Consider the following 57,671-nt stretch of genomic DNA (forward strand, 5'->3'; position numbering starts at 1 on the left):
ATGCAGATAGGTTTTTAGCAGCTTACAACAGAATACATAATTATATGAAAGATAAAGACCCTAAATATCAAAACGACAAAGGATTCGCAGATTTCAAAACCTTACTACGAAAAAGCACCAATCCAGTCATCAAAAATATGCGTAATAACTCGCGCTTATTGAAATTCCATGAGTTGCGCAATGTCCTGGTCCATGAAAAAGGCAATAATGGATTAGAATATATTGCGACTCCGCACTCCAGCATAGTGGAAGAAATCGAGAAGTTTGCTGAAGAATTGGAAAGTCCTCGTTCGGCAGAATCAATCTGCACGAAAGAAATGGCGATCATTCATTCTGCGGACAACATTAAAACAGCTTTGGACTTGATGAAGAACGAAGGCAAAGGCGAATATTCACAAATTCCTATTTATGATGAGAACCGCTTCGTAGCGCTTTTGACAGACGGCGGCATCTCTCGTTGGATAGCGCACGCTTTCAATGATGACGGCCTGTTGATGGAAAATATGAGCGTCCAAGAAGTTATTCAATACGAAAATCCAAGAAATGTTGCTTTTGTTGGTAGACACGACAGTGTATTTAAGGTTAAAGAGATTTTCGAAAACCGTATATCCAACAATCAATTGAATCTTCAAGCTATTATTGTCACTGAACACGGTAAACCCCATGAAAAAGCTTTGGGTATCATCACGGCTTGGGATATTGTCGGCATCGAGATGTAATATAGGCTTTATTAAACAATTGCCTTATCGGAACAGTCTGGATAAGTTATTGACACCAGCGTTTTCTCCGAGAGCTTCATTTTACGAGCTTTTAAAACCTAAAAAGAAGAACTCAGAGATATTAATCATTGAGTTCTTCTTTTTTAAAAAAAGGAGAATTCTATAAAAGTTTCAACTTTGAAGATGTTGCAACGAATTACATTTCCTGAGATAGTTCTCACCATATTCTTTAATCGAATTAACAGAAATAATTTATCACTTATTCAAATCATTTTACAATTCAAATAACATTAAAATGGATATGTATACGTTTTTGTGTATGCGTAAGTAAATAAAAACACTGCTAAAAAAAGCGATGTTTTTTCCTAAACTCATTTGAAAGTTTCTTTTAAAGCCGTTTCATAGTCAGCCGCCTGGTCAAGGGTTAAACTTTTAGATAATCGAAGAAGAACGTTATTCTCCACATACGAATATTCCGTCAGAAGTCCGCCCATTTCTTTCGTTACAGTTTCAATATATTCTTTACGTTTCTCAGCATCTTCATTAGTTTCGAACATTTCTATACTTCCACCGTTATCCACTCCAAATGACTCCCGAATGGATTGTTTTACTTCCGCTTCGTTGGATCTTTCCTCCACCGGTTCTTGACGGCTGCACCACTCCTGCATTTAGTTTTGCAAATTCAATGGATTCTCCGCTTGTTAAATCAAGTTCACGAAGGATGCGCTGATGCCAATAGCTCGCCCAGCCTTCTTTCTGCTAAGAATCTCCATTAATGGCGCTATTCATAAACAGTATTGCTAAAAAAGAGGATACTTTTTAATCTTCGTTATTCCGTTAACGCCCCCAATAGAAAAGAACTTACACCACTTATGTTAGCTTTATGAATTACCACAATAATTTATTGTTGAAAGGAAGAATTAATTGTTGTAGTAAAGAGGGTCATTTGTAGTATCAAAAGAGGATAGATAAAACAAATATCATAATAGTTTTGAGTATGTGGTTTATCAATATTATTAATCAACATGGTTTTTGTTATGAAAGCAATAGCAGTGATTATGTCTATTAAAGTCGATAGTCCATTATCATATAGGAAAACAGGGATTATTGGACAAAAAAGTATATCATTTTCAACGCAGTGTTAATACGATCGAATGCCACGAATACAAATAAAAGATACGCTATCCTAAAAACACAACCAATCTTCACTGAATTTTTTATGATTCTAGTATACTTGTAATTTTTTATTTTTGAATGTTTTTATATCGATAAGATAAAGGTATTGAAATTTTATTGACTATTTAAAATAGTATTGATATAGTTTTTAAAAAAAGATATACCTTGTATAAATTCAAGAATACGGCTTGAAAGTTTCTACCAGCTACCGATAAATAGCTGACTACAAGGAATGGGAAAATAATATATTTTTATTCCATTTTGTAGAAAAACTTTGGCCAAATTGTGGTTAAAGTTTTTTATATTTTTAGGGAAAAAAATTATTGATAAAATGGTAGTTATACTTATTTCCGTTCAATCTTTGAACTAGTAATTAGGAGCTTACAACATGAAAAACTTTTTTAAATTTGCAGAACGGGGTACTTCCTATAAAACGGAAACACTCGCAGGGATTACGACCTTCTTATCGATTGCCTATATTTTAATCGTCAATCCAATTATCCTAAGTCAATCGGGAATGGATCAAGGGGCTGTATTCACGGCAACTGCGCTTACTGCCATCATCGGCACAGTGCTGATGGGCTTACTGGCGAACTTCCCAATCGCCATTGCACCGAGTATGGGATTAAACTCATTTTTTACGTTCTCAGTATGTATCGGGATGGGTATTGATTGGCAAGTTACCTTAACAGGCGTTTTCGTTGCCAGCATCATTTTTATGCTATTAAGTTTATTTAAAATTCGAGAGAAGATTATTAATATTATTCCAATCGATTTAAAATATGCTATCGCTTCGGGTATTGGGTTCTTCATCACATTTGTCGGATTAAAAAATGGTGGCATTGTAGTCGGCAACCCAGATACATTTGTGTCGATTGGTGATTTAACATCGCCGATGACACTACTAGCCGTTCTAGGTCTTATTATTACGATCATTATGTTAGTACGTGGCATCAATGGCGGCATTTTCTACGGCATGGTGATTACAACAATTGTTGGTATGACTTTCGGATTAATCGATGTACCTGTATCGATTGTTGGCAGTATCCCAAGCATTGAACCAACATTTGGCGTTGTGTTTGGTCATTTAGATGAGATTTTCACACCAGAAATCCTAACAGTTATTTTCACGTTCTTAATTGTCGCGTTCTTTGATACAGCAGGTGCATTAATTGGACTAACAAGTCAAGCAGGCATGATGAAAGACAATAAGATTCCGAATATCGGTAAAGGCTTACTTGCCGATTCGGCTGCGGGTGTAATTGGTGCTATTTTAGGTACATCAACACCTGCAACAAGCGTTGAATCTTCTGCTGGTATTGCTGTCGGCGGAAAAACAGGCTTTACATCTGTCGTAACTGCCGCTTGTTTTGTCGTTGCGTTATTCTTCTCACCACTTGTTAACGTTATTTCAGTGGAAGTGACATCAGCTGCATTAATAATTGTAGGAGCACTAATGGCTATGGAAATCCGTCGAATCAATTGGACGAAGTTAGAGATTGTGATTCCATCATTTTTAACAATTATTATGATGCCGCTAACTTCTAGTGTGGTTATCGGGATTGGGTTAGGTTTTATTCTTTATCCAATTTGTTTAGTCGCACAAAAGCGTGCTAAAGAAGTACATCCAATTATGTATGTGCTTTGTCTGTTATTTCTTTTATACTTTGCGTTTATCATATAGGAACGAGCATTCGAGATGAAGGAAACTTTTATTACGTTATTAAATATTTAATGTTCATATACTTCAACCCTCTTAATTGAACTTTGCTATGATACCGAATAACCAAAAAGAAGCCAATCCCCGATTGGCTTCTTCTTATCACTCACACATACTTCCTACTCACACTCTTCCCATCATAACTAAACAAAATCCCCTTACCTTCCGACACCGTTTCAATATGAACCGTACGCCCCCATAAATAATGCATATGCGGCAAAACTTTCTCCAAGTATTTCACATCCAGCTCAATATCTTCATACCAATGTTTCAGATAAAGCTCCCCATTTTTCAAATAGTCACCATCGTTTACCGTAATGTATGGAAATCCTCCATTGACCCGCATACCAACAAGCTGATCACGTACTTCTTTCCATCCCTTATCCACGATTTTATAATCGCGGCCTTTTTTCTGGAACAAATACATATCTTCGCGCATGACTAAATCCTTTGTGAGGTAATTGCGGAGGAAGGAAATGTCCGATTCAATCTCCCGTACCTCAAACATTTTTTCACGGCCTGAATTTGGTTTAACCCCGTGCCTTATCATTTCTTCATCAGGATTGTTATATCGCTCTTCAATATCCTCAAACATCTTAATGCCCAAATAATACGGATTAATACCTGTTCGTGACGGCTGCACCACAGCCGCATTCAATTTCGCAAATTCAATCGATTCCCCGCTTGTTAAATCAAGTCCGCGGAGGATGCGTTGGTGCCAATAGCTTGCCCAGCCTTCCTTCTCCTAAGGATCTTCATTAATGAAGCTATTCATAAGCAGTATTGCTAAAAAAGAGGATACTTTTAAGCTTTGTTATTCCGTTAACGCCCCCATTTGTTAAATAAGGATAAAGTCTTTATTGACCTAAATCCACCCCATATTAACCGTATCATCATGAAAGAATTCAATAACATATTTCTATGTAAGACAATAAATATATAAAACATTTCCTAACCAAACAATATCCTCAATATTACTTAATAATTCTCTAGTCAATTTAGTTTTTACACATGGATAACTATCGTATCCCCAAAAGATATATATAGGAATTGAAGTATCAAATCCTTTACAAATGAGAAAGTATGGAATGCTCTTTATTTCTTGGTCATTTACTTCAACTCGGTTAACAATAGGCTTTTCCCAGTCAATTCTGATCCAAAAAGCAATCGGGAAATTTTCAGAGAAATCTTCTACAATTGAATGACTGTTATTAGAACCTAGAATTTCAAATACTTCCGTATTCACAAACTTGGTTTTTTCATACATTATTTAATATTATTAGTTATCCTTTAATCTGTTCCACAATAGTATTAAAATCCTTCTTGTACGCGTTGCCCTTCAAAGGATATAAACCCTCACTAGTGATTTTTACTATTGTTATGTAAATAAAATAAAAAACGGTTTCCTGGTCTGGAATCCATTTTTGTAGTTGACCATATGGTGTTACCGATTCGTTTCTCTCTTTTACGTAAAGAAGATAAACAATTACTATTCACTGTCTCAGATGATATAAAAAATTCTTAAAGATAGAGGTGAGATTGATTGTTTTTTTCTTCTAGAAATAATGACTTAAATAATATATTGTATACCTAAAACAATGAAAGCCCTACCTCTCTTTCATCCTTACGGCTCCTTGTCCGTGCCAGTGTGAATCAGGATTGCAAAAATCAAGTGACTATTTTATCGAGTTATTTGATGAAACTTCAAACGTTCATAAAAGAAATTTAAATAATAAAAATGGATTAGATTGTAGAGATTACAAAAGAGGTTAATGCTCTAAAGGTGAGTTGGAGAAGTTGAATGTCTTTGAAAAGATTTATTTTTAATAATAAACATATTTCCAAAAAATCAGGATATTTTTGAAGGAAATGTAATCAATTTCTTAAATTAACCTTAACAGAAACTTTTTATTTGATTTTCAGTAATACCTTTAATTAATCCCAGTTCACTAATCAAAAATTCATGTGCGTTATCTAACATTTTTTTTTCGCTTGTATTGAGTGCTTTTTCTTTCTTCATACGCATTAAATCACGTACAACTTCAGTACATTCTTGTATTTTACCTGTTTTTATTTTGTCCGTGTTCACTTTATACCTTTGTTTCCACGGCAGTAATCTATCTGATTCTCCATGATGAAAGATGTTTATGATGTGTTTTAATGCAATTATGTCAGTAACAGGGCGTATACTTGAGCTCTTACCAGTAGGAATCATGACTTGCATATTACCGATTAACATTTTTATGACATAATACTGTTGTTTTTCCTCTGAGATTTCCTTTTCTTCTATGGCTCTAATTATACCTACTCCATGCATTGGATAAACAATGTTATCGCCAATTTGAAACAAATAATCCACCTCCATATATGGTAACCTTCTTAACCTTACCATATATATTATTTTTTAGCAAATATTTAATAATATCATAAATTATTTTTTGTTGTCAACTACTTTTTTCTTAAAGATCAGAAAAAGCACAAACAATAGGAATCGTATCGGATTACCAATAAGGGAAGGTTGATTTTCCCGCGTATATCCTGAAACCTCTACTAACCTTAATATTATTATTCTTTATAAAACCTTGTTCAATTTGATATATGACGCTTGTCACCCCAAGGAAAAAGGCTATAAGGCCATAAAAAAAATAAACACTCGAATCATCTGATTTCCCTTGCAACTTATACGACAGTGAAATTATTAGTAAGATACCAAATGAGATAGACCCTCTATATAATCCCTTTAAAAACAACTGCAACATAAAATCCCCTTTCCTGGTATTTCCTATTATTAATTATATACGACGGATACTAGTTTGAAGTTTCAGAAAATTTTTCATTCCGCTAACCTACCCCGTTTTTACAATAAGAAATTCAACACAAAAAGGCATTAATCCTTCTTGGATCAACGCCCCCGTTATTTCTATAAGGAAAAGTGAACCTTTTTAAACAATCGTGCCCGTTTTTTGCATCGGCTTTTTATTTTTAATCATTTAAACCAACCCTTACGCCAAAACCATAACAACATTACAGAGCCAACTGATACCATAACTCCCAGCACTCCAAAATATCCCCATTGCAAGGTAAGTTCTGGCATATATTTAAAATTCATCCCATATATACTGGCAATAAACGTTAAAGGAATGAAAACTGATGTCATAACAGTTAGTGTTTTCATAATTCTGTTCATTCGGTTTGAATTTAGTGAAATATAGTTGTCTCGTATATCTGCCGTCATTTCTCGATTAGACTCAATCATTTCAGAAAGTCTCAATAAATGGTCGTATATATCCATAAAATAGACTCGATCATCTTTTGGGACTATCACTCTCTCCGAATTTAAAATTCTATACAGCAATTCTCTCATCGGAAAAATTGTGCGTCTTAACTTAAGTAACTGGTTTCTTATTTCATAAACATTTTCAATTAAATCTTGATTTGTTTTATTCATTTCTATTTCATTCAATTTATCTTCACATTTATAAATACTTGGAAAATACTCATCTACAATTTTATCCATTATTGAATAAAAAATGTGTAGAACCCCTTTATTAATAGTATTTTTATCCTCCATTACCCTTTTTCGAACCATTCCTATTTCACTTAAAGGTGATGAATGGAAAGTAACTATAAAATTGTGTCCGACAAATATATCTAATTCTTCAGGTACAAGGGAGTATTGGTTTAAAGTGTGTAGAACAAAAAAATTATACCCATCATAATAATCAAGTTTTGGACGTTGTAGAGAATGTAAGCAGTCTTCAATTGCAAGTGGATGCAAATCAAAATGAGTTTGTAAAAGGAGTGCTTCTCTATCACTAGGTGTATCGAAATCTACCCAAAACCATTTAATATCAGAATCATCTAAACGTTTTAATGGTATATCAGTTATTAGTTTTAAATCGTTTGTTACGGCAAAAGTATGAATCATATGTATCGCTTCCTCTTTTATTTGTAAATTAAACACTACCACTTTGTGTCAGATACAAATTATTAATAACATAAAGAATTGGTCTAATATATTATAACTCCTTATGCAACTATCCTGCCCTTCGTATTATTAGGTTGACCAAGTTAATTGGTTGACCTTTTTCTTTGAGGTCTAGAATACTAGAGGTAGCTGGGGTAGAACGAAAGCCCCCCGTGGGAAAGTTAATCCCGACAACTAAACCGTTCCCCCCTACTTATAGAAACATGATTGAAGCTGGTTGGGACCCAGATCTCGCATAACAAGCGAAGCTATGACACTATAAGGAGCCATTTAGGGGTTACCAGCTAATTCATTGATGAGGAGGAGATACTCATCAATCCAATCATTGGTCTGGATGTCGCAAAAGGTGAAAGTCAGGTTCAAGCATTCTTGGAGAAAAAGAAGCCTTACAAAAAGAGCTTTAAAGTCGCACATACACTGGATGGCTTAGATGAACTTCATACATTTATTAAAGAGGTAGAAGAATTAACAGAAACAAGACCTCCCATAGTTTTAGAGTCTACTGGCATTATGTGCCTGTTGTACAGTATTTTGAAAAACTAGGGTATCTGTTAATCATTGCGAATTCACTCAATTCATACAAAGCGAAAAGTTCGAGTTTACGTAAAGTAAAAACAGATATAATCGATGCCGTTTGTCTTTTTCCGTTAACCTTCCCCTTTAATAAAAAAGCGATTGCCCTCATTTTGCAATCTACCCTGAGAGTATAAGTTTATTAACGATTAATTTGTGAAAAATATGATAATATGATTATAAAATATAGTTTGGAGGGGTTAATTTATGGAAATATTAGATTTCTTAGGGATTATTCCTATCATAATATATTTAGGAATTCTCATTTTTGCTATTTATGTTACAAGTACTTTCATAAAGTTAATGAAACAAAAAAATGATTATCTAAAGGACATTCGTGACGAAATCAGGAAGAATAATAGTGTCAATTAGTTTCAACCATTGTTCCACTCCCAATTTTAATAGTAGAAGATTGAATACCGTCAATGGCGGTATTTTTTATCTTATGCGATGCCTCTCAAGGTGTTTATAGATGATTCTGCTATTGCCATTGATAGTTTAAATTACGTTGTTTCACATATTTAACCACACTGTTCATTTATTGCAGGAATGGTGCCCCCGTTAGCAGCATAAAAAGATACCATCCATTTGACAATCTTGATCTTCTGCTATTGCTTCCATTTAAGGATTTTCAAAAAACCCTGATTTCTCGCTAATCAGGGTTTTTGTATGAACAAGGATAAAGTCCTTTATGGATTCTGTCTTCGGATTTACATGAAATTTCCCTTGCTATTATTTAATATTTTATTCTTTTATTGTTTTTAATAAGCGAAGTCCATTTAGAATAACAAGAATAGTACTTCCTTCATGACCAATTACCCCTAAAGGTAAACTGATTGTTTGTAAAAAGTTGGAGCAAATTAACAACACTATTACAATTATAGAGAATATGACATTTTGTTTTATAATCTTAATCATTTTTCTTGATAGAAGAACAGCTTCTGCAATAAGAGATAAATTATTCTTCATCAATACTACATCAGCTGTTTCAAGTGCTACATCCGTTCCTTCACCCATGGCAATACCAATCGAAGCTGTCGCTAATGCAGGTGCATCATTAATACCGTCTCCAACCATTGCTACTGTTCCGTACTTTTCTTTTAATTTTTTCAGTTCATCTACTTTCGTCTCTGGTAAACATTCTGCGACAAATCCATCTACATGACTTTCCCTTGCAATTGCTTGCGCTGTCGCTTTACTATCTCCTGTTAACATAAATGTATATACACCAACAGATTTCAATTTTTTAATCGCATCTAAAGTTTCTTGTCGAACAGTATCTTTTAACGTTATTAGACCTGCAATCCCTTTATGATCACTGGCAAATACAATTGTTTTGCCCTCGGCCGCCAATTGTTTTGCTATACCATTTTGAAAAGTAGCGGCTAATTCTGCTCCAACAAAATCTGCTTTACCAACCTTCCATTCAGTTCCCTGCAAGATTGCTTTTGCCCCAAACCCTGATATGTCCTCTGATGTTTCAGGTTTAATAAATGATAAATCACTATTGTCTGAAGCATATTTCACAATAGATTGTGCTAATGGATGATAAGAGTATTTTTCAACAGACGCCACGTACTGAAGAAAATTTTCTTTCGTAAAATCTTCTCTGAATAACACATCTGTCACTTCTGGCTTGCCTTTAGTTAATGTTCCTGTTTTATCGAGAGCAATAGCTTTTAAATTACCTAAGTTCTCTAAGTGAATGCCCCCTTTGAATAAAATCCCTCTTTTTGCACCATTTGAAATAGCTGATAGTGTAGCTGGCATAACAGAAGCTGCCAATGCACAAGGAGATGCCACAACTAAGAGAACCATTGCACGATAAATAGTTTCATTCCAGCTCCATCCTAAAATAAAATGAGGTAAAAATAACATCAATACCACGACAATTAGTACAATATTCACATACGTACCTTCAAATTTTTCAATAAACAATTGTGAAGGAGATTTTTCACTTTGCGCTGATTGCACCAATTGAATGATTTTCTGAAATAGCGTTTCTTCCTGTGGTTTTGTAATTCCAACCGTAATCGTTCCTCGAAGATTAACAGTACCAGCAAACACTTCGTCTTGAACTTTTTTACTAACTGGAATAGACTCACCTGTTATTGCTGCTTCATCAATATTTGTAGTACCTTGAATAATAGTACCATCTGATGGAACTCGTTCACCCGCTTTAATTAAGATGTGATCTCCTAATTTCAAATCAGCGACTTTAACTATGGATTCATTTCCTTGATGATCGATTAATAGCGCTTCTTCAGGTTGTAAATCCATTAAGGCTGATATTTCTTTATGACTCTTATTCATCGTGTATGTCTCAAGTGCACCACTTAAAGAGAAGATAAAGATTAATATTGCTCCTTCTACCCAGTAGCCAATCATAGCTGAGCCAATTGCAGCAAATATCATCAAAATTTCAACATTCAATTTTTTGGTTTCAATCGTATCCGTTATACCTTCTTTTGCTTTAGCAAACCCACCGATACCAAAAGCTAACAAATAAGTAATTATAGATATTGTCTCCAAATCATTTTTAGATAATATCCACCCGAATAAAATAACCAGACCACTTATTAACGCTGCAATTAATTCAATATGTTCTTGAACCTTACTCCATACAGAAATATGCGTCGTATTAGTGGAAGCCATTTTAATCCTCTCCTTTATGAGCTAAATCACTATAAAGAAATAATAATTTTTTATTGTTTTTATCTTTAATTCAAGCATAGCAACGTCATAATCAAAAGTCAATCTAATTGAGAAAATGAATATCTAATTGAGAATAATTGTTGATTATAATAGTGATAATATTATAAATGATAATCATTATTATTAATAATGATTATCATTTATAACCAAAATTTTTAGATGGAAAGCTTGTTTTATAATACCTTTATATATTCAAATTATTTGTTTCTTCAGAATAACTTATTGAAATTAGGTGTGATATGGTATTTAAGCAACAATATGTAGTACATTCTATATGTAATCAATGAAAGGTGTTTAGGAGATAAGTGACTGTATCAAAAAAACAAAAGCTAAACAATCCCTTACAAATAAGCTGTTTTAAATTAGGGATTATTCTAGCACTGTGCTATACTTAGCCTACCATTTGCTATACTAGTTTCATTCGTTTGTTGTCTAAGCTCTATTCATTTCTTGAATAGGGCTTTTTTTATGTCCAAATTGATTTAAAAGCAAAAAAGACCCTACATATGCAGGGTCTTTCATTAGCTCTTATTAAGCTTTTTGAACGTTTGTAGCTTGTGGGCCACGTTGTCCTTGTTCTACTTCAAACGTTACGCTTTGACCTTCGTCTAAAGATTTGAAACCTTCGCTTTGGATAGCTGAGAAATGTACGAATACGTCTTCTCCGCCTTCACGTTCGATAAATCCAAAACCTTTTTCTGCATTAAACCATTTCACTTTACCTTGTTCCATAATTGTTGCCTCCTAGTGTGGATATCCACACAATGTGTTACTATCCTTGCTCAAACACCTTAGACGAAAATCAAAATCGCTTCTCAATCTGAAACCGAACAAAAATAATTCTTCTTAAGAATAACAGTTAAATTTTAAAATAGCAAATAATAAGACGGACATTGCGTTGGAATAGGGTTAGTTAGTGCCATATGTATGTGGATTACACATTCCAAAGAGTTGCAAATTACAGAAATCATTGACCAAATAAGTGCTATTCACTTTCACAAATGCTTTGAACTTATTGAAGAAGAATGGGATTTAATAAAACCCAAATGCCTTCTTATTCTATAACCCCTATTGTGCATAACAAAGTAAGGGGAACCGATCCATTCGGCACCCCTTTCCCTTCTATACATATTTCCGACTCACACTCTTCCCATCATAACTAAACAAAATCTCCTTACCTTCCAACACGGTTTCTATATGAACTGTACGCCCCCATAAATAATGTAAATTCGGCAAGACTTTCTCCAGGTACTTCACATCGAGCTCTATATCTTCAAACCAATGTTTCAAATAAAGTTCTCCATTTTTCAGATAGTCTCCATCATTCACCGTAATGTATGGGAAGCCACCGTTAACCCGCATACCAACGAGCTGATCACGTACTTCTTTCCATCCCTTATCCACGATTTTATAATCGCGACCTTTTTTCTGGAACAGATACATATCTTCGCGCATGACTAAATCCTTTGTGAGGTAATTACGGAGGAATGAGATATCCGATTCAATCTCCCGCACTTCAAACATTTTCTCACGGCCTGAATTTGGCTTAACCCCGTGCCTTATCATTTCTTCATCAGGATTGTTATATCGCTCTTCAATATCCTCAAACATCTTAATGCCCAAATAATACGGATTAATACCTGTTCGTGACGGCTGCACCACAGCCGCATTCAATTTCGCAAATTCAATCGATTCCCCGCTTGTTAAATCAAGTCCGCGGAGGATGCGTTGGTGCCAATAGCTTGCCCAGCCTTCCTTCTCCTAAGGATCTTCATTAATGAAGCTATTCATAAACAGTATTGCTAAAAAAGAGGCTACTTTTAAGCTTCGTTATTCCGTTAACGCCCCCGTTAGTTCAATAAGGAAAAGAGAAGCAATCTTATTCAACAATTGCGCCTTTTAATTGAATAACAATCAGCTTTTAAGCTCATTTTCTAATTTGTCTAAGAAAGTATTTTTTTATTTTCAGCACCGTAACGGAGGCTAGCGCTTTCTATTTCAATAATCAACTTTTAACAGAGCTGTTAATTTTAATAAAAAAACCTACGTTTAAGTAACGTAAGTTTGATTAACTATTAATTTTGCTGAATTTTATATTTGAAAATAAAAATCGAAAGACTAAAAAGGACAGCTGCATAAACTACCACAACATATAAATGGGGAAACATTGCGCTAAAGTCTTCTGCCACAATTGCTCGAACTAAATCAACAGCGTGGACGAATGGCAGGGCATAAGCGACTTTTTCAAAAGCTCCCCCAACTAACGATAAATCTAACCATGCGCCAGATAAAAATGCTGTTAAGTTAGTTAATAAAGCTCCGCATAAGCCTACTGCTGCCTTTTCGTTAAATAAGGAGCCACATAACAGTCCGATTCCTATGAAAATAGTAGATGTAATGAGTAAGGCAATAAATGCAAATACATGGTTGAAAGATAGCTCCAAACCTAAAAAGTAAGCGGTTATAAAACAAGTAATACTTTGAAGCACAGCAAATATCCCTAAAGGAAGCGTATATCCAATAATAAAATCACTTGCTTTCATAGGAGTAGTTAGCAATCTTATTAAATAAGAAGTAGAACGGTCTTTTCCTAACGTTTGTGCTGCAAAGAAAGCAATGAAAGAAAGGCTAAATACTGCGATGCCAGGTGTCAAATGTTCAATATTAAAAAGTGCTTCTGGAACATTGCGATTAATCGCAGTTAAAATCATAAGTAAAATGATTGGAAAGACTATACCAAAAAATAATGAAATCGGGTCACGTACAATTTCTTTCGTACAACGTCCAGCAAATGCCAATGCCCTCATTATAATTCGCCTCCTGTTACGAAATGCACAAATGCATCCTCAAAGTTTTCTTTACTTGCTGTTGTAAGGAGCTCGTCTACTGTACCTAGTGCCTTTATTTCGCCATCCCTCATAATACAAATGCGATCACACAATGCTTCCGCTTCTTCTAAATAGTGCGTCGTAAGTACAATTGTAGTCGTCTCTCTCAGTTTATTAATCATTGCCCATAGTTCCTGACGGCTAATAATATCTAACCCTAATGTAGGTTCATCTAAAAATAAAATTTTTGGATCTGCAATGAGAGCCATGGCAATACTTAACTTTCGTTGCCAACCACCGGATAATTTTTTACCGCGTTGATGTTCGTAAGGCTGTAGTGAAAACTGGCTAATTAAAGCCTCCGTTTTTTCAATGGACTCATCCTTCGAAAAGCCGTGAATGCGTGCCATTAATAATAAATTTTCGCGCACAGATAAATTTGGTGCAATGGACGTTTCCTGAGGTGAGACAGCGAGTAATCCCCGAATACTTGGCAACTCTTTACTAAGCGAATGCCCAAGTACAAGCGCATCTCCTGAAGTCGGTTTGGCAAGGCCACTTAACATATTGATAACTGTCGTTTTACCAGCACCATTTACTCCAAGGAGTCCGAATAGTTCACCTTGGTTAATCGTAAGTGTCATCGGAGAAACGGCAACTTTTTCTTTAAAGCGTTTTGATAAACCTTGAAGTTCAATTGCAGCACTCATTAATTTATTCCTCCTCTTTTTGATGATTTTTCACCATATTTAAAAACTGTTTAATCATTTTTTCAGGTGCTAACGCCAACCCACGATCCTCATCCCCTATAATAACGATTGAATCACCTGGGTTAATTTGAAAAATTTCACGGGCTTTTTTGGGAATTACAATTTGACCACGTTCTCCTACTGTTGCTGTCCCAAAAAAATGCTGGCCTTTGGGTGGAATATCTATACCCATTTCTTCTGGGTTATGGTTTACTAACGCATCTAAGGTTACTCCGAAGAAATTGGCAATATTCATACTATGGTGTAAATCTGGTGTCGATTCGCCTTTTTCCCATTTTGCAATTACTTGACGTGAAACATTTAATTCTTGGGCTAATTGCTCCTGAGTTAGATTATGACGTTTTCTCATCGAGCATAAATTCATATTAATCATACTTTTCATCCTCTCATATGTAATTATAAATACTATTTTAGTAGTAAATCTACCAACGGAGTATAACATTAATGTTATTATTCGTAGCAAAATGTAAAATGAAAATAGATGTGAATGATAAACCCCACATTCTAACAAACCGTAAAATTTTTAAGACCTTAGCTCTGTTAAAATTGAATGTTAAGAAAAAGAAGGATAGCCTCCTTTACGGCTATCTACAATTATTTAATAAGAAAATTAAATCTACTACTAATTACCACTTAAAATCTTCTCTCATTTTTCAACGTTGAAATTTAACATATCCTAATTAAAATATCTACCTGAGATGCTGACTAAACAGCATCTCAGGTAGATATTTTATAATTCCGCACTTACTTATGATACGGTTTCACCTGATGTAATACTATACAAGTAAATATTTACTTGACTATATGGCCCGATTGTTGAACATAAGTTTAATATCGATCTTCAACTAACCTGCCCCGTTTGTTCCATAAGAAATTCAACACAAAAAGGCATTAATCCTTCTTCCTGGATCAATGCCCCGTTAGTTTAAGTATACTTATTCACAATAATAGCAACTACCTTTAGAAATGATATTTGTATTTATATTTCACTAATTATATGTCCGTCATTATCTAAGAAGTCTATATTTATGTTAGAAAAGTTTTTTGGTTTATTGTTCATTAAAATCCAAACGCTCATTTTATCATTGAGCCTAACAATATCCGCTTCTATTCCGTTCACTTTTAAGGTCTTCGTTTCAGCCACTATATCTTTTGGTATGACCCCGTGCAAAAGGATATCTCCATCAACAATACTTGTATAGGAAGAATCTCTATCCTCATCGTGAGAATAATAGGTTGGTTTCCAACCGAATATCCCTTTTTCAAACCGTACTAATGAAACAGTATTTCCAACTTCAAATGGCACAAATGTAGAATTCCCAATTCGGTAAAATTCTTTATCACCAATTTCAGTTCCAACAAATTCATTCTTAAACTTTTCAAATGCTTCATCGACAGTTTTAGAACTTAGTTTTACACTCTCTATACTTGCAAATATCGCATATGTAACAATCATTGATATAACATAAAAAGTGATTGTTTTTGTCCGTTTCCCCAACTCATCTCTTCCCCCGTCTTATATTGTAACTCTTAAATACTTGAATTAACTTTATGTTATTTTCTCAGTTGCTCTTGTTAAACTAAACTGCCCCGATAGCTTAAAAGCGGATAACAAGGAGCGACAAGATACTAATAATGATCATCGAACTGATAAGTGTTGAAATATATTGTTTTGATTCTTTTATGTACTTCCACTCCAATATAGTTTGTAGCCCCATTAGTGCTGTGAAAAATAGAACCCAATTCCATTTTAGGATTGCATTAACCTCGTTTGTAAGAGCAAAAAAATAAGAAGACAAAAAGATAACTACTATTATCGTTCGTCCCCATCGATCAATCCTTTTTCCAGGGGTTTCCGAAATAAATTTTCTCTTTATACCTAAGTATTTTTCTATTAATTTTTCCACAAAAAAAACCACTAAAAATATAATAATAACAGTCGTCAACAGCTTCATAATTAACCCTCCCCATTTAAGACAATAATCCTATAATTCGGTATGTATGATAATAAATCCTTCTTGCACTAACCTGCCCTTAGCTGCAAAAGAAAGGCCGTCAATAGACAGTCTTTTCTATGCTAATATCTCTGTTAACTCAATAAGAATCCCTGAATTGAAACATAAAAAGCAAAACCAGAAACACCGATAGACATATAACCCCAAAATGCTTTTTTATCTTTTTGAAGCTCAATTAATCCCGTAGTCAACATTAAAAAACTTAGTACCATCATTAAATAAGGCATTAGTTACTATACCAAAAAATGATAATGCAAGAACACCTATCGATAAAATAATTCTTAATGTTTTTAGCATATTTCTCTCTCCTTACAACAAGTCATTTCCCCAAGTTTTTGTCTAGTCATATTCAATGCTATCTTGAGCTAACCTGCCCCGTTTGTTTAAGTACGTTTCTTCACAAACTTTAAGTACAAATCAAGAATCTAAGGTATTGCAGATATTATATGGGTTGTATTATAAAATCAAAAAATAAAATAGTAGCTAAAAGAGTAACAGCTTTATTTATATGAAATTACACCCCCTATACTTACTGGAGAACTGTTAAATTACTTCCTTTGTATGACTTTTCTCTCTTTTATCATATAAGTAAACTGCTGGTAACATTAATGCAACCAATCCCGTTAAGGTTTCTACAATTCCAGCAGTAATAAACAACGTATTTGGTCCTGTCGTATCTAGGAACCATCCTCCTGCTGCCTGTGCTAATGGCACCGCTCCTTGAGCAACAATCATATTAATACTTGATACACGCCCCATCACTTCTTCTGGAATAGTTTCCTGAAATATACTTGGGCCAATAGTGCTTACTACTGCTGTTGCTACACCAATGAAGCCGATAGCTGCAATTGCTTGCCAGTAATTTGTCGTTAATCCCAACAGTAATAACCCTAACCCTTGACAAGATATGGCTAACATATTAGCCTTTGGGCTTGGATTTTTAATAATAATAAAAGTTAAAATGAAAGAAACGACTAATCCCCCAGCTCCAAGAGCTGATTGCATCAATCCAAATTCCTTCTCATTTGCTTTGAATGACTCAGCTAAAAAAGGTAGTCCAACTTCCAGCATCCTAAAACTCATATTAGCAAAAAGCATGGTGATAATTAAGGTGAAAACTAAATGATTTTGGAGTACATATTTTACACCAAAAGCTAAATCCTCTTTGATAGAGTTTTTTTGTTCACGACTTTCTTTTTCCTTTATAATCGGCTTTAATTTTACAAAGTAAAGAGTTAATGCTGATACAATAAATGCAATCCCTATAACAAACACACACATTACTCCCTTATCTATGTGGTATAGAAATGCTCCCGTTATAGGTCCAATTAATGCTGTAATTTGCCATGTACCTGCTAATAAGCTATTAGATTGTACATAATGTTCTTTCGATACTACTCTCTGACGGATTGCAGTAACTGCTGGCCAATAAAAGGCATCTAGGACACCAAACACAAATCCTAATGTAAAAATAAAAAACATGTTCATACTATTTGTTACCATCAAAATAAATATGCCGAGCATTATCATAGCCCGTGATATATCTGAGATGAACATAATTTTTCTTCCATCGAAACGGTCGACAACTACCCCACCAAATAACATCAATACAATTCTTGGCACTCCAACTACTAATAAAAACATCCCCATCATAATTCCAGAGCCAGTTATCTCTTTAATCATCCAAGGAATAACAAAAAAATATATAGCATCGCCTAAAGCTGAAAAAACGTAACCTAGCCAATACATAAGAAAGTTTTTATTTTTGAATAGGCTTGCACTCTTATAATTTATAGATTCCCCCAACTTCATAACTCCCCCTTAGTTATAACAATACCAATTACAATATACAAATTTTCTTCTTGAGCTAACCTTCCCCCGTTTCTACAATAAGGATTTCAACAAAAGAGAGCATTAATCCTTCTTGGATCAATGCTTACGATAATTTAAGTACAATACTACTTTGATTGCTCTGTACTTAATTATTTGCTACTCTAGATCACTGACCACAAAAAAAGGAAAGCCGACTGTACGGCTCTCCTTTCCAACTCACACATATTTCCGACTCACACTCTTCCCATCATAGCTAAACAAAATCCCCTTGCCTTCCAACACCGTTTCCATATGAACCGTACGGCCCCATAAATAATGCATATGCGGCAAGACTTTCTCCAGGTATTTTACATCCAACTCAATATCTTCATACCAATGCTTCAGATAGAGCTCGCCATTTTTCAAATAGTCACCATCGTTTACCGTAATGTATGGAAATCCTCCATTGACCCGCATACCAACGAGCTGATCACGTACTTCTTTCCATCCCTTATCAACAATTTTATAATCGCGCCCTTTTTTCTGAAATAGATACATATCCTCGCGCATGACCAAATCCTTGGTGAGGTAATTGCGGAGGAAGGAAATATCAGATTCAATCTCCCGCACTTCAAACATTTTCTCACGGCCTGAATTTGGTTTAATCCCGCGCCTTTTCATCTCTTCGTCTGGGTTATTATACCGCTCTTCAATATCCTCAAACATCTTGATGCCCAAGTAATAAGGGTTAATGCCTGTTCGTGACGGCTGCACCACCCCTGCATTAAGCTTCGCAAATTCAATCGATTCCCCGCTCGTTAAATCAAGCTCACGGAGGATGCGTTGATGCCAGTAGCTCGCCCAGCCTTCGTTCATGATCTTAGTCTCTAGCTGAGGCCAAAAGTAGAGCATTTCTTCACGCATCATCGTGAGTATGTCTCGCTGCCAATCCTCTAGGTTACGGCTATATTGTTCAATGAATAAAAGAATATCCTTTTCTGGCTGAGGGGGAAATTTCTTTACCTTTGTTTTTTTCTTTTGCCCCTTTTCCTTGCTATCCAAGTTCCATAAATCATCGTACGGTGTAGTGAAGTGCGGAGAATCATCCTCTATCTCCTCTTCATCCATAGACCAATTTAATTGTGGACGAACAAGCGAAGGGTCAATATGTTCCTCAATCGCAAGGACTGAATCAAGAAACTTCTCAACCTCCAGCTTCCCATGCTCTATCTCATATTGCCTAACTCTTTCCGCAGTGGCAGACATACTTTCCACCATATCTCGCTTCGTATTTTTAAAACGGACATTATTCTTAAAGAAATCACAATGTGCCAGCACATGAGCCACAATTAATTTGTTTTGAATCAAGGAATTGGAATCTAATAAAAAGGCATAGCAAGGATCAGAATTTATGACTAGCTCGTAAATTTTGCTTAAACCCACGTCATATTGAAGCTTCATCTTGTGAAATTGTTTGCCGAAACTCCAATGAGAGTATCGAGTTGGCATTCCATATGCTCCAAAAGTATATATTATTTCACTTGGGCAGATTTCATATCTCATTGGGTAAAAATCGAGCCCAAATCCAACAGCGATTTCCGTTATTTCATCAATGGCATACTCCAAGTCTTTTTGCTCGTCTGCTCTCACCCATTCACCCCCCTCATTCTCTTACCTCATTAATATGAGGGGATGGGAAAATCATGTATAAAAACTCCTCAACTTCGCTATAAACAATCTGAGGAATGTAGTAAGAGACAGAATTGTCCCTAAGTTATGTTTTACAAATTACCTTTATGTAATAGCCTTCCCTAAAATCTAGCCTATATCTTACACATACTCGTCACTGCGTACATTAAATATAGAATAGAAACGTCAAATACGGATATTAGGATAACCGTTCCGCTAACAATTAAGCCATGAAAAGTTTCATTTTTACTATTTACAAACTGACCAACTTTTACAGGGTGATAAAATGATGACTTTGAACAAACTAATTTTAACTCCTCACTAGAAGGAGAGTGAAGCAAATGGATAAGGTTGATTATGATCGTGCTTTGTATTACACGCATCGTTCAGAATGGGATAACCTCCTACTTCTGATGGTAAGGACAAAAGACCACTTTTTGTCCAAAAAAATTGAACATTTTCTGCACGCCTATCATTTCTCTAAGGATAATGCGTCCGTTGAAAAGACCCTAAATGCCCTTCTTCAATATATAGACCATGCAACATTCCTGCCTTATGATCAGGAAGAAGGATGGGCGATGCAGACTTTTTAATATCTTTATTTTTTTCTGTGGTGGGAAAAATATACGGTTAAATGCAAACAGCGAAACCAAGGGTATAAACAAACAGAGAGCTGACCTTTTGTCAGCTCTCTGTTTTGTATTTTATATTTCTGATACTTTTTGCATCATTTCATTCATAAAGGACTGAAGCTTTTGTTCACTTGCTTGTTTTTGGCTATCCTTAACAGCAAAGTAGAACTTAATTTTAGGCTCAGTTCCGGATGGTCTTAAACAAACCCAAGACTCATCTTCAAAGAAATATTTAAGAACATTGGATTTTGGTAAATGGATTGCTTCCTCTTCATTCGTAAGTAAATCCATTCGTGTGCTTTCTTTATAATCTTCAACAGCCACTACTTTTACACCTGCAAGAGAGGCTAGCGGCTCCTTACGGAATGTAGCAAGAATTTGCTGGATTTGAGCAGCTCCTTCTTTTCCTTTTAGAGTCAAGGAACGCATTCCTTCTAAGTAATAACCATGCTTCTCATATAAATCCTCTAATGCCTGATATAAGGTTTTTCCAAGGCGTTTGTAATGGGCACAAATTTCTACCGCCATTACTGCAGCCTGAACCGCATCTTTATCACGGGCAAAATCTTTAATTAATGAGCCATAGCTTTCTTCATATCCAAATAGGAAAGAATATTCTCCAGACTCTTCATATTGCTTAATTTTTTCTCCAATAAATTTAAATCCAGTCAAAACATCTTCCGTTTCAACACCATAGCTGGAGGCAATGGAACGGCCAAATTCTGATGTTACAATTGTTTTGAACATAATTCCATTTTTAGGCAATGTTCCTTTTTCCTGTTTCTGAGACAGAATATAGTCTAAGAATAACGCACCTGTTTGGTTACCGGTTAAAACCGTATATTCTCCTTCTTCATTCTTAACAGCAATGCCAACACGGTCAGCATCTGGATCTGTACCAATTAAAATATCCGCGCCAATCTCTTTACCTTTAGTGATTGCCAATTCAAAAGCAGCATGCTCTTCTGGGTTAGGAGATTTTACAGTTGAGAATTCAGGATCAGGTAATTCTTGTTCTTTTACAACTTCCACATGTTCATAGCCTAAATCCTTCAATGCTCGGCGAACAGAAAGATTAGCTGTACCATGAAGCGGTGTGAAAACGACTTTAACATCTACTTCTTTTGCTAAATTAGGCTGTTCAGAAATAGTTAGCACTTTTTCATTGTATGCATCGTCTACTTCTTTACCGATGATTTTAATTAATCCTTTATCACGTAAGACAGACTCTTCCTCCACTTTAATTTCAAGTTCATTTTCAATGGCATTAACCATCTCAATCAGAACATCTGCATCAGCAGGAGGCAGTTGTCCACCATCTTCGTTATACACTTTATATCCATTATATTCTGGAGGATTATGGCTTGCCGTAATAACAATACCACCTATTGCATGTAAGTATCGAACTGCAAAAGAAAGCTCCGGAGTTGGACGAAGGCTATCAAATACATAAGCTTGAATGCCGTTTGTTGCCAATGTTTTTGCTGCTTCCATCGCAAACTCAGGTGATTTATGTCTGGAATCATAAGCAATAACAACTCCACGTTGTTTTGCTTCTTCTCCTAATTTCTCAATATAGGATGCAAAGCCTTGTGTTGCTTTACGGATTGTATAAACATTCATGCGGTTTGTTCCTACACCAATCTCGCCACGCATACCGCCTGTACCAAATTCTAAATTTTTATAGAAACAATCTTCTAACGCTACTTCATCATCCACAAGAGCAGTCAATTTTTCATGAAGCTCTGGTTCAAGCGTTAAATGATCATTCCATTTATTAAAAGTTGTTTTCCAATCCATTTATTTTATTCCTCCTAAATAATTGCTAACTAAATAAGATCTTCTTTATTTTACTAAAAATTTAATATTTATTGAATATTTTCAAGTAATATCTTCAGAGAAATATTTACCAATCACTACTTTTTGTAATGAAGCTCATATAAGTCCCTTCTCCGATCCTTTAGTTGGCGTACGGTCCCGGATAATCTTTGACGGCGCAATATTTCAAGGTCTACATCTCCAATCATCACCATTTCAATATTAGCATTCGTTTCACCCACAATGCCATCACGCGGATATTCAAAATCAGAGGGTGTAAAGATCGCCGATTGCGCATATTGAATGTCCATATTTTCTGTTTGTGGCAGATTGCCTACTGTTCCAGATATGACGGTGTAAACTTGATTTTCGACTGCACGTGCCTGAGCACAGTATCTAACCCGTAAATATCCCTGTCGATCTTCTGTACAGAATGGAGTGAAAATAATATTTGCTCCTTTATCTGTCGCAATTCTGGATAATTCAGGAAACTCGATATCATAGCAAATTAACATGGAGATTTTTCCGCAATCCGTATCGAATACATTTACCTCATCGCCTTCATTAATCCCCCACCACTTTTTCTCATTCGGTGTAATATGGAGTTTATATTGCTTTTCGATTGTTCCATCTCTCCTAAAGAGGTAAGCAATATTATAAATATTATCATCCTCTTCTTTTACAAAATGGGAACCGCCAATAATATTTACATTATAGCGGACCGCCAAGTTTGTAAACAACTCAATATATTGCTCTGTAAAATCTGTTACTTTTCGCACTGCCTTACTTGGAACCTTTTCATCTAAAAAGGACATCAATTGAGAGGTTAAAATTTCTGGAAATACTACAAAATCAGAATCTGCATCAGCTGCCACATCAACAAAGTATTCAACTTGGTTCGCGAAATCTTCGAAGGAGTTAATTTTTCTCATCATATATTGAACGACACATATGCGGACTGGATAAGCTGTTTTATAATACCGTTTGGATTTAGGACGATAATCTACATTATTCCATTCCATAAGTGTTGCATATTTTCCTGATGCTCGGTCATCCTCCAAATAGTTTTGATTAATACGTGTGAGCGTAAATTCATTCAGAAATTGGAAGGATAAGACCGGATCATATATTTTATGTAAGCGTACTTCTTCCACATATTCACGTGCAGTCATTTGATCTGCATATTTATGGTAGTTTGGAATCCTTCCACCGATAATAATACTTTTTAGATTTAATTTACGGGCTAATTCCTTACGTTCCTCATACAAACGATGCCCAACCTTCATTTTTCTATACTTAGGATGGACCATAACTTCTATACCATAAAGATTTAAACCATCTGGATTATGGTTGGTGATATATCCGTCATCTGTTATTTCAGACCAGGTATGACGATCATCATATTCATCAAAATTAATGATTAAACTAGAGCATGAACCAATCACTTCATCATTTAATTCTGCTACAAATTGTCCTTCCGGAAAAATGGATAAATGGCTTTCCAAATGCTCGCGTTTCCACGGATCCATCCCGGGAAAACAAAGCTTTTGAAGCTCCATAATATCATCTATATCGCGGATCTCCATTCGCCTAATTTCCATTTTATGTTCATATTTAGTTAAATCCAATTCCTCTGTCACGGACACGACACTCCTTTTTCAAACCCATTCTCTCTATCCTCTGTTTTTTCCCATATATCTGTTTTTTTAAACAATGGACAAGGACCAAATGGAAAGAAAACTCGATACAGCTGCCGTCATATAAAGATAAACTGCTGGATTTATCTCCAACAGCTTTAGTGCTTTATCTTTCTATTAAATAAACTATAGCTTCCCATGGTCTCAAGATTGTCTCAACTGCAGTTTCTTGCTTAGCACGATCAGGGTAATTACTTATTACCTTTTGTCCAGGATAATCTTTTACACTATTCGGCCAAGTTACTGGTTGTTCCTCACCCGTAAAATTCGTTAATACAAGCAATGTTTGATTATCAAGATGTCTCATATAGGCAAAGATATGTTGGTTTTCTGCTTCAATCAATTCATAACTTCCATCTACTATAATTCGCATTTCCTTACGCAGGGCGATTAGCTTCTTATAATAGTAGAAAATCGAATCAGGATCATTTAATGCACTCTTAGCGTTTATATCCACATAGTTTGGATTTACGTTAATCCACGGTTTCCCGGCTGAAAAGCCAGCTTGCTCAGAGTTATCCCACTGCATTGGGGTACGTGCATTGTCACGGCCTTTTGCAAAGATGCCCTTCATGATCTGCTCTGGCTCCATGCCTTTTTCTATTTTTTCATTGTACATATTTATACTCTCGATATCCCGGTAATACTCAATATCAGGAAATTGTACATTTGTCATTCCGATTTCCTCACCCTGATATATATAAGGAGTACCCTGCAGGAAATGCAGACATGTACCCAGCATTTTGGCTGATTCTATACGATATGTGCCATCATCCCCAAAACGGGAAACGATTCTCGGCTGGTCATGATTATTCCAATAAAGACTGTTCCACCCTTTTCCATGCAGCTCTGTTTGCCATTTTGATAAGATTTTTTTTAATTTCACCAAGTCCAGGGGCTTAACTTCCCATTTTCCTGATGGACCGGAATCTACGTCCATATGTTCAAATTGAAAAATCATATCTAACTCATGACGATCCTCACCTGTATATAAAATACCTTCATGTGGTGTTACACCAGGGGTTTCTCCAACAGACATGACATCGTAATGCGAAAGTACCTCTTTATTCATTTCCTGTAAATACTCATGTATTTTAGGGCCGTTCATATAATAATCCGCACCAGACGCATAATCTTTGCCTTCCACAACCGGACCATCAGAGAGCGATGGATCCTTGGAAATTAGATTGATTACATCCATTCGGAATCCATCTACCCCTTTATCAAGCCAAAACTTCATAAGATCATATACTTCTTTACGAACCTTTTCATTTTCCCAGTTAAGATCCGGCTGTTTTTTAGAGAATAAATGTAAGTAATAATCATCAGTTGCTTCATTATATTGCCAAGTTGATCCGCTAAAAAAGGATTCCCAGTTATTCGGCTCTTTTCCATCTTTACCAGGACGCCATATGTAATAATCTCTATAAGGATTGTCTTTTGATTTTTTCGACTCCATAAACCATGCATGTTCATCAGATGAATGATTAACGACAAGATCCATCACAAGCCTTATGCCTCTTTTATGCATTTCCTCAAGCATCATTTCCCAATCCCGCATTGTTCCGAACTCATCCATAATATCGCGATAATCACTAATATCGTAACCATTATCATCATTTGGTGACTTATATACCGGAGAAAGCCAGACTACATCTATTCCAAGCTCTTTCAAATAGTCCAGGCGTGAGATAATTCCCTGAATATCACCCACTCCATCTCCATTGGAATCCATAAAGCTTCTTGGGTAAATCTGATAAACGACTGCTTCTTTCCACCACTGTTTCCTCATTGTCCAGCCACCTTCCTAACGATGTGTACATTGGTATTAATACTAAAAATCTGTTCCTACTTCTCTTGATATTAAAGTAAACATTTGGACCTCAAAGCCAATATACCCCAATTATGTATTGGTAAGCGATTTCTTTTTACAATATTATGATAACATACTATAATTTTAATGTAGGAAATAAGGTGAAAAGGGGGAATTTTCATGCAACGAAAAATTATAAATCGTGACAACGCCCTTTTTCTGGCATTTGCTGCAGCCTTTATAGCGATGGCCGGCAGTCTGTATTTTTCTGAAATAAAAGGCTATGAGCCATGTGTTTTATGTTGGTATCAACGGATTGTCATGTATCCTTTTACAGTAATCCTTGTGCTGGCAATATGGAAAAAAGACTATCATATTGCTTTTTATACAATGATTTTATCTGCCATTGGAGCGTGCATCTCAACCTATCACGTGCTTATTCAAAAGGTACCGTTTTTTACGGATCGCGCTGTTACATGCGGCCGAATTCCGTGTACAGGCGACTATATTAACTGGCTTGGCTTCATTACAATACCAATGCTTGCATTAATTGCTTTTATCATCATATTTGTATGCAGCTTGTATATATTTAAAGTGACAAAGGGGGAAACAAAATGAAGAAAGTCGTTATTTTCGTCGCAGCGGTTGTTTTAATTTTTGCCGCAATAGCGTATTTATCTAATAAACAGCAAACAGAAAAAACGTCAGGCAATAATCCATATGGAAAAGAAAATTTAAGACCTGCCACTGTTGATCAATTAGATGATCCATTGTATCAAAACATCATTACACCGGATGAATTGGATGAGAAGCTTGAAAAAGAAGAAGCAATGACTGTTTATTATTTCAGTCCCGAATGTCCGCATTGTGTAAAAACCACTCCAATTCTAATGCCCGTAGCAGAAGAAATGGACGAGCATATTTATCAATATAATGTGCTGGAGTTTGAGCAAGGCTGGGACGAAATCGAAGGATCAGGAACACCGACTCTTATCCATTATAAAAATGGTGAAGAAACAAGCCGTATTTCTGGAGAACATACCGCTGAAGAATTTAAACAGTGGTTTGACAATTTATAAAAAACACGCCGGGCGCAATGCTCGGCGTGTTTCTTTAAATTAAATAGGTGTTGGCTGCTTTTGTTTGGTACAATGGAAGCTCAATCTGTCTATCCTCACTAAAAAAGTGTTTATGCTCAAACGGAAAAAAGATACCAAGTTCATTCAAGAGCCGTGAATTGTGATTAAATAATTCAACAGCCTTGGAATCTTTACTTCGATTTTCTAGAATGATCATTAAGGTTTGCATACAGGATAATGCTTGAAAGGCACCTTTTAATGTACCGATATGAGAATTTGAACCCGGTACAGACAGTACTTCATTTAAGGTAAACAAATCAATTTGTTCTTTAGTAAAGTACATTGGGAACAGGTCGAAATAAAATTTCTCTACAGCCTTACCCATTTCTATATCCTGTAAACGAAGAGAGCCTTCTACAATTTTCATATTGATCACCCTCACTTTCTGCAATCTTCCTCTGTTGGCATTTATAGGATAGCACATGATATTGTATTGATAATACTAATTAACTTTGCTAAAAACGAGGTATTTACATGCTAAACGTAATTAAATCAGGTCCATATGCCCTAATTACCTGCCCTCCTGACTGGATAGGAAAATCAGTAGAAATCATTTTAAGAGATCACCTTCATATTCCAAAGAAAATGCTGCATCAATGGCGAATGAAAAAAAACGTTTTACTAAATGGTGAGGCGATTTCCTGGTCAACTAAAATAGAATCTTCTTCTATTATATATATACCCATTTATGCAGAAGATTTAAATGTGTTAGTACCGTTAAATATGAAATTAGATATCCTTTATGAGGATGATGATATTATGGTCGTGAACAAACCACCATTTCTTAATACACATCCAATCTCAGAAAATGATAACCATTCCTTAATGAATGCTGTCACCGCATATATGGATAATAATAAAATTAAGCCTCGTCATATCCATCGCTTAGATAAGGATACTTCCGGTGCCATTCTCTTTGCTAAGCATGCTTATGCGGGGGCGATACTGGATCAGGCTTTGAGTCAAGGGAAAATTAAAAGAACTTATGCAGCCCTAGTTCAGGGGATCGTAAAAAAAGAGCATGGTACGATAACTGCTCCGATTGCAAGAGACCGGCATACAGCAGGGAAAATGCGAGTATCCACTTCTGGTAAACACGCAGTAACAAAATATAAAGTTTTACAAAGATTTAAATCTAAAAATCAATCTCTTGTAGCCTGTAAATTGGAAACAGGCCGTACTCATCAAATACGAGTCCATATGAGCTCTATTGGCCATCCGCTGATTGGTGATACCTTATATGGTGGAATGAAAAGTACTACTCTTAATAGACAGGCCCTTCATGCATACAAATTAGAGTTTATACAGCCGCTTACCGGAGAAGAACTGTCGGTCGAAAGCAAAATTCCATTTATATAGTAGATTTTCTACAAATTACTAACGCAAAAAAAAGACAAATCCTTTACTACTTATTAGGGTAGAAAGGATTTGCCTTTTGCTTTTTAAGTTATATTAAGATTTTTAATTGATCGTTAGGCTGTTTTTCTTACAGCTTTCATAATCATACTTACGATGAAGATTAAAATAATCGCACCGATTAATGCCGGTATAATTGCATATCCTGCAACTGATGGTCCCATATCTCCAAAAATAGCTGTACCTAACCAAGAACCAATAATACCTGCAATAATGTTACCGATAATACCACCTGGTACATCTCTACCTACGATTAAACTTGCAACCCAACCTAAAATTCCACCTACGATTAATGATATGATAAAACTCATGTTATTTTCCTCCTTTAATTTGTTCAATTGGCCTGACTATGTCAGTTACCTGATTAGGGATAATTGCTTTATAACTTCAAAACATATTTCAATATATAGAGTAGCCAACAGACTCAAGTTTATCCCTAATTCGATTGTTAATATTTATACAAGATCTGTGGTTACTCACAAATAATTTCTTGTTCAGCCCAATTAAGGACTGTTTTCTTTTATTCAACGGCGCCGTTAATACTCTATACATTCCCGTTCATTTTTGTAATAAACATGTATGTACATTATTTATATTAAATTTAATTTAGAAGATTAAATGTTCGTTATTAAGGGTAATAATACTTCTTGCTTTTTAGATTGAGTACTAATCAATATCTAGCAAATACTATAGAAAGGTTGGTTAAACACGCTTCGCTTTTATGGGAGAATCGGTTTAAACCCAGCAATTAAATATGATTATTAGCATTGTACATCCGCTATCCAGAAAGGAAAACAAGTCCAAAGAATCTGTTTATAAAGATTTCTTTACTATATAATGGATCATTATAGGTTAAATATTCCAATAGAGATTTAATTTTAATTTGGATAGGTAAATCTGCCGTAATAATATTTTTGGTTGAGTATGGTTAACCTTACTATATAGATAGGAGGATCATACAAATGGTTTTGATAACATTTTCGATATATAATGGATGTAAGACTTCTTTTGTATTTAAGAAATTCGATTATGAAGAATCCACTTTGCAAATCATGTATGACTCCACAAAGATTAAATAGAAATGTCTATAAAAATTTGTTGTGCATAGCTTGTTCTCGTTTTGCAGACCTAGAGCATACAATACAGAACTAGCTATTAACCCGCCATTTGAAAATACCAATCATAGAATACTTTTCCATTTTTATAGAGACTACACCTCTGACTAGAAACGGTTGATTAAGCTCACCTCGAATTGCCATTAAGATCATATAAAACTTAACCTTAATCAAAATATAAAATCCTTATATATCAGGGATTCATTGGTATTTTGTCGAAAGGATTCCATTTGACTTTTTCCAGATTCAGTTTATAATTCAATATTGTTATCTCTTTTTGAGTCAGACAAAAAATAATCATAAAAATTTGAAACTACTAATAAATCTAAAATCAAATATCGAGGTGAAACAATGAGTGCATTTACGAGCAAAGCGAAGAAGAGTTTAAGTGGACCTGTTGGTTTCCTTATAGTCGCTGTTGTTCTCTTTTGGATTAAAATCTATACAAGTTATATAGTTGAATTTGATCTTGGTATCACGAATGCGATGCAAGAATTTTTACTTTTCATTAATCCAATCAGTTCAGCCGTTATTTTCTTCAGTCTTGCTTTATTAGCAAAAGGCAAACGTGCATTTAAATGGCTAGTTTTTATAAACATTATTCTATCCTTTGTACAGTATGCCAATATCGTTTATTATCGATTCTTTAACGACTTTATTACATGGCAAACATTAAAGCAGACAGAAAATCTCAATGTAGGCGACGGCGGTGGATTGCTCGGAAGTGTTATGGAGCTACTACGCATTTATGATCCACTGTATTTCCTAGATACGATCATTCTTATTTTGTTCATCGTTTATAAAAAATTTCAGCCAAGTGAAGGCCGTTTAAAATTCCGTAAAACGGGTGCAGTTTTCGTATTTGGTGTGGGAATGCTTGTATTAAATGTTGTATTAGCTGAGATTGACCGTCCTCAGTTATTAACTAGAACATTCGACCGTAACTACTTGGTCAAATATCTGGGAACCTACAATTACACAATCTATGATGGATTAAAAACGATGAAGGTGAATGCCCAAAAAGCGTCAGCTGATTCCAGTGACCTAACAGAGGTTCAAAACTTTGTACAGGCAAACTATGCAGAACCTAATAAGAAGTACTTTGGAGCGGCTGAAGGAATGAATGTGATCTATATTCATTTAGAATCCTTCCAAAACTTCCTGATTGATTACAAGTTGCATGGAGAAGAAGTAACACCTTTTATCAACTCGCTTACAAAAGATAAGAATACACTTTACTTTGATAATTTTTATCACCAAACAGGGCAAGGAAAAACATCTGACTCAGAGATGCTGCTAGAAAACTCCTTATTCGGACTATCTCAAGGTTCAGCAATGACTACAAATGGTAATAATACGTATCAGTCAGCTGCTGCTATCCTTGAACAAGAAAAAGGGTACTCCTCTGCTGTGTTCCATGGTAACTACAAATCATTCTGGAACCGCGATGAGGTTTATAAACATTGGGGTGTTCAAAACTTCTTTGACGCCAGCTATTATGACATGAAGGATGAAGATGTCTTAAACTATGGTTTAAAAGACAAACCGTTCTTTGAGCAATCTCAGCCTTTACTTGAATCCTTACCAGAACCGTTCTATACAAAGTTCATAACAGTATCTCATCACTTCCCTTATCCTATTTCTGAAGAGGATGCTACTATTGAAGCAGCAACTACAGGTGATGGATCTGTAGACCGTTATTTCCAAACAGCTCGTTATTTGGATGAATCAGTGGAAGAATTCATGAATTATTTAAAAGAAACAGGTCTTTATGACCGTTCTGTCCTTGTTTTCTATGGCGATCACTATGGTATATCTGATAACCATAATGAAGCGATGGCACAAGTACTCAATAAAGAGGAAATTACAAAATTTGATTCAGCCGAACTTCAAGAAGTACCTTTAATCATTCGTGTACCAGGTATGGAAGGCGGCGTCAAACACCAGTATGGTGGGCAGATAGATTTACTTCCTACACTCTTACACTTACTAGGTGTTGATTCAAAGAATTACATTCAACTTGGAACTGATTTACTATCAGAAGACCATACTGAGATAGTACCTTTCAGAAATGGAAACTTTATGAGCCCGAATGTAAAATATATTGATGGCAAGTACTATGATTCCACTGGAACACTTATTGAAGAAACTGAAGAGTATGCTCAAATGGGCGAATACGCGTCAACCATGCTCGCTATGTCCGATAAAATTATTTACGGAGATTTACTCAGATTCTATACACCAGAAGGTTTCAAACCTGTAGAACCATCAAAATACAACTATAATATAAATGCTGCTGATGGTGACATTCCATCAACGAAGAGCGAAGAGTAATCCGAAAGCCCCCACTTCCTAAGGAAGTGGGGGCTTTCTTCTTATCTTAAATCCTTTTTCGGTTCACATATCTGGAAAGCTTAAATGTCCCTAAATAGGGTACCATACTGTCATATCCCCTTAAAGTCTAAAACTTATCTTTTATTCCAACTAAATTGTTAATAAACTCCCTTTTCCCCTAACAATGAGTTAGTGTTAGTACGGAAAACAATTCAGATCTGAAAAGAGATTCTGTTGGTTATTTTTTTGTAAATATTATTTCTAAATATTACAGCTCTGTAAATATAACGTAAATATTAAATAAGTTGTATACGCTTTTATGTAAATATTACCTCTAAAGAAAGGTTTTTTCTTTTCATGTCTAAATAAAAGGTTTAGAATTAATTTTGCATTGTTAATCTTAATTATTATTATTATTTTCCGAAAGTGGAGGTCACTATGGTATTCAAATCAAAGAAAGATAAATTTGCGGTTATGCTTTTAAATATTTCGTCGAATTTAAAAGAAAGCTCTGATTACTTCGCAGATTATAAATTAAAAAATATCAGCGATTTAAAAATCTTCTCCGACACAATGAAGCAATATGAAACAACTGGAGATGATTATGTACATGAAGTGATCAAAGAGCTTAATAATGCTTTTATCACACCGATTGAGCGTGAAGATATATTGATGCTTGCCATGACAATGGATGATGTTCTCGATGGTCTTGAGCATTGTTCTGCGCTCTTTGAAATGTACTCTATTGTCAATGCAAATGAATATATGTTGAAATTTGTCGATGAAATTCGCAATGCCGCTCATGAAATTGACCGCGCTGTAGAATTACTAATGACTAAAAAATTAAATGACATTCGTCCTATTGCAATTAAAATAAAAGAACATGAATCTGATTGTGATACTCTGCATCGTCAATCTGTTAAACATCTTTTCCTTGTGGAAAAAGACCCAATCCGTATTATTCAGTATAAAGAAATCTACGAGAACCTTGAAGAAATTGCGGATTATTGTCAGTCTGTGGCGAATACATTAGAAACAATCGTTATGAAAAACGCTTGATGAAAGGTTCTTAAACAATTATGGATACATTACTTTTAATTACAGTATTGATTGTAATATTGGCCTTATCCTTTGATTTCATCAATGGGTTTCATGACACAGCCAATGCAATCGCAACAGCTGTGTCAACAAAAGCATTAAAACCTAGACATGCCATTTTAATGGCAGCCATTATGAACTTTGTCGGAGCCATGACTTTTACTGGTGTGGCAAAAACAATCACAAAGGATATTGTTGACCCGTTTACACTGGAAAATGGTTCAATTGTTATTATGGCAGCTTTAATCTCAGCGATTGCCTGGAATTTAATCACTTGGTATTACGGTATTCCGAGTAGTTCATCACATGCCATTATCGGTTCTATTGCAGGGGCTGCAATTGCAGCAGCAGGATTTGGTGCGATTCACTTCGACGGATTCCTAAAAATTATCTTTGCTTTATTATTCTCACCAGTTATTGCCTTTGTTGCTGGTTATATTGTTTACAGTATCTTTAAAGTAATTTTTAAAAATAACAATTTAACAAAGACCAATAAGAATTTCCGTTTCATTCAAATTGGTACTGCTGCTTTGCAGGCATATTCTCACGGAACAAATGATGCCCAAAAGGCAATGGGGATTATCACCCTTGCTTTAATCGCAAATGGCTTTACATCATCTACTGACATTCCTTTATGGGTACAGATATCCTGTGCTGCCGCAATGGGGCTTGGAACATCTGTAGGCGGTTGGAGGATTATTAAAACAGTCGGCGGAAACATTATGAAGATTCGTCCTGTTAACGGTGTAGCAGCTGACATAACCTCTGCAGCTATTATCTTTGGAGCTACCTTTATTCATCTTCCTGTAAGTACCACTCATGTTATTTCATCATCTATTATGGGTGTAGGTGCTTCCCACCGTGTAAAAGGTGTTAAATGGAGTACAGCCAAGAAAATGGTCATAACCTGGGTTATTACGATGCCTATTTCGGCAGCATTAGCTGGTTTGATTTATCTTAGTTTAAATTTCTTTTTTTAAATAAAAATTTATTAATATAGAAAGAGATTGGAGAGTATTACGTTCGTAATCCCCTCTAATCTCTTTTTTGTTTTGTATTGAATCATCATATCATATGGATATTTCTTGTATAATGGAAGCAACAACCATTTTCGGTAAGGAGTCTTTCAATGGAGAATCAGTACTATTCCAAGGATTTTTTTAAAGGATTATATGGTAGCCTGCATGAATTTGCTGATCGAATCAGTTCTTTAATCAACTATCCAATCACCATCGAGGATGCCAATCATCGATTGCTGGCATATAGTGCTCATACCAATGTTACCGATCAAGCCCGTATTCTAACCATTATGGGCAGACGTGTACCTGAAAAAGTAATTAATGCTCTGTGGAAAAAAGGAATAATTCCCTTCCTACTTCAAAATGATAAGCCTATTATTGTTGACCCCCTTGATGATGTGGGACTTGGTAAAAGAATTGCTGTTTCAATACGAAAAAATGATGAGATTCTGGGGTTTATTTGGGCTCTTGAATCGGATACTGCCATCACGGATGAAAAACTATCCATACTGGCATTTGCAGCAAAGGAAGCAAAAAATCAGCTCTTACTTCTTCAGTCGCGCTTAAAAAGTCAGGAAGACAACTATCAGGAATTCTTTTGGAAACTTTTAACCGGACATTATCCTACTGAAAAGGAAATACTCGCAGATTCGGTTAAATTCCCATTTACATTATCGAAACATTATACGATTCTTGTATTTGAGTTCACATCCTCTATTGATATTGACTTGGATAAACAAATCGTCTATTTAATCAGTACAACACAAAAAGTATCTATTATCTTTCATACGATAGATCAAAATAAACTTATTCTTTTACTGAATACCAGTAAGAATCAATCTAAGGATTTGATATCATTCTTTATTCGATCCTTTAAGGCTGATATGAAGGAACGTTTTAACGTTACCATTTGTTCGGAAGGCTGCGGAAATGTATATTCTGACTATATTGATACCAGTAAGAGCTATTTAGAAGCTCTTGAGGTTATTAGTTTAAAAAAAAGATATACAGCTGAATTAACTAATGTTCAATGGTACGATGAACTTGGTCTTTATCAATACCTCCATATAATCAGTGAAAAACGAAGCAGCCAACAAAAACAACTCCCTACCGGTCTGAATATCCTAAAAAAATATGATGAACAACATCAAACACAGCTATATGAAACGTTAGAAATCTATTTAACAAATAATTCTAATCCTGCTTTTACTGCCAACACTCTGCATATACACCCTAATACTCTTTCTTACCGTTTAAAAAGAATAACAGAGATCAGCCAATATGATTTAAAGGATCATAAAATAACCTCTCATCTCTTAATTGAAATGAAATTAGCTAAATATTAATCATATATATAAGTTCATAACCAAAAATTATTTGAACGTTTTGTGAATTATCACAAAACGTTATTTTTAAATTTTCTGTTTTTAACATACTATTCAGATAAAATACGGATTATAATAATTGTACATTAGATAAGACTGGAGGATAAAACATGCTGATAGGAATCCCAAAAGAAATTAAAAACAACGAAAATCGTGTTGCCATAACTCCAGCAGGCGTTTTGACTTTGGTATCTGCCGGACATAAAGTCATGATTGAATCCTCAGCTGGAATGGGCAGTGGCTTTACAGATTCAGATTATGAATCTGCAGGCGCTATTATATACGCAACTGCAGCAGAGGTTTGGACAAAAGCAGACATGATTATGAAAGTTAAAGAACCACTACCTGAGGAATACACTTATTTTCGTCCTGGTTTGATTTTATTCACTTACCTTCACTTAGCTGCTTGTCCAGAATTAACAAAAGCATTAGTTGATTCTGAGGTTTTTTCCATCGCTTATGAAACAGTTTCATCTGGAAAATCATTGCCTTTATTAACTCCAATGAGTGAGGTAGCCGGCAGGATGGCTGTTCAGCTCGGTGCGCAATATTTAGAAAAGCCAGAGGGCGGCAAAGGAATCTTATTAGGCGGTGTTCCAGGGGTTAAAAGAGGAAAAGTAACCATTATTGGCGGTGGTGTAGTTGGTACGAATGCTGCCAAAATTGCCATCGGCTTAGGAGCAGAAGTTACCATTATCGATTTAAGCCCTGATCGTTTAAGGGAGCTTGATGATATTTTCGGCAACCAAGTGACTACCATTATCTCTAATCCATTTAATATTGCTGATGCTGTTGCTGAATCTGATTTGGTAATTGGTGCTGTTCTTATACCAGGTGCTAAGGCGCCAAAGCTTGTGACAGATTCAATGGTACAAGCTATGACTCCTGGTTCAGTGATTATAGACGTGGCAATCGATCAAGGTGGCATTTTTGAAACAGTCGACCATATTACCACACATGATTGTCCAACATATACAAAACATGGCGTGATTCATTATGCCGTAGCCAATATACCAGGTGCAGTACCAAGAACCTCTACGATAGCTTTAACAAATGTAACTATTCCATATGCCCTTGAGATTGCAAATAAAGGAGCAATCCAAGCTATTACGGATAATGCTGGCTTAGCTAAGGGGGTTAACACGCTTAACGGTTATGTTACCTATGAAGCGGTAGCCACAGATCTTGGATACACTTATAAGGCGATTAAAGATGCTATGAATCTGACAGCCGAAGAAAGCCTCAACTAAGAAACTGGATAATAAAAAACAGATGTAACGGTTTTAACCGTTACATCTGTTTTTTTGTTAGGTTCGTATAAGGGGCATACTCATACAACGAGGACCTCCCCTGCCACGTGACAGCTCTGAACTTGGGATTTCGATAACTTCCACTCCAAAATCTTGAAGTAGCTTATTTGTTACTTGATTGCGATCATACGTAATTACAACTCCCGGCGCTATTGCCAGTGTATTGGATCCATCATTCCATTGTTCTCTCGGTGAAACGATATCATCTCCCCCACCACATGGAATTAAGGCCAGTTCCGATAAGTTCAATACTTCCTTCAAGGTATCTACTAAATTATATCTTCTTGATATTTGGATACCAGACTCATTTACCAGCTCCAAAATGAAGATATTCATCTGCCCATTTGTCCCTTCAATTTCCGGATGAATAGTGAACTTATCATAATCAACCATAGTAAACACTGTATCTAAATGCATAAATGCACGCTTTTTTGGAATCTCAACAGCTAGTACTTTTTTATAGGTCATAGAATTACTAAGCAGATTAAAGGCCATCCTTTCAATTGCCCGTGCTGATGTGCGCTCACTTACACCAATGGCCACAACCTCATCACTTAATACTAGAATGTCCCCTCCTTCAATTGCAAAAGGCTCGGAACGATCGGACCAGTGTTTATAATCATGACTTTGATAATCAGGATGATGTTTCATAATAAATTCCCAAAATAGAGATTCCCTTTTCCTGGCCGCTGTAGACATTTTATGAATGGTCATTCCATCCCCTATGATTGCTGCAGGGTCTCTTGTAAAGTACAGATTTGGAAGGGGATCAATATAAAAAGGATAATAGGTTGATAGAAAATCATCCAGATGAACTTTTTTACGATCATCCAGTTCTTTTTTTAATACACCCTCCATTAATTTTCTGACTAACTCTGTATCTGTTAAGGATTCAAGGTATTCTTTAACCATTTCATAGCTTCCAACAAGATGATGTTTACTTTCGCGTAAAAAAGTATCTATTAACTGCAACTTGATTTCTGGAGAAGTAAATGACTCTTTAACTAAACTTTCCAAATAGATGACCTCAACATTTCGTTTTTCCAGCTCAGTTGCAAATTGATCATGCTCCAATTGCATCCTGGGAAGGAAGGGAATATCATCAAATAGCAATCTCTCCATATTTGAAGGAATTACATGCTCAATTTCTTTACCCGGCCTATGTAATAGTACTTTTTTAAGTTGGCCTATTTCAGATGAAATATGTAATTTGTTTTCTGTTTTAAACACTCCACCAATCCCCTTTGAAATACCATATTATATTTTATCTAGATATTTCCCCTTTTATAGGAAAACGTAATCCTATTACACCAAATTATTTATATCACACACCCATTTCCCTAATAATACTTTATTTGTAAATTTATTTCCAATAGTTTTATTTTCCTGAATCCGATTAAACACTTTTTTAGTATAGTTATTTATGTTAATATAGATTTACAAACCAATGTATTTATATACAAAAAAGTTATTCTCATATTCATATCTTCAGCTTACTATGTGTAAAAACATTATTTAAAAATTAATAATTATTGAATATTTATGAATCTTTTTACTTCGCTAAAGCGTTAAAAAAACTATTGTTATTTAGTTAAAATTTTTTTAAAATAATGTTTATGCGAAATGAAATAAGGAGAGGAAATAAAGATGTCAGTTAACACTCAAGCTCAGGAGCTTGGCAAGAAAAAGCATCCTCCTGGATTATATCTTTTATTCCTAACAGAAATGTGGGAAAGATTTAGTTATTACGGCATGCGTGCCATTTTAATCCTCTATTTAACTACTGAATTAGTCAGTGGCGGATTAGGGATTGATAATAAAACAGCTCTCAGTATCTATGGATTCTACACTGGTGCTGTTTACTTCACGCCGCTTGTCGGTGGATGGTTAGCAGACCGCTATTTAGGTCACCGTCTGTCCATCACGATTGGTGGGGTCTTGATGGCTTTAGGTAATATCGCGTTGTTCGCCCATCAAAGCCAAACATTCTTATACATTGGCTTAGCTCTATTAATCGCTGGTAATGGTTTCTTCAAACCAAATATTTCCACATTACTTGGCCAATTATATGAAGGCAATGAATCTCGCCGTGACGCAGGTTATACAATTTTCTATATGGGTATAAATGTTGGTGCTTTCTTTGCTCCATTAGTTATCGGTTTTGTTTCGGAAGACTTATTTACTAAGACAATTGACGGTGTTATGACCTATGGCTACAAATATGGTTTCTTAATTTCAGCAATTGGTATGATCATTGGTCAATTACTATTTAACTTATTGGCTAACAAATATTTAGGTGATGCTGGTAAACGCCCAGCAGTTTCTGCAACAAAAGAATCTAAAGAAAAATCCAATGCTCCATTAACACGCAGTGAGAAACAACGTACATGGGTAATCATTATCATTACTTGCTTTGTTGTTTTCTTCTGGGCTGGTTTTGAACAAGCTGGAAGTTCGTTAACTCTATATACAAAAGACTTTGTAGATCGTGAAGTATTCGGTTGGACAGTGCCAGTATCCTGGTTCCAATCACTTAACCCATTATTCATCGTACTCTTGGCACCAATTGTATCTGCATTATGGGTTAAACTTGCAAGTTCCAAACGTGGTGACATCCCAGTTCCAACTAAAATGGCAATGGGTATGATTACGCTAGGTTTAGGTTATATCGTATTGTTATTTGCAATTTTCAAAACAGGTAATGATGCTGCAAGCATTCAACAAAAAGCAAGTATCATGTTCATCGTGGTAACATACTTCCTTCATACAATGGGTGAATTGTTCTTATCTCCAGTAGGACTTTCCCTTGTAAGTAGAATTGCTCCAGTTAAATTAGCGTCCTTGCTAATGGGTGTATGGTTAGCTTCTTCTGGTGTCGCTAACATTATTGCTGGACAATTAGCTGCTGTAACACAATCACTTGGATATTTTGAAGTATTCGCCCTTATCGGCGGTGTAGCAATTTTCTTCGGTCTAATTCTTTTAGCACTATCCAAGAAACTTGTTGCAATGATGGAAATAAAATAATGAACTTATAAAAAAGACTGACGCAAGGCACGAGATTTTTCATCTGCCATAACGTCAGTCTTTTTTATTATATCAAACCTATACTCTCCATCTCTTTTTTAAAGAAACTTCTCTTTACATGAAATTCAGCCTTTTATTTCAAACAAAAATGTTAAAACTGACCTAAGATCAATCGCTTCCTTCAATATACTCTTTATGAACGTTTATTATGAAAAGGTTTTTTGTTTGTGCTTATTTTGAATTGTCCACCCTGTTTTACTTTTAGCACGATGCCTTCATCGTTCACAATGTGAGGAACCACTTCAATTCCTTTTCGTCCTTCACGTAAAATGACTATTTTCTCAAGAGGAGCGGAAAGCTCTTCTTGAGGCAGACTAATGAATACATAGTTCGAGAAGTGAATGCTCTTACCATTTGTAGAAGCTCCAAAGATCAGTCGGTTTTTTTTCAATGAAAGACTCATTGTTAAAGTATTTGCATATTTTTCTTTAAACTCACTTGTATCAACCTGAATCTTTACACCGGTATTTGTGACTAATGTTACCTTTCCCACATCCGATGCCTTGATTGTATTCAACTGCTCTTCTGTAAAAGTAAACGAGAAACCATTTTTCTTCTTAGTCATAGTGGCTGTTAAATCTTCACTTGACCAGTTCCCGTTTGATTTAGTGGTTGGAGGATATTTTTTCTTTGTAACCTTAAATAATCCCTCCTTCTCACTTGATGTTATTGGTCCCATGGGGCTTGCTGCCATCGCTAATTCAGCTCGATATCTGCCTGCATTCAATGATAATAGTAAGTCTTCAACAGATTGATAGAAATCCAGATTGGATTGTTCCACTACTATTTCACCTTTTTTATTATATATACGCAGTAATGGTTTTACACTTTCCGAACTGGCTTCAGTTACACCACTATGAGTTATCTGGTATTTCCCACTGTCTGTTGTCCCCACTTTTTCGACGATTTGCCCATTCGCCAAACGTTCATACACAATCTCCTGATTTTCCGCGATGCTATAATCAGACGTCTTATTCACAATTACCGAACTAATGGTATTTCCATATTCATCTTGAATGGATGTATCGGCAGATAAAGGTTCACCTTGCTTCAGTTTGTTATCCTTTAAAGCAATGGAAGCCTTGAATTGGCCGCCTACCTTCCAGTTTACCTTTTCATCAGCGCTGAATGTTTGTGTACCTTTATATAAGAAGTAATTCCAGATATAATCAGTTGATTCTGGATCTCCATAACCAAGCTGTACCTGCAAGTCCATTTCCATATCAGCTGGCACATAGAATTTATGGCCAACTCGCAATGTTTTTGTAAATGCCGAGCTATATTGATTGTATGGATACAATATAGCTCCACGAACATCTTTGAAGTCTTCAGTATTTGCATCGATTTTAATTTCCGCTAATTCTTCCGTATTGAAGATAACTTGATTTTCATCGTCAGCTTTGATTTCTACATCGTTTTCTAAGAAATAATAGTTTGATTTTTTGCCATCAGCATTTGGCAGGGTAACATAGTTGCCTTCAATGACAAATGAACCTGGCTCCAAGTAAACTGCATCTTTTTTGTAATTTTGCAAGTTGTTTGCTGTTGGATATATTGTTTTCCCATTTACTTCAACAGGCTTTTTGATCATCCAAAGCTTCGTAGAAACATTATCTAGTTTTTCACTGCCCTCCATTGCTGTGATTGAGACTTTTTGCATATTATCAGGAATGGTTATCGGTTCAGAAAGTTCTTCAAGGTCAGTAAATTGACGGAACAAATACGCAAACTCACCAGTCGATGTTGTATACCGGATGATTGCAACATTTCCATTTTCCTCTTCACTCAATTCAAGATTTGATGGAATCGACAATGCCTTCGTGGAAGAATCTGAATTCCGCCCAAATGCGTGTACCCACTCATATTCGCCATGCTCGTCTTTTTCCGCTCGATTGATTGTCACGTATGTTGCTACATTTTGATCTTTATCATTTTTTAATGTCAAATTGACACCAGAATCTTGCAAATCGATGGTCATCGCCTTTTTCAAACCACCCTGTGCAAGCGGGCTTGAATCCAATGCTAATGATAGCTGATACTTTCCGTTTGTAACTGTTGAGCTGGTTGGTACCCAGAATGAATAGAAATAATAACTACGGTTAGCTGGATTCGTAGGGTTTTTCGCATTGCTATTCAGCATGATCTTGCCATCTGAAACCCTCTTCACCTGATATTCAGGATATATGTCACCAAAGTTTATCGCAGCTACGGTATTTTCCTCATCCATAATGACCGTTTCACCAGTTTCAACATTCTTCTTATACAATGCGTTTGTCGGATCTACCGAACCACGGTACATCCCAACTAACATGTTTCCGTATTCATCAGAGAATACTTGCTTTGTATAAATCGCACCATCCAATTTATAAGCCGTATACGGGCTTGTACGCTCAATATATGTCAATCCGCGTTGGACATAATAACGTTTTAATGACTCTTGATCTGGAAGGAATTCACTGATTTCAAGCGATCCACCAGCTTTAATCGATGTTTTTTTGCCTTTTTTAACAACAGCGGTTTGGTCATCATTCGCAAGAACATAAATCCAATTATCACCGCCTTTAGGATCCTTGACTTCCGCATCGATAATATAATCGTATTCATCAGCTGTTACGAAAAATCTTTGGCCTGTTAATACTTCAGATGTACCAAAAATTTCAGACACATCTTTGTTATCCAGGTAAAGCACTGCGTTAACAAGCTTTCCGTCTGAATTATCGATAGCGATTTCACCCGATTCACGACTATCAAAGACCAATGACGATGTTTTACTCGTGATAGAAGCATCAGAGTTTGTCAAAAAGTATGTGTCTCCTTCTTGTTTATAATAAGAGTAAAGGCTGTATGCTCCTTTATCCAAATACACAACCGGGGACTTTGTTGCATTTTCTTCATTGATTGCCGTATCGGCAGTAATATCCAACCCTTCTTCATCTTTCATCTTAATGAAGTATTGTGCACCTTCAACATTTTCACCATTTGCGCCAAGTGTTTTCAATGATACCGCTTGCGTTTTATTACTGGACAATTCCACTGTGCCGCTGCTGTTTACTTCACGTGAATACATGAACCATGCATTGCCTTCTTCGGAATCAAATTTTCCTTGAACGACAACTGTAAGTTTTTTTAAATCTGTACCGACATGACTAGGTACACGAACAACTCCCTCAGAGTCTGTTGCACCGGACCAAAGTAATGAATAAGAATACTCGCCATCCTTCGCTTTCACTTTTTCGTACAACTGAACGGCCGCACCTTTCGCAACAGTATCATTCGGTGTTTTCACACTGAACATATAACCAGATTGCGCTTCGTTAAGAACCTTTACAGAACGCTCAGCTTGAGTAATCTTATTTCCATTCGCATCGTACGTAACAGCGATGATTGTATGTACACCATCGGCAACCTGCGTTGTATCCCATTCTACAGAAACAGTAGTGGAGGCTTTACTCTCGCCTATGCCAATTAAGTTGGTTTCATCCGTTGTATCGATATAAAACCTTGTAGTTACAACCTCTGTGACATTATTTAATTCTGCTTGAATAGCTGTTTTACCAATAACAGTTCCATTCGCTTTTGGCAAAGTAAAGGATAAGGGAGAGATCGTTACATCATCAGATAAAGCAGCTAATGCATCGACTTTTCCATAGCCAGTTTTTTCATCAAACCCATCCGTATTCATATCAACAGCTGTCGTTGATAATGCTTCTTCTACTGCCGTTACATTCGCTTCTGGATTTTTCAATTTATATAGTGCTGCTACCGCTGCTACATGCGGTGCTGCATAAGAAGTACCGGTACCTGTTTTGTAATAACCATTTTCATCGCCTAAATCCCCTGAAATCGATGTACTCAAAACACTTACACCAGGAGCCACAAGATCCAGCGTACTACCATAGTTAGAACCCGCATACACTTGATCTTTGGCCGCAATGGCACCAACTGAAATAACGTTCGGTAATGCTGCAGGATACGAAGCATCTGCATTTCCGCCTCCGTTACCTGAAGCAGCTACAACAACAATTCCCGCTTCATGGGCTTGCTGTATAGCTTTATCGACCGATTCGCTATATTCTCCGCTAAAACTTAAGTTGATGACGTCTACTTTTTTCTCTATTGCATACTGGATCCCTCTCACAATATTATAAGCATCACCTATACCTGATTTGCTCATGACTTTAACCGGTAATATTTTAACATTGTTGTTGCCTGCTGCCCCAGCAATCCCCTTCTCATTATTGGCCTTTGCTGCAACAATTCCGGAAACAAAGGTTCCATGGCCATTATCGTCCCCTGCGAATGTTTCTTCATATCCATCAACGAAAGTGGCAGCTTCTTCCGACACACGGCCTTCCAAGTCTTCATGAGAGCTTTGGACACCTGTATCCAAGACAGCCACTACTACGTCATCTCTATCTGTGTTCTCTACTGCTTCCCAAGCTTTTGGAGCATTGATTGCTTCTAAGTTCCACTGACTGTCAAAGTATGTATCATTAACTGTACCCTCAATTGAATAAATTGTGTTTTTTTCAACAAATTCCACATTATCCATTTCTTCTAGCTTTTCGATCGAAGTTTCAACATTTTCTTCTGACACTTTATAAAGAGCCATTTCATCCGTAGTCTCTACCACTTCTCCACCCAATTGTTCAACTTTCTCCACGGATTTGGCAGAACTTTTTTCATCTTTATATTTCACGATTATTTGTTCTTCACTAGCTTTCCCACCATAAGATACATTCGTTGCTGTATTCCCCTCTGATTCTATCAATTGGCCATTGTTGGCAGTGCCGATAGCAGGCACCTCAACTTGGGTCTTTTGCACTGTTTTAGCTGAAACTGTCCCAAGCGGCATAGCAAATGTGAACGCCACTGTAGCTGCTGTTAATCCTTTGAATAACTTTTTCCCCATCTTTAAACTCCTCTTTTCGTGTAAATAGATCTTAAGTCACAAAATTTTGGGTATTTTCAGAAAATTTCTCTTGAAACTAGATATCTTCCTCCTTTTACTTCTTCGGTCTTACTCCCTAACTTTCCTAATCAACCTGATGACATGTACATCACTCAATACATAAATAACCATATATCAGTCATTTGCGGTTTAAATATTAGCAATACTGAGAATCATTGTCAATGATAATGATTCTCATTTCGATAATTTTCTAATATATTTTTTATTGACGTTTGTCGAAAATATTTTTATGACATGTATAAAGTCCTATTTTTAAACTTTGAATTGACAATTGATAATGATTATCAATATCATATAGTTTGTGTACTAGCAGATAATGACAATCATCCTTATTCTCCTACTTATTTATCACATTTAATTTTTGAATAGAAAAAAAGTATTATTAATAACTCGGTCTAATCAATCTAATATGTATATCAATTATTCATTACTTCAAAAATTGGCTGGGTAGGACACTAAGAAGGATTTTATTATCTCTACAATAACAATTTCTAGAGAGAAGGTTACAAATTATGAAATTTAAGTCTATAAAATTCAATATGATGTCAGCAGCTGTTTTATCAGCCTCCCTACTATTAGCTGGATGCGGTACAGAAGAAGATACAGCTTCCCCTGCCACACCGGCAGACCAAACAACATCGACTAAAACAACTGTTGCCGACTTGAAAACCGAAACGGATACTTATAAAACATTCGCTTTGGAACAAATGGATTCTTTTCTAGTCGAGACTGAAAAATTTGTTACTACGTTCCTGGAAGGAGATATCGAAACGGCGAAAGCATTATATCCTGAAGCGCGCATGTTCTTTGAACGCTCTGAGCCAATTGCGGAAAGCTTCGGTGACTTAGATCCACGCATTGATGGCCGTCTGGCTGATATCCAGGAAGAAGGCAAAGGCGAAGAAGAATGGACTGGCTACCATAAACTTGAGTATGCATTATGGATTGAAAACACAACTAAGGGTTATGAAGAAGTCGCGAATCAATTATTAGCTGATACAAAGGAATTGCATGCATTAGTACAAACAGTCGAAGTAGAACCCGATTTAATGATCACTGGTGCTGTTGATTTATTGAACGAAGTATCCACCTCAAAAATTACAGGTGAAGAAGAAATTTACTCACATACTGACCTTTATGACTTTAAAGCTAATATCGAAGGAGCAGAAAAAATCTTTGAGATTTTACATGCTAAAATCGAAGAAAAAGATAAAGCCTTAGTCGCTACACTGGAAGAAAAATTCGCTAAACTCAATGATTTATTAACAAAATACGAAACGACGGATGGCGGCTATGTATCATACGATGAATTGACGAAGGAAGATACAAACGTATTAGCCACAGCCGTTAATGAACTGGGTGAACCATTAAGCCAAATGGGAATCATTTTAGAATAAGGGTGATAATCGTTGTCTACTAACAAAATGACAAGACGCGAGATGTTGAAATTGACCGGCATCGGAGCAACAGGAATGGTTATCGGTGCAAGCGGATTGACTTCCACGGTGAAGGCTTTAGGCTATGAGTTGCAGCCCTCCTTTGATGATAACCAGTCTGCAGAAAACAAAATCGCATTTTATGGACGTCATCAATCCGGCATCACAAGCCCTTTGCAAAGCCATATATACTTTGCCGCATTGGACGTTTTAGTAGATTCAAGTGAGGAATTGTGCCAATTATTTAAATTGTGGACACCCCTTACCGTACGGCTAATGAATGGGGAGCAGATGGTCGAGCCATCCACTAACGGTCACATCCCTCCCACTGATACTGGTGAAGCGATGGGAATCGATGCTTCTAATTTAACCATAACGTTTGGGGTTGGTCCCTCTCTCTTTGAAAATAAAAAACTAAATATTCACAGCTTAAAACCGAAAGAATTTATAGATTTGCCACATTTCCCAAAAGATCAATTAGATGAAGAATACAAAGGCGGGGATATTTGCATACAAGCATGTGCAGATGATCCTCAAATAGCCTTTCACGCCGTACGGAATTTAGTTCGTGCGGCAAATGGAAAGGTCAAAATCAAATGGTCCCAAGCTGGTTTTAATGCCATACCTCGCGATGGTGGCACACCACGCAACTTATTTGCATTTAAAGATGGTACTGTTAATCCTGCCACAAACAGTGAATATAATGATTCAGTATGGATTCAATCCGGTGAATCGAAAAATTGGCTGGTAAATGGAACCTATTTGGTTTATCGTCGCATTCAAATGCATTTGGAAACATGGGACCGGACCAGCTTACATCAGCAGGAAGCAACATTTGGCCGCTATCGTGACAGCGGAGCGGCATTCGGTAAGAAAGATGAATTTGACGATTTTAATGAATTGGAGAAAGATACAAACGGCAACTACATCGTTCCGGAAACATCCCATGTCCATCTTGCCCGATTAGCGAAGCACAAGATTCTCCGCCGTTCTTTTTCCTATTCTTCAGGCATTATGCCAAACACCGGGGCTTATGATGCTGGCTTGCTATTTATCTCGTTCCAAAAACATCCGCAACAGTTTATAGACATTCAAAATAGTTTAGGCCGTAGCGATAAATTAAATGAATATATTACACATCGAGGCAGCGCCATTTTTGCCTGCTTCCCTGGTGTTGAAAAAGGGAGTTTTTTAGGTGAAGCGCTTTTTACAAATTTGTAGTTTTCTAGTTTGTATGCTTGTAGCCTTGCCAGCTTCAGCTGCTACATCCTACAGCTCTTTTTACATATCAATTAGTGATGCATTAATTAATGCAAAACAAGGAAATGACGAGCAAACCCAAGTAGCTATCAATAAGTTTGCAGACGATTGGGCATCGGTGACTTCCGAAGAGAAGGAAACAAAAAGTGCTGTTGATGATGCGCTAAACGCGGTACTTGAATCTTCTACACAAGAAGAACGAGTCAAGGCAATCATGCAGCTATCAACAGCTCTTTCCCAATTAGAGAAACTTGAAAATCCAGTTGATGAGGAAGCTGAACGGAAAGAATTTGAAACGAAGTATATACCTTATATGAGGCAATTTGAAGAAGCATTAGCTACAGACGATTATGAAAAGATTCTACAGGCATACAATGTTCTTAATGGCAAATGGAATCAATATGAACAGCCTGTACGTGCTCAAAGTATAGGTATGTATGGACAAATTGAAACACAGTTAGCTTTTATTCGCATCACATTGGCAAGTGAAGACCCAGACTTACCCCTTGCAGCAAGTCAATATGCAGCGTTTAAAGCGTCCATTGAACAATTTTTGGCAGGTGAAGATATTGCTGTTGAAGAAGGAAGTTACTCACTCCAAACGTTAATTAATCATATTGATGATGCCTTGCAGGCTATTGATATGGAAAAGTTTGACGAGGCCAGTGATGCTTTGACAGAATTCATTATTGTTTGGCCGAACATTGAAATGGAGGTTTCTACCCGCAACAGTTCCTTATATACAAACTTGGAAAGTGATTTACCAATTCTGGTCAGTGAATTAACGAAAGATACTATAGATGCAGATTCGATCACTAACCAATTATCTAATTTCAAAACAGAAATCCAATTATTGCAGGAAGATAGCGATTATACTTTTTGGGATTCTGCATTGATCTTATTGCGTGAAGGTTTGGAAGCACTTCTTATTATTATGGTACTCGTATCATTCCTGAAGAAATCGAATCAGGAGCACATGGCTCGATGGATTTATATGGGTGCTCTTTTAGGGGTCCTTGTATCTGCAGTAGCCGCTGTGGCATTATCGTTCATCTTTAATTCATTGACCGTTAATACGAGCCGCGAAATCTTGGAGGGCTATGTCGGACTAATTGCCGCTGCCATGATGATTGGGGTCGGGGGATGGCTTCATAACAAATCTAATGTTGCATCCTGGAACTCTTATTTATCGAAGCAAATGGGACAAGCCATCTCAAAACAATCTATGTTTGCCATGGCTACTGTATCGTTTTTATCTGTTTTCCGTGAAGGAGCGGAAACTATTATTTTTTACGTGGGTATTGCCCCCAACATGCCGATGTTTGATTTTACCCTCGGTATTATCATTGCATTAGTCATTCTGGCTCTTGTTGCCTTTATATTATTCAAAATGAGTGTACGGATTCAAGTACATAAATTTTTCTTTGTAGCCACCATTTTCATCTATGTATTAGCATTTAAGATCATCGGTTCAAGTATTCATACATTACAACTCACCAATATATTGCCGACGACCGTCATTCACCAATTACCCGTGGTCAATCAAATTGGTTTTTATCCAACAGTTGAAACTATGACCGGTCAACTCATTTTGATCCTTATTTATGTGACAATAGCAATTTATAATAAAACAAAAAATAGTAATACCAAGAAGTCCAGTTAAATCAGAAGACGCTAGAGGATAAATACCCTAGCGTCTTTATACTAAGCAATTTAATTATTTACTTCTTAAAGAGAAACATACTTTAATGAATCATACTCTCTGGTTTAAAGAATGACTGCAAAGCATGAAAGACATCTGCCTTTTGCTTCAATATATAGTGTTGAAACTTTTCATCTTTAATATTTTTATATGCGGACATTAATGTGGAATTACGATTGTATTGATTAACTTCACCATACCCAAACATATTAGATACTTCCATCAACTCTTCCACAAGTTTTATGCAACGAGGATTATCTGAAGTTAAGTTATCACCATCTGAAAAATGAAAAGGATAAATATTATAGCGTTCCATCGGATACTTTTGTTCAATTATTTCTAATGCTTTCCGATAGGCTGATGAACAAATCGTCCCACCGCTTTCACCTTTAGAAAAGAAATCCTCTTCGTCTACCACCTTTGCTTCTGTATGATGAGCAATAAACTCGATGTCAACTGTTTCATATTTCGTTCTCAAGAAACGTGTCATCCAAAAGAAAAAGCTACGTGCCATATATTTTTCCCAAAGTCCCATACTTCCAGAAGTATCCATCATAGCCAAAACGACTGCTTTAGATTCTGGCTTCACAACTGAATTCCATGTTTTAAATTTAAGATCATCCTGATAAATAGGTGTAAATCCAGGATTGCCACCCAGTGCATTTCTTTTAAATGCACTAATCATCGTTCGCTTCTTATCCACATTTCCCATTAAACCTGTTTTACGAATATCATTGAATTCGTAATGCTCAATGGTATGATCTCCCTGTTCCTTTTCTTTTAAGTTCGGTAATTCCAATTGTGCAAATAAGGCTTCCTCTATTTCCAATAAAGAAACTTCAGACTCAACATAATCCTCTCCTGCCTGATCTCCAGCTTCTCCTCCTTTTCCTGGCGCCTTTTGTCCACTTCCATCTCTTGCTACTACATCTCCAACCTGGGAATCTCCATCTCCCTGACCAACATGCTTGTTTTTATCATAATTATAACGAATCTTATATTCATCAAGAGAGCGTATCGGGATTTTTACAACATTCTTTCCGTTGGACATAATAATGCTTTCCTCTGTTATAAGATCAGGTAGATTATTACGTATCGCTTCCTGTACTTTCTCCTGATGTCTTTGCTGATCATCAAAACCTTTTCGATGGAGGGCCCAATCTTCCTTTGAAATGGCGAACTGATGGCTATTGTTCTTATCCGACATCGTTTTTTCCCCTCCTATAACACATTTATCATATACTCTAGATGTTAAATAGTCTTTTTTAGAATTTAATGTTTGATTACTCTATCCTATGCGTAAACTACGATTTATTGCCAAAATATTCTTAAAATAAGACAAAGTTTTGCTTATCCCCTTGTCATTTGAATTATAGAATCTATAACCACCTTATTACTTGAAAATAGTTTAGGATAAGGATAAGTATTAATAAAAGTAATATTGATTATGAGATTAAGGTTCAGATAAAACCATTGAGAGGAGTTTGATAAAAGGGAATGTACGATTTGGTGGAGAATTGCTAAATATAGATTTTAGAAGCTAAACGCAGAGAGCAATTTTTCTTTAAAAATTGACCAGGTCTCCAGACTCATTTCACCTTTATGTACTAATTCAACGATTTGGTATTAGGCAATTATCTAATCAAAAGAAAAAACGCTTATAGATCCCCTTATTGTCAAACAGAACATACAATGGGAGATACTATTTACCAAGCGTTTTGTTAAACTACTATATGTTTATTTATTTTCTGCCTCTTCTTCCTCATGTTGAACAGGATCAGGCTGCTTATTATATTCTTTCGATAATTCTTTATTTGTTCTAAGGTGCTCCATCTGTTTTCCAAGGTTCTTCATTTCTTCAAGATCCGGTGCCATTGAGCCATTTTCAGCTAGACTTTCAGCGATTGTATCTGCCTTTGCGTCTTTTTTCATTTTTATCACCTCATAAGACCTTTTCCCATCCTCTTGGTTTAATAAACATTATTTCCCAATTGAAAACGATGGAAAATCCTTAGACTGAACAATCTTCCACCCGTTTAACGTTATTTCCGACCAACCTGAGCCATTTTCCAACCGTCTCCCCCGATAACAGCTAAATTTAGATAGGTACCCTCATTAATCTTCAGAAAGCAACCTAAAAAGAACTATCCACAAGTCGAATACCTCGACATGTAAGATAGCTCTCCTTTGTTAATACTTATCTATTCAACAAGCTGCCTACATACCGCAGAAGCTCATTTGCTGAGGTAGAATTATATCCATGTTCATCTATTAATCTGGCAACTACCTCGTTTACCTTCTTCAATTGACTTTCATCTGGAGTTTTAGAGGAGGTTGTAATTTTAACGACATCCTTCAAGTCAGCGAACAGCTTCTTCTGTATTGCTTCCCTTAAACGGTCATGAGAATTATAATCGAACCGTTTTCCTTTACGGGCATATGCCGAAATTCGAATTAAGATTTCTTCCCTAAATGCTTTCTTAGCATTCTCGGAAATTCCGATTTGTTCTTCAATAGATCGCATTAATTTTTCATCAGGATTGATTTCCTCACCTGTTAGGACATCACGAAGTTTTGACTTATTGCAGAATGCCTCCACATTATCCAAATAATTATTCATCAACGTTTTGGCTGATTCCTCATAGGAATAAACGAATGCCTTCTGTACTTCCTTCTTCGCAATATCATCATATTCTTTTCGGGCAAGTGAGATATAATTCATATACCGTTCTTTCAACTCGGCTGTAATGGAAGCATGCTGATCCAACCCTTCTTTCAGGGAACGCAATACATCCAGTGCATTAATGGAAGGTGTTTCTTTCCTAATAATAGTTGAAGATATTCGGTTAATGACATAACGTGGATCGATGCCGCCCATCCCTTCATCCGAATGCTCCTTCTTCAATTCTTCTACATCTGCAGAATTAAAACCTTCCACGTTTTCTCCATCATATAGCCTCATTTTCTTAACAAGATCAATATCACCTTTTTTTGGATCTTTTAATCTGCTAAGAGTAGTAAACATGGCTGCAACCCTTAAAGTATGCGGAGCAATATGAACATTTGATACATCACTGTCATGAATCATTTTTTCATAGATTTTTTCTTCCTCGGATACTTTCAAGTTGTAAGGGACTGGCATTACGATAATCCTGGAATGCAGGGCTTCATTCTTTTTATTGGATATAAAGGAGCGATATTCTGTTTCATTCGTGTGCGCTATAATTAATTCATCGGCACTAATCAGCGCAAATCGGCCAGCTTTAAAATTACCCTCCTGAGTCAAAGAAAGCAGGTGCCACAGGAATTTTTCATCACACTTCAGCATCTCCTGGAATTCCATCATCCCGCGATTCGCTTTGTTTAACTCACCATCAAATCGATATGCGCGCGGATCGGACTCTGACCCATACGTAGCAATCGTAGAAAAGTCGATGCTTCCAGTTAAATCTGCAATGTCCTGTGATTTCGGATCAGATGGACTAAATGTCCCTACTCCAATCCGCTTATCTTCTGAGAGGAATATCCTTTCTACCAGCATATCTTCAATACGGCCACCATATTCCTGTTCCAACCTCATCAAATTTAGAGGTGAAAGATTACCTTCAATCCTGATTCCATACTCCTCAAAGAAATCATTACGTAAATGTGCCGGTATTAAATGCAATGGATCTTCATGCATCGGGCAACCCTTTATTGCATAAATCGCTCCCCGATCCGTCCGTGAATATCGTTCTAATCCGCGTTTCAAAAGCGTTACTAAGGTCGATTTACCACCACTCACAGGTCCCATTAGTAGCAAAATACGTTTTCGCACATCTAATCGTTTAGCAGCTGGATGAAAATATTCCTCTACAAGGCGCTCAAGTGACTCCTCGAGGCCAAATAATTCATCTTTAAAAAAGCTGTATTTTTTCTTCCCATCAACAATTTCTACACCTGCATCCTTAATCATGTTGTAAACCCTGGAATGAGCTGATTGAGCTACTAAGGGTGTTTTCTTTAATAATTGCAAATAATCACCGAATGTCCCTTCCCACTTCAGCTTTTCCTCTTCTTCTCTAAATTGTTCTATTTTTTTAATGATATCCATTCAGTATTAATCCTCCCCTAGCTGTGATTCAGCTGCTACTAATACTGTATGCACGTATTTAGCCAAACATGTGTAAGCCCCTTAAGAATCCATAATGAATTGCCCAATTTATAATTTTCTAAAATATTCTCAGTAGAGAAAAAATTAACTTATATGGTATACTTTTTCCAAAGCATCCATACAAGGAGGATCATCCAATGAAACTTGCCATTATAATTGCCGTATCCGTAGCATTCCTCGCAGCCATCTTCACCGGCGGCTACAATGATAAAACTAATTAAACCAAAAAGCTGAGGCATTAAGGAACAAAGACTAAGAACGCCACATCGTGTGGCAACGTCTTTGTGACCAACATCCTGTTGGCCTCCGACAAGCATAAGAGGAGGCACGTAGGGAGATGCTCTTTCCTCCCGTAGTGGCTACACTTATGTCTCGAGGAGCTAGGCCCCGAAGCTAGATTAACTAAAAAGCTGAAACGACTGCATTAAGGAACAAAGACTAAAATAACCACGTCCCATAGCAACAAAACACAAAATACCCCTCACTTTTTTTCTCAAAGTGAGGGGTATTTGTATTTTTATTTATTTGAGCGCAAAGTGTTTGGATTTAACAAAATCCATCATAAATTCACGTTGTTTACTAGTTAACATATCAACGACTTGCTCTGTCCATTTATCATTTCTCAATCCGTTTGTACGCTCATTATAGTAAGCAGAGATAATTTCGTTGTATTCTTCGAGTTCTGCTTGCTTGTCCTCGTATTCATTCTCATGAAAGACTGCTTTCAGTGGTAAGCGCGGTTTAAGATCAAATTCATGATCTGGATAGCCAATAGCCATTCCAAAGAGTGGAATAACACGATCTGGCAATTTTAAAAGCTCAGATACCTTTTCGATATTGTTCCGTATACCACCGATGTAACAAATACCAAGATCCATAGACTCAGCTGCAATGGCAGCATTTTGTGCAGCCAATGCTGTATCAATTAATGCAATCATGAATGTTTCCATGCTTTCCAGATTGCGATCCATATTCATACCTTCCATATCAGCAGCTATCTTATGGCGATGATAATCGGCGCAAAACATTAGAAAATATCCATTGTGTTCAACATACGATTGTCCACCTGCCAGCTCCGCTAATTGTCTCTTTTTATTTTGATCACTGACCCCAATGATTGAATAAGCTTGAACAAAACTCGATGTGGATGCAGACTGGGCTGCACTTATAATTGTTTCAACCTGCTCCCTGGACAGAGGTTTCTCTTTAAATTTACGAATCGATCGGTGATTATTTAATAGGTTAATCGTTTCATTCACTGGACTCAGCTCCTTTATAACGTAGTACAAATATAACAAATTATAGAAGTGTTATCTAAAATTTTGTTTAACTCTTTATAAAACAAAAACTTCTCTAGAAAGAGAAGTTATGTCAAATGAATATAATTTTGTTGGCGTAACGCTTCATAGATAACAATTGCTGCTGTATTCGATAAATTAAGCGAACGAACATGAGTATCATTCATAGGTAAACGCAATCCTCTTTCAGGATGTTCCTCTAATAAATGCTTTGGCAGACCTGTCGTTTCTCGGCCGAAGATAAAGTAGTAATCTTTATCGGTATCTTCATATGAGATATCACTATGATAATTCTTCGCAAACTTTGTGATATAAAAGAACTCTCCACCACTGTTCTTTTCAAAAAATTCTTCAATTGAATCGTAATAAATAATAGTTACATGCTCCCAATAGTCAAGGCCGGCACGCTTTAAAGCTTTATCGTCAGTGGAAAAGCCCAAAGGACGGATTAAATGCAGGGTTGTATCAGTAGCTGCACATGTACGGGCAATATTCCCCGTATTTGCCGGGATTAATGGTTGGTATAAAACAATATGTAAAGACACTTTTCCTCACCTCTGGTTAGTATAAGCAGCCTTCATTATAACACTATTTCTCTTTTTCCAAAAATGGAAGACCTAATTCGTTATTATATGAAAATATTTATATTGGATGTTAGGCGTATAGGCAGTAGAATCTTCATAATTCCAGTATCTCATACGGCTGTTCGTTGTATGAGCATTCACCAATGGGTAGCCATATTCATCCTTTCCGGTCACAATCGTATTATGATTAAACCTGCCATCCCCTTCAAAATCATAACAAATAATATCTCCAATCATTAATTGGGAAGGATTCTTTACTTCCTTCGTCCAAGAAGCTGCCTTTAACATGAGCATAAAAGCATGTGCCACTGTCCAGCTAAAGCTCCAATTACTTTTCTCTTCTATCCACCACCCCTTTGAACGATTAGGTTTACCCCACATCGGTATGCCACCTGCATACAAACATTGAGATATAAAATTCGTACAATCATCAGTGAATTGTGGGTAGGTGGGATTAAAGGAATTCCACCATCTCTCGGCGTATTGAACCGCCTTTAACCGATTATAGGCAATCTTGGCACGCGAGGAAGTAAGATCTAAACTCCTCAGGAGGTCTTGTTCCATTAGTTGAGGTTTAACATTTAATTTCTGATCTATTAGGAGTTTAGTTCCTTTAAAGGAAGCTTTACGAAGCTCCACATGTTCTTCCATGTAAAATTGTGTTCCTTGCTTCATTACAAGCTTCCAATGAGTCTCATATATCGCATCGACGACATCTTCCCGCTCCTTAATTTTTTTCACATGTCCTTTTGCCATGACTTTCACTATTTCTCCATTGCGTTTTCGCATGCCCGCCTGCTTCTTCAGTAAGCTTTCCATATTATCTGTCTTATTTGAGGATGTATTCTCTTTGAGTTTTTGGATTCTCTCCTCGACCAGTTTTTGCAGTTGCTCTTTCATCCATTCACCACTCCTTCTCTAAAAAGTATGATGAATGACTAAAATACATACAAAAAACCGGAGTAAAAAGCTACTCCGGTAACATAAGGCGTTCTAGGGCATTATTTATTTCATCTACGACCATCTGATCGGTCTCTTCTTTTAAACAATCCTTTAATACGGACATTGCTTCCTGGGAACCTATTTTTCCAAGCGCCCATGCTGCTGTACCCCTGATAACAGGCCTAGGATCCTTTTGCAGCAATTCTTTAATTGAAGCAACACTTTCTGGATCCTTAAAATGTGCCAATGCGATAATAGCATTTCTTTGAATCGGCATCTTCCCACGCCAAGAACCTGAGACACTGCCAAACTTCTCTTTAAATTGGCGGTTACTTAAGCTTAAAAGAGAAACAAGCTGAGGTTTTGCCAACTCGGGATCAGATTCACATTCAGGGTGATTATGAAAATCTATACGGCGATTATAAGGACATGATGTCTGACAGGAATCACATCCATATACTCTATTGCCCATTTTATCTCTGAATTCATAAGGAATCATATCCTTCGTTTGAGTCAGGAAGGATATACATCGCTTTGCATTAATCTTTCCTCCCTGAACCAGCGCACCGGTAGGACAGGCATCCAAACATTTTGTACAGGTTCCGCACAAATCCTCCATTGGAGTATCCGGAGGAAATGGAATGCTTGTAATCATTTCGCCAAGGTACATATATGAACCAAATTCTTCATTTAAAATCGAACAATTTTTGCCGCTCCAGCCTATACCCGCCCGCTCTGCTACGGCCCGATCAACTAGCTCACCTGTATCAACCATAGAGGATAAGTGAGAATCCGGCATGCGCTCTAATATAAAAGCTTCAAGCTTCTTCAGGCGATCTTTCACTACATAGTGATAATCTAGTCCCCAAGAAGAGCGGCTAAAAATGCCCCGTCTATCTCCCACTTTACTTTTAGGGGCATCCTTGAGTTTCGATGGATAAACTACAGCAATAGCTATAATAGATTGCGCTTCCGGCATTAGCCTTCTTGGATTAGTCCTCTTATCTAAATCTGGCTCTTCAAAACCCGATGCAAAATTGAGGTTCTGTTGATCAATCAGTCTTTTCTTTAAAACCTGGAAAGGATCAGCTGATGTAAATCCAATTTGATCAATTCCTATTGTCTTGCTATATTCGATAAGCTCATCTTTGAGTTTTTGAAAATCCATCTTAGCCTCTCCTTTCTCTGTGAATATGAATAACTCTTATATGTATGGTAAACTATATCCAATCATTTTGGAGGTGTAAATTTATGCAAATTCATGTAGATCGCCAGCTATTCGAAAAAGCGGGCGATGTAAAATTCGGTATTATCCGCTATCACGAAATTGTTGCTGATTCCATTCCCCCGATGCTGGTAGGACGCCTTCAGCTCTATATTGAACATTTACATACTGAACTAGAGAGTAAATCCTTGGATGCATACGAAGGGATTGTATCATGGAGGAAAGTATTTA

At 36.3% G+C, this 57,671-nt stretch carries 45 protein-coding genes, 3 pseudogenes and 1 riboswitch (2 of these 49 cut by a window edge); of the genes and pseudogenes, 16 read left to right on the forward strand and 32 right to left on the reverse strand.

What is annotated here, in order from left to right:
• Positions 1–719, forward strand: the 3' portion of a protein-coding gene (locus AC4D4B_RS03625) for a CBS domain-containing protein (protein WP_490995665.1). The gene continues 7 nt to the left of window position 1, outside the view; the window shows 719 of its 726 coding nt (coding positions 8–726); its start codon lies beyond the left edge, outside the window; its stop codon occupies positions 717–719.
• 371 nt (positions 720–1,090) lie between these two features.
• Here the strand turns inward: AC4D4B_RS03625 and AC4D4B_RS03630 are convergent, their stop codons facing one another.
• Positions 1,091–1,387 (reverse strand): hypothetical protein, encoded by a 297-nt coding sequence (locus AC4D4B_RS03630; protein ID WP_490999198.1) that lies wholly within the window; start codon positions 1,385–1,387, stop codon positions 1,091–1,093.
• A pseudogene (locus AC4D4B_RS03635) lies at positions 1,359–1,472 on the reverse strand (SpoVR family protein); the annotation flags it as partial. The gene AC4D4B_RS03630 and the pseudogene AC4D4B_RS03635, both read right to left, overlap by 29 nt.
• A gap of 568 nt (positions 1,473–2,040) precedes the next feature.
• A riboswitch (purine riboswitch) is annotated at positions 2,041–2,141 on the forward strand.
• A gap of 142 nt (positions 2,142–2,283) precedes the next feature.
• Here AC4D4B_RS03635 and AC4D4B_RS03640 point away from each other — a divergent pair.
• Complete coding sequence (locus AC4D4B_RS03640) at positions 2,284–3,579, forward strand: NCS2 family permease (RefSeq protein ID WP_490995667.1); 1,296 nt, start codon at positions 2,284–2,286, stop codon at positions 3,577–3,579.
• A 142-nt stretch (positions 3,580–3,721) separates the two neighbouring features.
• Here AC4D4B_RS03640 and AC4D4B_RS03645 read toward each other — a convergent pair.
• The 15 genes and pseudogenes from AC4D4B_RS03645 to AC4D4B_RS03715 all read right to left on the reverse strand — a co-directional run.
• Positions 3,722–4,354: pseudogene (locus AC4D4B_RS03645) on the reverse strand (SpoVR family protein); the annotation flags it as partial.
• Between the two features lie 180 nt (positions 4,355–4,534).
• Positions 4,535–4,882 carry a CDI toxin immunity protein gene (locus tag AC4D4B_RS03650; protein WP_490999199.1) on the reverse strand — a complete coding sequence of 116 codons (348 nt, stop codon included), beginning with the start codon at positions 4,880–4,882 and terminating at the stop codon, positions 4,535–4,537.
• A gap of 627 nt (positions 4,883–5,509) precedes the next feature.
• Complete coding sequence (locus tag AC4D4B_RS03655) at positions 5,510–5,980, reverse strand: CarD family transcriptional regulator (protein ID WP_490995669.1); 471 nt, start codon at positions 5,978–5,980, stop codon at positions 5,510–5,512.
• A gap of 621 nt (positions 5,981–6,601) precedes the next feature.
• On the reverse strand, positions 6,602–7,543 hold the full coding sequence (gene corA / locus AC4D4B_RS03660) for a magnesium/cobalt transporter CorA (RefSeq protein WP_066102697.1): 942 nt from the start codon (positions 7,541–7,543) through the stop codon (positions 6,602–6,604).
• Between the two features lie 1,377 nt (positions 7,544–8,920).
• Entirely contained in the window at positions 8,921–10,831 is a 1,911-nt protein-coding gene (locus AC4D4B_RS03665) for a heavy metal translocating P-type ATPase (protein WP_490996925.1), read from the reverse strand.
• Positions 10,832–11,422: 591 nt separating this feature from the next.
• On the reverse strand, positions 11,423–11,623 hold the full coding sequence (locus AC4D4B_RS03670) for a cold-shock protein (protein WP_066102150.1): 201 nt from the start codon (positions 11,621–11,623) through the stop codon (positions 11,423–11,425).
• 390 nt (positions 11,624–12,013) lie between these two features.
• A pseudogene (locus AC4D4B_RS03675) lies at positions 12,014–12,646 on the reverse strand (SpoVR family protein); the annotation flags it as partial.
• A gap of 320 nt (positions 12,647–12,966) precedes the next feature.
• Positions 12,967–13,698, reverse strand: a complete 732-nt coding sequence (locus tag AC4D4B_RS03680) for an ABC transporter permease (protein WP_066108426.1) — start codon at positions 13,696–13,698, stop codon at positions 12,967–12,969.
• Positions 13,698–14,429 carry an ABC transporter ATP-binding protein gene (locus AC4D4B_RS03685; RefSeq protein ID WP_066108428.1) on the reverse strand — a complete coding sequence of 244 codons (732 nt, stop codon included), beginning with the start codon at positions 14,427–14,429 and terminating at the stop codon, positions 13,698–13,700. Before AC4D4B_RS03685 ends, AC4D4B_RS03680 begins: the two co-directional genes overlap by 1 nt.
• A 4-nt stretch (positions 14,430–14,433) precedes the next feature.
• The gene (locus AC4D4B_RS03690) at positions 14,434–14,862 is read right to left on the reverse strand and encodes a helix-turn-helix domain-containing protein (RefSeq protein ID WP_490996926.1); all 429 of its coding nucleotides are present in this window, start codon (positions 14,860–14,862) and stop codon (positions 14,434–14,436) included.
• Positions 14,863–15,468: 606 nt separating this feature from the next.
• On the reverse strand, positions 15,469–15,987 hold the full coding sequence (locus AC4D4B_RS03695; protein WP_490558786.1) for a hypothetical protein: 519 nt from the start codon (positions 15,985–15,987) through the stop codon (positions 15,469–15,471).
• Between the two features lie 100 nt (positions 15,988–16,087).
• Positions 16,088–16,444 (reverse strand): DUF4181 domain-containing protein, encoded by a 357-nt coding sequence (locus AC4D4B_RS03700; protein WP_139892632.1) that lies wholly within the window; start codon positions 16,442–16,444, stop codon positions 16,088–16,090.
• Between the two features lie 134 nt (positions 16,445–16,578).
• Positions 16,579–16,731, reverse strand: coding sequence for a DUF3953 domain-containing protein (locus AC4D4B_RS03705; RefSeq protein WP_490996928.1), 153 nt, complete (start codon positions 16,729–16,731; stop codon positions 16,579–16,581).
• Positions 16,732–17,047: 316 nt separating this feature from the next.
• Positions 17,048–18,310, reverse strand: coding sequence for an MFS transporter (locus AC4D4B_RS03710; RefSeq protein ID WP_490999200.1), 1,263 nt, complete (start codon positions 18,308–18,310; stop codon positions 17,048–17,050).
• Positions 18,311–18,553: 243 nt separating this feature from the next.
• Positions 18,554–19,966 (reverse strand): SpoVR family protein, encoded by a 1,413-nt coding sequence (locus AC4D4B_RS03715; protein ID WP_490999201.1) that lies wholly within the window; start codon positions 19,964–19,966, stop codon positions 18,554–18,556.
• 380 nt (positions 19,967–20,346) lie between these two features.
• On the opposite strand from AC4D4B_RS03715, the gene AC4D4B_RS03720 reads away from it, so the two are divergent.
• A complete protein-coding gene (locus AC4D4B_RS03720) occupies positions 20,347–20,598 on the forward strand; it encodes a YhdB family protein (RefSeq protein ID WP_066102706.1) in 252 nt (83 codons plus the stop codon).
• 111 nt (positions 20,599–20,709) lie between these two features.
• Here AC4D4B_RS03720 and AC4D4B_RS03725 read toward each other — a convergent pair whose 3' ends face one another.
• The 3 genes from AC4D4B_RS03725 to AC4D4B_RS03735 all read right to left on the reverse strand — a co-directional run bounded on the left by AC4D4B_RS03725 (position 20,710) and on the right by AC4D4B_RS03735 (position 25,944).
• Positions 20,710–22,437, reverse strand: coding sequence for a phospho-sugar mutase (locus AC4D4B_RS03725; RefSeq protein ID WP_490999202.1), 1,728 nt, complete (start codon positions 22,435–22,437; stop codon positions 20,710–20,712).
• Between the two features lie 116 nt (positions 22,438–22,553).
• Complete coding sequence (locus AC4D4B_RS03730; RefSeq protein WP_490996932.1) at positions 22,554–24,095, reverse strand: GNAT family N-acetyltransferase; 1,542 nt, start codon at positions 24,093–24,095, stop codon at positions 22,554–22,556.
• 163 nt (positions 24,096–24,258) lie between these two features.
• Positions 24,259–25,944, reverse strand: coding sequence for a glycoside hydrolase family 13 protein (locus AC4D4B_RS03735; RefSeq protein ID WP_490999203.1), 1,686 nt, complete (start codon positions 25,942–25,944; stop codon positions 24,259–24,261).
• Between the two features lie 201 nt (positions 25,945–26,145).
• Between AC4D4B_RS03735 and AC4D4B_RS03740 the strand changes: the two genes are divergently transcribed.
• On the forward strand, positions 26,146–26,583 hold the full coding sequence (locus tag AC4D4B_RS03740) for a disulfide oxidoreductase (RefSeq protein ID WP_490996934.1): 438 nt from the start codon (positions 26,146–26,148) through the stop codon (positions 26,581–26,583).
• A complete protein-coding gene (locus AC4D4B_RS03745) occupies positions 26,580–27,044 on the forward strand; it encodes a thioredoxin family protein (RefSeq protein WP_490996935.1) in 465 nt (154 codons plus the stop codon). The genes AC4D4B_RS03740 and AC4D4B_RS03745 overlap by 4 nt, the downstream gene beginning before the upstream one ends.
• Positions 27,045–27,078: 34 nt before the next feature.
• On the opposite strand, the gene AC4D4B_RS03750 is transcribed toward AC4D4B_RS03745, so the two are convergent.
• On the reverse strand, positions 27,079–27,471 hold the full coding sequence (locus AC4D4B_RS03750) for a DUF5365 family protein (protein WP_490999204.1): 393 nt from the start codon (positions 27,469–27,471) through the stop codon (positions 27,079–27,081).
• Positions 27,472–27,578: 107 nt separating this feature from the next.
• Between AC4D4B_RS03750 and AC4D4B_RS03755 the strand changes: the two genes are divergently transcribed.
• Positions 27,579–28,463 (forward strand): RluA family pseudouridine synthase, encoded by an 885-nt coding sequence (locus AC4D4B_RS03755; RefSeq protein ID WP_490996937.1) that lies wholly within the window; start codon positions 27,579–27,581, stop codon positions 28,461–28,463.
• Between the two features lie 113 nt (positions 28,464–28,576).
• On the opposite strand, the gene AC4D4B_RS03760 is transcribed toward AC4D4B_RS03755, so the two are convergent.
• Positions 28,577–28,831, reverse strand: coding sequence for a GlsB/YeaQ/YmgE family stress response membrane protein (locus AC4D4B_RS03760; protein ID WP_490996938.1), 255 nt, complete (start codon positions 28,829–28,831; stop codon positions 28,577–28,579).
• 1,155 nt (positions 28,832–29,986) lie between these two features.
• Here AC4D4B_RS03760 and ltaS point away from each other — a divergent pair.
• The 5 genes from ltaS to ald all read left to right on the forward strand — a co-directional run bounded on the left by ltaS (position 29,987) and on the right by ald (position 36,721).
• Positions 29,987–31,969, forward strand: coding sequence for a lipoteichoic acid synthase (gene ltaS / locus AC4D4B_RS03765; RefSeq protein ID WP_490996939.1), 1,983 nt, complete (start codon positions 29,987–29,989; stop codon positions 31,967–31,969).
• Between the two features lie 438 nt (positions 31,970–32,407).
• Positions 32,408–33,028 (forward strand): DUF47 domain-containing protein, encoded by a 621-nt coding sequence (locus AC4D4B_RS03770; protein WP_066102736.1) that lies wholly within the window; start codon positions 32,408–32,410, stop codon positions 33,026–33,028.
• A 20-nt stretch (positions 33,029–33,048) separates the two neighbouring features.
• Positions 33,049–34,047: an inorganic phosphate transporter gene (locus AC4D4B_RS03775; protein ID WP_490996940.1), complete on the forward strand. Its 999-nt coding sequence runs from the start codon at positions 33,049–33,051 to the stop codon at positions 34,045–34,047.
• Between the two features lie 149 nt (positions 34,048–34,196).
• Entirely contained in the window at positions 34,197–35,432 is a 1,236-nt protein-coding gene (locus AC4D4B_RS03780) for a PucR family transcriptional regulator (protein WP_490996941.1), read from the forward strand.
• A 149-nt stretch (positions 35,433–35,581) separates the two neighbouring features.
• The gene (ald, locus tag AC4D4B_RS03785; RefSeq protein WP_490996942.1) at positions 35,582–36,721 is read left to right on the forward strand and encodes an alanine dehydrogenase; all 1,140 of its coding nucleotides are present in this window, start codon (positions 35,582–35,584) and stop codon (positions 36,719–36,721) included.
• A gap of 57 nt (positions 36,722–36,778) precedes the next feature.
• On the opposite strand, the gene arcA is transcribed toward ald, so the two are convergent.
• A complete protein-coding gene (gene arcA / locus AC4D4B_RS03790; RefSeq protein WP_490999205.1) occupies positions 36,779–38,011 on the reverse strand; it encodes an arginine deiminase in 1,233 nt (410 codons plus the stop codon).
• A 417-nt stretch (positions 38,012–38,428) separates the two neighbouring features.
• Between arcA and AC4D4B_RS03795 the strand changes: the two genes are divergently transcribed.
• Positions 38,429–39,808 carry a peptide MFS transporter gene (locus AC4D4B_RS03795; protein ID WP_077247996.1) on the forward strand — a complete coding sequence of 460 codons (1,380 nt, stop codon included), beginning with the start codon at positions 38,429–38,431 and terminating at the stop codon, positions 39,806–39,808.
• A gap of 193 nt (positions 39,809–40,001) precedes the next feature.
• Here AC4D4B_RS03795 and AC4D4B_RS03800 read toward each other — a convergent pair whose 3' ends face one another.
• A complete protein-coding gene (locus AC4D4B_RS03800; protein ID WP_490999206.1) occupies positions 40,002–44,780 on the reverse strand; it encodes a S8 family peptidase in 4,779 nt (1,592 codons plus the stop codon).
• Between the two features lie 572 nt (positions 44,781–45,352).
• Here AC4D4B_RS03800 and efeO point away from each other — a divergent pair.
• The 3 genes from efeO to AC4D4B_RS03815 are packed head-to-tail and all read left to right on the forward strand — an operon-like array spanning position 45,353 to position 49,199.
• Entirely contained in the window at positions 45,353–46,237 is an 885-nt protein-coding gene (gene efeO / locus AC4D4B_RS03805) for an iron uptake system protein EfeO (protein ID WP_490999207.1), read from the forward strand.
• A gap of 27 nt (positions 46,238–46,264) precedes the next feature.
• The gene (gene efeB, locus AC4D4B_RS03810) at positions 46,265–47,497 is read left to right on the forward strand and encodes an iron uptake transporter deferrochelatase/peroxidase subunit (RefSeq protein WP_490999208.1); all 1,233 of its coding nucleotides are present in this window, start codon (positions 46,265–46,267) and stop codon (positions 47,495–47,497) included.
• The gene (locus AC4D4B_RS03815; protein ID WP_490999209.1) at positions 47,472–49,199 is read left to right on the forward strand and encodes an FTR1 family iron permease; all 1,728 of its coding nucleotides are present in this window, start codon (positions 47,472–47,474) and stop codon (positions 49,197–49,199) included. Before efeB ends, AC4D4B_RS03815 begins: the two co-directional genes overlap by 26 nt.
• Before the next feature lie 82 nt (positions 49,200–49,281).
• Here AC4D4B_RS03815 and yhbH read toward each other — a convergent pair whose 3' ends face one another.
• From yhbH to queG, 8 genes are all read right to left on the reverse strand, one after another.
• A complete protein-coding gene (gene yhbH, locus AC4D4B_RS03820) occupies positions 49,282–50,445 on the reverse strand; it encodes a sporulation protein YhbH (protein WP_490996947.1) in 1,164 nt (387 codons plus the stop codon).
• 530 nt (positions 50,446–50,975) lie between these two features.
• Positions 50,976–51,170, reverse strand: coding sequence for a hypothetical protein (locus tag AC4D4B_RS03825; protein WP_490996948.1), 195 nt, complete (start codon positions 51,168–51,170; stop codon positions 50,976–50,978).
• A 265-nt stretch (positions 51,171–51,435) separates the two neighbouring features.
• Positions 51,436–53,331: a PrkA family serine protein kinase gene (locus AC4D4B_RS03830; RefSeq protein WP_066102762.1), complete on the reverse strand. Its 1,896-nt coding sequence runs from the start codon at positions 53,329–53,331 to the stop codon at positions 51,436–51,438.
• 149 nt (positions 53,332–53,480) lie between these two features.
• Positions 53,481–53,708: a hypothetical protein gene (locus AC4D4B_RS03835; protein ID WP_490999210.1), complete on the reverse strand. Its 228-nt coding sequence runs from the start codon at positions 53,706–53,708 to the stop codon at positions 53,481–53,483.
• Positions 53,709–53,912: 204 nt separating this feature from the next.
• Positions 53,913–54,650 (reverse strand): oxygen-insensitive NADPH nitroreductase, encoded by a 738-nt coding sequence (gene nfsA / locus AC4D4B_RS03840; protein ID WP_490999211.1) that lies wholly within the window; start codon positions 54,648–54,650, stop codon positions 53,913–53,915.
• A gap of 107 nt (positions 54,651–54,757) precedes the next feature.
• Entirely contained in the window at positions 54,758–55,234 is a 477-nt protein-coding gene (gene trmL / locus AC4D4B_RS03845; RefSeq protein ID WP_490996951.1) for a tRNA (uridine(34)/cytosine(34)/5-carboxymethylaminomethyluridine(34)-2'-O)-methyltransferase TrmL, read from the reverse strand.
• Positions 55,235–55,306: 72 nt separating this feature from the next.
• Positions 55,307–56,173 (reverse strand): amidase domain-containing protein, encoded by an 867-nt coding sequence (locus AC4D4B_RS03850; protein WP_490999212.1) that lies wholly within the window; start codon positions 56,171–56,173, stop codon positions 55,307–55,309.
• A 70-nt stretch (positions 56,174–56,243) separates the two neighbouring features.
• Positions 56,244–57,383 carry a tRNA epoxyqueuosine(34) reductase QueG gene (gene queG / locus AC4D4B_RS03855; RefSeq protein WP_490996953.1) on the reverse strand — a complete coding sequence of 380 codons (1,140 nt, stop codon included), beginning with the start codon at positions 57,381–57,383 and terminating at the stop codon, positions 56,244–56,246.
• Positions 57,384–57,466: 83 nt separating this feature from the next.
• On the opposite strand from queG, the gene AC4D4B_RS03860 reads away from it, so the two are divergent.
• Positions 57,467–57,671: the 5' end (the start) of a B3/B4 domain-containing protein gene (locus tag AC4D4B_RS03860; protein ID WP_490996954.1), read on the forward strand. 485 nt of this gene lie beyond the right edge of the window; the window shows 205 of its 690 coding nt (coding positions 1–205); the start codon lies at positions 57,467–57,469; the stop codon falls past the right edge of the window.

The organism is Pradoshia sp. Z6_59 (genome assembly GCF_058267515.1).

What these genes read in the sequence shown, in the direction of transcription:
- AC4D4B_RS03720 (WP_066102706.1), top strand. Translation starts at nt 20,347, where the DNA reads ATGGATAAGGTTGATTATGATCGTGCTTTGTATTACACGCATCGTTCA.
- AC4D4B_RS03835 (WP_490999210.1), bottom strand. Translation starts at nt 53,708, where the DNA reads ATGCTTGTCGGAGGCCAACAGGATGTTGGTCACAAAGACGTTGCCACA.
- AC4D4B_RS03665 (WP_490996925.1), bottom strand. Translation starts at nt 10,831, where the DNA reads ATGGCTTCCACTAATACGACGCATATTTCTGTATGGAGTAAGGTTCAA.
- AC4D4B_RS03775 (WP_490996940.1), top strand. Translation starts at nt 33,049, where the DNA reads ATGGATACATTACTTTTAATTACAGTATTGATTGTAATATTGGCCTTA.
- ltaS (WP_490996939.1), top strand. Translation starts at nt 29,987, where the DNA reads ATGAGTGCATTTACGAGCAAAGCGAAGAAGAGTTTAAGTGGACCTGTT.
- efeB (WP_490999208.1), top strand. Translation starts at nt 46,265, where the DNA reads ATGACAAGACGCGAGATGTTGAAATTGACCGGCATCGGAGCAACAGGA.
- AC4D4B_RS03755 (WP_490996937.1), top strand. Translation starts at nt 27,579, where the DNA reads ATGCTAAACGTAATTAAATCAGGTCCATATGCCCTAATTACCTGCCCT.
- AC4D4B_RS03735 (WP_490999203.1), bottom strand. Translation starts at nt 25,944, where the DNA reads ATGAGGAAACAGTGGTGGAAAGAAGCAGTCGTTTATCAGATTTACCCA.
- AC4D4B_RS03800 (WP_490999206.1), bottom strand. Translation starts at nt 44,780, where the DNA reads ATGGGGAAAAAGTTATTCAAAGGATTAACAGCAGCTACAGTGGCGTTC.
- AC4D4B_RS03705 (WP_490996928.1), bottom strand. Translation starts at nt 16,731, where the DNA reads ATGCCTTATTTAATGATGGTACTAAGTTTTTTAATGTTGACTACGGGA.
- AC4D4B_RS03700 (WP_139892632.1), bottom strand. Translation starts at nt 16,444, where the DNA reads ATGAAGCTGTTGACGACTGTTATTATTATATTTTTAGTGGTTTTTTTT.
- AC4D4B_RS03650 (WP_490999199.1), bottom strand. Translation starts at nt 4,882, where the DNA reads ATGTATGAAAAAACCAAGTTTGTGAATACGGAAGTATTTGAAATTCTA.
- ald (WP_490996942.1), top strand. Translation starts at nt 35,582, where the DNA reads ATGCTGATAGGAATCCCAAAAGAAATTAAAAACAACGAAAATCGTGTT.
- AC4D4B_RS03685 (WP_066108428.1), bottom strand. Translation starts at nt 14,429, where the DNA reads ATGAGTGCTGCAATTGAACTTCAAGGTTTATCAAAACGCTTTAAAGAA.
- queG (WP_490996953.1), bottom strand. Translation starts at nt 57,383, where the DNA reads ATGGATTTTCAAAAACTCAAAGATGAGCTTATCGAATATAGCAAGACA.
- AC4D4B_RS03640 (WP_490995667.1), top strand. Translation starts at nt 2,284, where the DNA reads ATGAAAAACTTTTTTAAATTTGCAGAACGGGGTACTTCCTATAAAACG.
- AC4D4B_RS03770 (WP_066102736.1), top strand. Translation starts at nt 32,408, where the DNA reads ATGGTATTCAAATCAAAGAAAGATAAATTTGCGGTTATGCTTTTAAAT.
- AC4D4B_RS03830 (WP_066102762.1), bottom strand. Translation starts at nt 53,331, where the DNA reads ATGGATATCATTAAAAAAATAGAACAATTTAGAGAAGAAGAGGAAAAG.
- AC4D4B_RS03850 (WP_490999212.1), bottom strand. Translation starts at nt 56,173, where the DNA reads ATGAAAGAGCAACTGCAAAAACTGGTCGAGGAGAGAATCCAAAAACTC.
- AC4D4B_RS03655 (WP_490995669.1), bottom strand. Translation starts at nt 5,980, where the DNA reads ATGGAGGTGGATTATTTGTTTCAAATTGGCGATAACATTGTTTATCCA.
- AC4D4B_RS03780 (WP_490996941.1), top strand. Translation starts at nt 34,197, where the DNA reads ATGGAGAATCAGTACTATTCCAAGGATTTTTTTAAAGGATTATATGGT.
- efeO (WP_490999207.1), top strand. Translation starts at nt 45,353, where the DNA reads ATGAAATTTAAGTCTATAAAATTCAATATGATGTCAGCAGCTGTTTTA.
- AC4D4B_RS03795 (WP_077247996.1), top strand. Translation starts at nt 38,429, where the DNA reads ATGTCAGTTAACACTCAAGCTCAGGAGCTTGGCAAGAAAAAGCATCCT.
- AC4D4B_RS03745 (WP_490996935.1), top strand. Translation starts at nt 26,580, where the DNA reads ATGAAGAAAGTCGTTATTTTCGTCGCAGCGGTTGTTTTAATTTTTGCC.
- yhbH (WP_490996947.1), bottom strand. Translation starts at nt 50,445, where the DNA reads ATGTCGGATAAGAACAATAGCCATCAGTTCGCCATTTCAAAGGAAGAT.
- AC4D4B_RS03630 (WP_490999198.1), bottom strand. Translation starts at nt 1,387, where the DNA reads ATGCAGGAGTGGTGCAGCCGTCAAGAACCGGTGGAGGAAAGATCCAAC.
- AC4D4B_RS03690 (WP_490996926.1), bottom strand. Translation starts at nt 14,862, where the DNA reads ATGATTAATATGAATTTATGCTCGATGAGAAAACGTCATAATCTAACT.
- AC4D4B_RS03760 (WP_490996938.1), bottom strand. Translation starts at nt 28,831, where the DNA reads ATGAGTTTTATCATATCATTAATCGTAGGTGGAATTTTAGGTTGGGTT.
- AC4D4B_RS03740 (WP_490996934.1), top strand. Translation starts at nt 26,146, where the DNA reads ATGCAACGAAAAATTATAAATCGTGACAACGCCCTTTTTCTGGCATTT.
- AC4D4B_RS03725 (WP_490999202.1), bottom strand. Translation starts at nt 22,437, where the DNA reads ATGGATTGGAAAACAACTTTTAATAAATGGAATGATCATTTAACGCTT.
- AC4D4B_RS03750 (WP_490999204.1), bottom strand. Translation starts at nt 27,471, where the DNA reads ATGAAAATTGTAGAAGGCTCTCTTCGTTTACAGGATATAGAAATGGGT.
- AC4D4B_RS03670 (WP_066102150.1), bottom strand. Translation starts at nt 11,623, where the DNA reads ATGGAACAAGGTAAAGTGAAATGGTTTAATGCAGAAAAAGGTTTTGGA.
- AC4D4B_RS03825 (WP_490996948.1), bottom strand. Translation starts at nt 51,170, where the DNA reads ATGAAAAAAGACGCAAAGGCAGATACAATCGCTGAAAGTCTAGCTGAA.
- AC4D4B_RS03680 (WP_066108426.1), bottom strand. Translation starts at nt 13,698, where the DNA reads ATGAGGGCATTGGCATTTGCTGGACGTTGTACGAAAGAAATTGTACGT.
- corA (WP_066102697.1), bottom strand. Translation starts at nt 7,543, where the DNA reads ATGATTCATACTTTTGCCGTAACAAACGATTTAAAACTAATAACTGAT.